The organism is Pseudomonas soli (assembly GCF_021283165.2).
GTDB classification, from domain to species: domain Bacteria; phylum Pseudomonadota; class Gammaproteobacteria; order Pseudomonadales; family Pseudomonadaceae; genus Aquipseudomonas; species Aquipseudomonas soli.
In genome coordinates this window covers 5756951-5812257 of sequence record NZ_CP128543.1, presented here as the reverse complement: position 1 = coordinate 5812257, position 55307 = coordinate 5756951, and the positions used below count along the sequence as shown (strand labels likewise).

Sequence of the window (55307 nt, the reverse complement as noted above, 5' to 3'; positions counted from 1 at the left end):
GGCGCTGCCTCCGGCGGACTTCTGCGCGACGTTGCCGAGGGTGTCGTACTTCTCCACCGGCAGCGCCTCGCCGGTCAGTACCGCCTGGCTGATGAACAGGTCGCGGGACTCGATCAGGCGGATATCGGCGGGGATCATGTCGCCGGCCGCCAATTGCACGATATCGCCGGCCACCAGCTCGTTCATCGGCACTTCGCGCAGGTGCGCCGGCTGGTCGTGGCGCTCGCGGCGCAGCACGGTGGCGGTGGTGCGGACCATGGCCTTGAGGGCGTCAGCGGCCTTGCCCGAACGGTACTCCTGCCAGAAGCGCAGCAGGCTGCTGAGGCTGACCATGGCCATGATGATGATGACCTTGGTCAGGTCCGCTTCTTCCATGTCGCCTGCGCGTACCGGCAGCCAGTAGTCGGTGACGAAGCTGATGCCGGCGAGGGTGAGCAGCACGTAGATGAAGGGGTTGTGCAAGGCCTTGAGCAATTGCACCAGGGCCGGTTGCGGCTTGTCATGGGCGACTTGGTTGGCGCCGTCGCGCTGCAGGCGCTTGGCGGCTTCGTGCTCGGTCAGGCCCAGTTCGCTGGCATCGAGGTTGGCCAGGGTCACGGCCAGGCCGTTGCGTGCCTCGCGGGCGGCGCGCATGGACAGGCGGGTGTCTTCGCCGGCTTTGCTGCGGGTGTTGCGGTCTTTTACGGTCATTTGGCTGTGCTCCTGCCGCAGGAGGCGGCACGACACACAGTTGACTCACGGTGGGGAAGGTGAGTGAACGTGTCCCGTGTCGCAATGATTCAAACAATGAAAAACGTGGTTTTTCCGACGTTTACGTGTTCGCTGGCGAATGCCGGAAATAAGATCGGCAGCGAACTTTCTACTGGCTGATTCCATGGTCGGTTAATTCCATTTGTTAAGTGGCGGGCAATAGAAATCCAATGAACTTTAATTACTTAAAGTTCGGAAGTTTCTGACGATTTAAATGGCGTCAGTTCAGCGAACGGACAGCATCGCGCGCGTCACTGCAGGCGGTAACGGGCGCGCTATCGACTGGGCGGTTTCAGGGGTGAGGACAAGCCCCAGCCGCGAACAGTACGGTACGGGGCCTTGTGCGCAAAGGCGCGCAGGCGAGGGGTAGCTATATCGAGGTTCATGAGCTTGCCTCCGACCGGGCGGGCACCCGGGGCGGCAAGCTACGGCGGAGCATCAGGCTCTGGCGCGGCTTGCCCGACCTAGGGGCGGGCCCGGAGTTCCGGTTCAAGTGCCTGGCGGCCAACGGCTGCCAGACAGCGACTAGATACTGTGTCCATTGAATTCTTCGTGAGTTGAAATAAAGGCCCGCTTTTCGGGGCGGGTGAACTTTATGCAAAGCATAGCGGGGAAGTCAACCGGGAAGACGTAACTTAAACAAGTTTCATCTGCTGAGAGGGGAATTAATCCAGTGTGCCGCGCGATTAGCATCGCGAGGTAATCCCGCTTCTACCTGGGCAAGGTAGAAGGGGCATTCGATCAGGGCTTGGCGCCCAGGATGATGTGCGAGGCCTTGATCAGCGCGGTGGCCTTCACACCCGGCTTCAGGCCAAGTTCCTGCACCGCTTCACGGGTGACGATGGCATACACCTCGGTGCCGCCGGACAGCTTCAGCACCACCTCGGCATTCACCGCGCCGTCGCCGACCCGCAGCACTTCGCCTTCGAGGCTGTTGCGCGCCGACAGCCTGTAGCCAGCGGCATCGGTCATCAGCACCACCCACGGTGCCTTGACCAGCGCCACGGCCTGCTTGCCGACGTTGATGTTGAGGTTGTGCAGGCTGGCCATGGTGACCACCGCCACCAGTTTCTCGCCGCCGCCGAGGGTCAGCTCGACCTCGGCATTCACCGCGCCAGGCTGGACGGCGCTGACGGTACCTTCGAATACATTGCGGGCACTGACTTTCATGGCAAACACTCCGTGTATCGATCGTTATTCCTTGGCGGACGGCGCCATCCTGGCTTCCAGCTCGGCGAATTGCTGCTCGAGGGCTTCGAGGCGCGCGCGGGTGCGGGCCAGTACCACCATCTGGCTGTCGAACTCCTCGCGGCTGACCAGGTCGAGCTTGCTGAAGGCACCCTGCATCAGCACCTTGAACTGGCTTTCCAGTTCGGCGCGGGGCGCGGCGGTGTCGCCGCTGAACAGGCGCGAGGCCTGGTCGCTCAGGGCATCGAGGAAGGCTTTGGGCGCGAGCATGTCTGGTATCCGCTGATCACTGAAAGGGCAGCAGTGTAGCACGGGGCTTTTGCCCGCTTGCCCTGCACGCTTTTCGCGCAGGGCGGCCAAAAGTCGCGCACCGATTTTGTGCACTTTGTCGCTGCTGGCAACTGGCCAATCCCTACCGATTCGCGCAACTCCCTGTTTTCCCGATCGTTGTTCGAACTGGCAAGGTTTCTGCAAAGACCCGAGGGAGCCATGCACTGATGCAGTCCCTTGTGACCAGGCAGTGCGCAGGCGGAGCCGCAAGGTCCTTCGTCACAGGCGGATCGTGTGTCGGCGGGGAGAATGGAGCCGACGACGCGTTACAAAGCCAGGCGCTGCGCTTAGACTTGAGACGGGTTTGTTTTCCTGGGGCAAGTCCATCAAATCGGGAGAGAGTTTCATGAAGCTAGTCACTGCCATCATCAAGCCGTTCAAGCTGGACGACGTGCGCGAGTCGCTGTCGGAAATCGGCGTGCAGGGCATCACCGTGACCGAGGTCAAAGGTTTCGGCCGGCAGAAGGGTCACACCGAGCTGTATCGCGGTGCTGAATACGTGGTCGATTTCCTGCCCAAGGTGAAGATCGATGTCGCCATCGACGACAAGGACCTCGATCGGGTAATTGAAGCCATCACCAAGGCAGCTAACACCGGCAAGATCGGCGACGGCAAGATCTTCGTGGTCAATCTGGAGCAGGCGATCCGCATCCGTACCGGCGAAACCGATACCGACGCGATCTAAGCGCCAAGCAAAGCCTCACCAAACCCAACGCCCCAGGAGAAAACAACATGACTCTGCGTAAGATCGCAGGGCTAGGAGCCCTATTGTCCCTCGTAATGCCAGGGCTGGCCCTGGCAGAGGAAACTGCCGCCCCCGTGCTGAACTCCGGCGACACCGCCTGGATGCTCACCTCGACGGCACTGGTCCTGTTCATGACTATTCCGGGCCTGGCGCTGTTCTACGGCGGCATGGTGCGTTCGAAGAACGTGCTGTCGGTGATGATGCAGTGCTTCGCCATCACCGGCCTGATCAGCATCCTCTGGGTCATCTATGGCTACAGCCTGGCTTTCGATACCACCGGTATGGAAAAGGGCGTGCTCAACTTCAATTCCTTCATCGGCGGCTTCTCCAAGGCCTTCCTCAGCGGCGTCACGCCGTCGGGCCTGACCTCGGCCACCGCGTTGTTCCCTGAGGCCGTGTTCATCACCTTCCAGATGACTTTCGCCATCATCACACCGGCACTGATCGTCGGAGCATTCGCAGAACGCATGAAGTTCTCGGCGATGCTGATCTTCATGGGCGTCTGGTTCACCTTGGTCTATGCGCCGATCGCGCACATGGTCTGGAGCGGTGACGGTGCGCTGATGTGGGACTGGGGCGTGCTGGACTTCGCCGGCGGCACCGTGGTGCACATCAACGCCGGTATCGCCGGCCTGGTCTGCTGCCTGGTGCTGGGCAAGCGCAAGGGCTACCCGACCACGCCGATGGCCCCGCACAACCTGGGCTACACCCTGATGGGCGCGGCCATGCTGTGGATCGGCTGGTTCGGCTTCAACGCCGGTTCCGCCGCCGCGGCCAACGGCACTGCCGGGATGGCCATGCTGGTGACCCAGATCGCCACCGCCGCCGCCGCCCTGGGCTGGATGTTCGCCGAGTGGATCTTCCACGGCAAGCCAAGCGCACTGGGCATCGCCTCGGGCGTGGTCGCCGGCCTGGTCGCCATCACCCCGGCCGCGGGTACCGTCGGCCCGATGGGCGCCCTGGTGATCGGCCTGGTGTCTGGCGTGGTCTGCTACTTCTGCGCCACCAGCCTCAAGCGCAAGCTGGGCTATGACGACTCCCTCGACGCCTTCGGCGTGCACGGTATCGGCGGGATCATCGGCGCCCTGCTCACCGGTGTGTTCGCGGCGCCTGCCCTGGGCGGCTTCGGTGCGGTAACCGACATCGCCGCGCAGTTCTGGATCCAGGCCAAGGGTGTGATCTTCACCGTGGTCTACACCGCCATCGTCACCTACGTGATCCTCAAGGTCCTGGACCTGGTCATGGGGCTGCGGGTCAGCGAAGAAGAAGAGTCGGTCGGCCTCGACCTGGCTCAGCACAACGAGCGCGGCTACAACCTGTAACCGCCACGCTGGAAAACTTGCCCGGTTCGCCGGGCATTTTTTTGCCTGTAGTTTGCCGATTCGCGCCGGGCAAACGGTTTCTCTGTCCTGATCGCGACGTAGGTAGAAAACTTACAAGTCATTGGGCGTTTCTGGTGCTTTGCTTTTTCTGCGAGCGCGCTAGAATGCGCGCCGAAGGGGCCGGACGAGTAGTCCACACACTTCGCTACCCTTTGCTAGGCTTGCCAATAGCCTGTGGCCAGCAAGGGTTCAAAAAATTTTGTCGGGCCTTGCCAGGAGCAAGGCCTGCAGGGTGCCAGGCCCCCCATGAGGGGGTGGACACCCAGGGCAGTGGCCAATCCACGGCCAGTTGAATTTTCACTGGTGGCTGCCGGTCTACGGCTGCACCGGTCTATAACTAACCTGCTTTTCGCAAGTCATGAGGTAGAACATGAGCGACGACGATCTGGAAAATGATGACCTCGAAGTAGGCGACGAAGACGAGGCTGATGATGGCCTGGAAGCTGCGGCCGACGATGGCGCGGAAGATGCCGGCGATGACGACAGCAGCCCGGCACCCGCTGCCAAGGGCAAGTCCAAGGCGGCTGTCTCGGTAGACGAGATGCCGAGCATGGAAGCCAAGCAGAAAGAGCGCGACGCGCTGGCCAAGGCGATGGAAGAGTTCCTTTCGCGCGGCGGCAAGGTGCAGGAAGTGGAGGCCAACGTGGTCGCCGATCCGCCCAAGAAGCCGGACAACAAGTACGGCAGCCGCCCTATCTGAGTGGCTGAACGCAAAGAAGCCCGCCGTCGCTGCGGGCTTTTTTGTGGGCGCCGTCTGTAAGTCAGCGCCAGCGCGACAGCACGTCGGGCAACTGCGACAGCCGCTGAATCTCCGCATCCGGCGCCTGTTCGCCGCTCCAGGGCTTGTGCTGCGGGTTGAACCACACCGCCCGCAGCCCGGCGCGCTGGGCGCCGGCGATGTCATCGCCCGGATGGTCGCCGACGTGCACCGCCGCCCCTGCGTCCACCTCGCCGCGCTTCAGCGCTTCGAGGAACGGTGCCGGGTCCGGCTTGCCGATACCCAGGTCCTCGGCGCACAGGGCGAAGCGGAAGTAGTCCGCCAGGCCGAGCCTGCGCACGTCGGCATTGCCGTTGGTGACCACGCCGAGGGTGTAGTGATGGCGCAGGATCTCCAGCACCGGCTGCACCTCTGGGAACACCTCCACTTGGTGCCGCGCATGCAGGAACACCTCGAAACCTTCGTTGGCCAGTTCCTGGGCGTGTTTCTCGCTGTAGCCGACCTCTTCCAGGGCATGGAACAGCACCCGCCGGCGCAGGGCGCTTATGCGGTGCTTGAGGCCCGGCTCGGCCTGTACCAGGCGCTCGCGGATGGCGAACAGGTGCTCGACCGGCACGCTACCGAGAATCGGCGCGTTGGCTTCGAGCCAGTCGCGCAGGACGACTTCGGCGCTGGCGATGACCGGTGCGGTATCCCAGAGGGTGTCGTCCAGGTCGAAGGTGATCAGCTTGATGCTCATGAGTCCGTGTCCTTGCTGCGTTTGGCCCGAGGGTGGGCGCTGTCGTACACCGCGGCCAGGTGCTGGAAGTCCAGGTGGGTGTAGATCTGCGTGGTGCTGATGTCGGCGTGGCCGAGCATCTCCTGCACCGCACGCAGGTCCTGGGACGATTCCAGCAGGTGGCTGGCGAAGGAATGCCGAAGCATGTGCGGGTGCAGGTGCTGGCCGAGCTCGCGCTCGCCTGCGGCCTTGACTCGCAGCTGGATGGCCCGGGGGCCGAGGCGCTTGCCCTGGCGGCTGATGAACACCGCAGAGTCTCGCGGGCCGGCGATGCCGCGCAGCTTGAGCCACGCCTGCATCGCCTCGCCGGCCTTGCGCCCGACCGGCAACACGCGGCTCTTGCCGCCCTTGCCTTGCACCTGGACCAGCCCTGCGGCCAGGTCCAGGTGTTCGAGGTCGAGCCCGGTCAGCTCCGACAGGCGCAGGCCGGACGAGTAGAACAGTTCAAGGATCGCCTGGTCACGGCGGGCAATGAATTCGTCGTCGACGCCGCCATCGAGCAACTGCAGGGCGCGGTCGGTGTCCAGCACCTTGGGCAGTCGCCGCTCACCCTTGGGTGGCGCCAGGCCATTGGCCGGGTCGTGCTGGCAATGGCCTTCGCGGTTGAGGTAGCGGTACAGCCCGCGCACCGCCGAGAGCAGGCGCGCCAGGCTGCGCGAGGACTGGCCGTGATGGTGCTGGCGGGCAACGAGCTGACGCAGTTGCTGGACCTGCAGGGCCGCCCAGCCGGTGATGCCCTGGGCGTTACAGAATTCGATGACCTTCTCGAGGTCACGGCGGTAGGCCAGCAGGGTGTGCTCGGATACCTGGCGCTCATTGCGCAGGTGTGCGCAATAAGCCTCCAGCTGGCGTTCCATCAGCGCACCGAGCGCAGTGTCTGGGTGAAGCGCGGCACCACACGGCCGAGCACTTCGGCGATGTAGCTGAGGAACAGGGTGCCGACGCTGCTTTTGTAGTGCTGCGGGTCGCGGCTGCCGATTGCCAGCACGCCATGCAGGCCCTGGTACTCCAGGGTGGCCACGGCGCTGGAGCCGACTTCCTTGTGCTGATCGTTGCCGAACAGGAACGCCAGCTCGTGCTCGCGCAGGCTGCCGCTGATGGTCTTGCCGCCGCCGATCAGGCCGCCGATGGCCTGTTGCGCCTCGGCCCCGGAAACCCAGCGTCCCACGGGCGCCGCGTTCTCGCCGAACAGGATCAGGCTGACGAAGGGTACCTGGAACTCCTGGCGCAGGCTGTCCTCGACCGCCATCACCACCTCTTCCAGGGTGCTGGCGTCGAGCAGGTCGAGGATCAGCCGGCGGGTCTTGTCAAACAGCCGGTCGTTGTCGCGCGCCACGTCCATCAGCTGGGAAAGGCGATGGCGCATCTCGATGTTGCGGTCGCGCAGCAGCTTGAGCTGGCGCTCCACCAGCGACACGCTGTCGCCGCGCTGGTGAGGAATGCGCTGTTCGACCAGCAGCTCGTCATGCTCGGCGAAGAAGGTCGGGTGGGCGCGCAGATAGGCGACCACCGCTCCGGCATCGAGCTCACTGGCTGGCGAGGGTGCAACTTTGGGCTGGTCGGTCATGGCGGATACTCGCTTAGAGACGAACTTGTCCTTCGAACACACGAACGGCGGGGCCGGTCATCAGCACCGGTTTGCCGGGGCCGGCCCACTCGATGCTCAGGCGCCCGCCCGGCAGGTCGATGGTTACCGGTGAGTCCATCCAGCCTTGGCTGATCGCCGCCACGGCGGCGGCGCAGGCGCCTGTGCCGCATGCCTGGGTCTCGCCCGCGCCACGCTCCCATACGCGCAGGTTGGCGCGGTGGCGGTCGACTACCTGGATGAAGCCGGCATTGACCCGCTGCGGGAAGCGCGGGTGATGCTCGATCTTCGGGCCCAGCTCATGGACCGGCGCGCTGCGCACATCGTCCACGCGCAGCACCGAATGCGGGTTGCCCATGGACACCGCGGCGATCTGGTGCACCTGTCCGTCGATTTCGAGTGCATAGCTGGTCGCCTGCTCATCGGCGATGAACGGGACCTCGGCCGGCGTGAAGCGCGGTGGGCCCATGTCGACGCAGATCTGCCCGTCGTTGCGCACATCGAGGACGATGATGCCGCCCTTGGTCTCGACGCGAATGCGCTTCTTCGCGGTCAGGCGCTTGTCCAGGACGAAACGGGCGAAGCAGCGCGCGCCGTTGCCGCACTGTTCGACCTCGGAGCCGTCGGCGTTGAAGATACGGTAGCGGAAGTCGACATCCGGGTTGTTCGGCGCCTCGACGATCAGCAGCTGGTCGAAGCCGATGCCGGTGTTGCGGTCACCCCATTGCTTGGCGTGCTTGGGTTGGATGTGTGCGTGCTGGCTGACCAGGTCGAGGACCATGAAGTCGTTGCCCAGCCCGTGCATCTTGGTAAAACGCAGCAGCATGGGTTCACTCCGGCAGCAGGCTTTCGCCGGCGAACAGTTCGGTGACGGTCTCGCGGCGACGCACTTCGAAGGCCTGGTCGCCATCGACCAGCACTTCGGCGCAGCGGCCACGGGTGTTGTAGTTGGAGCTCATGACGAAACCATAGGCGCCCGCGGAGCGCACGGCCAGCAGGTCGCCCTCGGTCAGGTCCAGCACGCGGTCCTTGCCCAGGAAGTCGCCGGTCTCGCAGATAGGGCCGACCAGATCGTAGGCCCGGCCTTGACCTTCGCGGGGCTTGACCGCGCTGACGTCCATCCAGGCCTGGTAAAGGGCCGGGCGGATCAGGTCGTTCATGGCCGCGTCGATGATGGCGAAGTCTTTGTGCTCGGTGTGCTTGAGGTATTCCACGCGGGTCAGCAGCACGCCGCCATTGGCGACGATGTAGCGGCCCGGCTCGAACACCAGGGCCAGGTCGCGGCTGCCGACGCGCTCGCGGATGGCCTTGATGTAGTCGGCCAGCTCCGGGGGCTGCTCGTCGCGATAGCGCACGCCGACACCGCCACCCAGGTCGAGGTGACGCAGGTGGATGCCGCACTCGGCCAGGCGGTCGACCAACACCAGCAGGCGGTCGAGGGCATCGAGGAACGGCTCGACGGTGGTCAGCTGCGAGCCGATATGGCAGTCGACGCCGACCACGTCGAGGTTCGGCAACTGCGCGGCGCGCACGTAGATGGCCTCGGCGTCGGCTATGGCGATGCCGAACTTGTTTTCCTTGAGGCCCGTGGAGATGTACGGGTGGGTGCCGGCGTCGACGTCCGGGTTCACGCGTAGCGACACCGGCGCGACCTTGCCCATCTCGGCGGCCACCATTTGCAGGCGCTCGAGCTCGTCGGTGGACTCGACGTTGAAGCAGTACACCCCCACTTCCAGGGCGCGGCGCATGTCTTCACGGGTCTTGCCGACCCCGGAGAACACCACGCGATCGGCGCGGCCGCCGGCGGCCAGCACGCGTTCCAGTTCACCGCCGGAGACGATGTCGAAGCCCGCGCCCAGGCGCGCCAGCAGGTTCAGCACGCCCAGGTTGGAGTTGGCCTTGACCGCGAAGCAGACCAGGTGATCCACCCCGTGCAAGGCATCGGTGTAGCTGCGGTACTGCGCCTCGATATGGGCACGCGAGTACACGTAGGTGGGCGTTCCGAAGCGTTCGGCGATCGCCGACAGGGCCACCCCTTCCGCGAACAGCTCGCCGCCGCGGTAGTTGAATGCATCCATGGGATTTCCTTACTGCGCGGGCGACTCTTCAGGCTGCTCTTGCTGCTGCTCCAGCACTGGCTGAGGCTGGACAGGCTTGGCATGCTGGTGCGACTTGCGCGGGCCTTTGCCGTCCTTGCCGTCTTCCGGCAGGTACAGGGGGCCTTTCTGACCGCAGGCCGAAACCAGGCAAGCAACCGCGACCACTGCCGCGAGGGAGGAAATCAGGCGTTTCATGGGTGAAATCCTTGGAAATATGCAGTATTGCGGCCGAGTATACCGAGCGACCACCTGATTGCCTATGCAAGGGGTGCCCCCGCTCGGCGGGCGTAGGCGACCGAAGGACATGCGGCTTTTTCTTGCAGCTATTAGCTTGTAGCTTGAAGCTTTCGCCCTTATCGTGCCCGGCTTGCGTGTGTACAGCCATTTTTCGAGGTCCCTGCAATGAGTTTGAGCGAAGCGCGTTTCCACGACCTGGTCGACGCGACCCAACAGGCCCTGGAAGACCTGTTCGATGAAAGCGGCATGGACCTGGACATGGAAAATTCCGCCGGCGTCCTGACCATCAAGTTCGACAATGGCAGCCAGCTGATCTTCAGCCGCCAGGAGCCGCTGCGCCAACTGTGGCTGGCGGACAAGTCCGGTGGTTTCCACTTCGACTATGACCAAGAGAGCGGCAAGTGGGTGTGTGAGAAGAGCGAAGAGCTGCTCGGCGAGATGCTCGAGCGCATCGTCTGGGAGCGGGCCGGCGAGAAGCTGGACTTCGACGAGATTTGAAATGAGCGAACAGCCCAGGCCCCCCAAGCCGCTCTACAGCAATGTAAGTCCGGCGGTGCCGTCACCTTGTATCAGCATATGTCGGCTGGATGAGCGCAAGGTGTGCACCGGTTGCCACCGCCACGTCGAGCATATCCGCGAGTGGCGTGCGGCCGATGACGAGCGGCGCCGGCAGATCTGCCGCGAGGCGCTGGCCCTGAAAGCGGGGGGCCAGGCATAGCCACAACGGCGGTGTGGGCTTGAGTATTTGCCCCGCTGTGGTAGTGTCAGGGTCTGCGTCGGTGACGCCAAGCATTTCACAAACCCCGCCCTTGGGCGGGGTTTTGCTTTATCTGCCTTTAGTAAATTGCCTGTTCAAAGGAGTCTGACTGGATCATGAGCACCAAGCCTTCCCTCATCCTCACCCGACTGGACGTGCAGCGTCTCGAGCGCCTGCTCGACAGCCTCGATGAAAGCACCCCGGGTATGCTCGCCCTGCAGGACGAGCTGGACCGCGCCGAGAAAGTGGTGGGTCACGAGGAAGTCCCGGCCGGCGTGGTGACCATGAACTCTCGCGTGCACTGCCGCGAGATCGCCAGTGGCAAGGATTACCACCTGACCCTGGTGTATCCGAAGGACGCGGGTCCTGAAGGCAACGTCTCGATCCTTGCGCCGATCGGCTGCGCATTGCTGGGCCTGTCGGTGGGTGACCAGATCGACTGGCCGGCGCCGGGCGGCAAGACGCTCAAGCTCGAGCTGCTGGCAGTCGAGTACCAGCCGGAAGCGGCAGGGGACTTCGATCTCTGAGTTGATCAGGGCTCCAGCCGCGCCTGCAGCTGTTGCAGCCCATCGTTGAGTGCCTGTTCCAGTTCGCGTTTGTAGCGTAGGCAGAGGCTGGTGGACCCTTGCTCGTCCTCCAGCAGTTCGGACAGGTCGAGGTCGGTGATGTAGCAGCGGTAACTGCCGCTGCCGCGACGCTGGCGCAGGATCTGTCGCGCGACCACGGCATACAGCTGGTCGCCATGCTCCAGTTCGGAAAACTCCTGCTGGTCGCAGTAAAGGGTGACGTGCACCTCATCGCCCGTGCCGGCCTGGAGGATCGCCTGGACCTCGAAACAGGCCTGGTTCTGGCTGTCCGCGGGTGCCGGCCTGGGTTCCAGGCTGCGCGCCTTGCCTGGACCGGATGGCAGCAACTGGTAGTAGAGGATGTCCAGCGATGCTTGTTGCAGGCTGTCCAAGGGCAGCAGGGCATCGCGGCGCATCACCATCGCTTGCAGGAAGCGCTGCAATGGCAGCAGCAGGTGCGGCTCGTCCTGTTGCGGCAGCCGCTGCTGCCAGAGCGCGTTGTGCTCGTCGAGCACGTACAGGTCGGCCCAGCCTTCGAGCAGACGGTAGAACACCTGGATGCAGCCGGGTTGGCCCTGGGCCAGGACCAGTGGCAGGTCGTGGTCCTGCAGGGCGTGGGTGTCCAGGTGCAATGGGCTGTAGCTGCTGCGCTCCTCGCCGAGCGCCGCCAGCACGGCGTCGTGGTCGGCTAGGCTGGCCAAGGTGACCTGCCCGGGCTGCAAGTCGAGGATGTGGGTGTGCTGGGCCACCTGTAGCAAATAACGGTGATTCAGGCCTTGGTCGAGCAGCAGTTGCACGGTGTCGAAAATCTCCTCGACCCGCTGGCTGATGGCTTGGGCGCGGTTGTGGCAATAGCAGCGCACCCGCACCCGCGGGCGATGGCTGCGCTGGCCCAGGCTGTTAAGGAAGTCGCGCAGGCAGCGCACCAGCGCATGCTCGCCGTCGTAGCGCTGGACCAGCACCTCGTTCCAGCTGTTGAGGGTGATCTGGTCGAGGGTCAGTACCAGGTTCTCGCGCACCCCGGCGTAGCTGAGCGAGTCGGTGCGCTCGGTGGTCATCAGGATGTTCAGGTCGCGGTGATGGCGCAGCGGGTCGACGCCGACATTCACCAGCAGCAGGATCTCGTCGGCCACGCTCGGCTGCAGCAGGCGCACCTCGCTGACTGTCTCCAGAGGCAGGGGGATGCTCTGCTGCAGGCTGCCGATAAGGTTGAACAGCTCGAACTCGCTCAGGTCGCTGGCGCCCGGGTGCAAGGCCAGGCGCGTACTGCTGTCGATCACGCCATTGCGGTGGGCCCAGGTGAGCAGTTCGAGCAGTTCGCGGCAGCGCTTGATCGGGCTGAAGTGCTCCCACTCGTGTACGCCCAGATTGCCGTTGTACAGCCCCCAGTGGTGTGTGCCCGGTTCCTTGCGGTTGGGTGATTGCACCAAGGTGAGGGTGTCCTCGGCCAGGTCCGGAGCGATGCCCGGGTTGATCACCTCGATCTTGCCGGCACGGCGCTCGAAGGCGGCGTAGAGGCGGCGGCCAAGCACATTGAGGTCACGCTGGTCGGCCCGGCTGTTGGCGTTCTGCTGGCGGGCAAACTGGGTCAGGAAGCGATAGCTGTGGTTCAGCTCGGCCACCAGTTCGCGGCGCTCGACGGCCACCTGGCGTACTTTCCACTGGCTGCGGCTGTCGAGCAGCGCCAGTTGGCGTTCGTCCCAGCCCCATTCCTCGGTCAGGCGCCCCAACAATTGGCGCTGCCAGCCCCCGCTGCGGCTGCGACCCAGGTCGCCGAGTTTCTTGTTCACCTTCAGATACAGGCTGCGCCGTACCAGCTCCAGGCGTGCCGGCTCGCCACGCAGGAGCAGGTAACGCTCGATACGGCGGTAGACCATCACATAGGGGTCGAGCTCATCCAGGTCCAGCTGGTTGGCGAACACGGCCTGCTTGTAGTCCAGGCTCAGGCAGCGCACCTGCGGGTGTTCGCTGGCGTAGGCCTCGGTGAGCAGCAGCTTGAGCAGCGACTTGTAGGGTGAGTCGATGCCCTTGAACAGCTGCCACAGCCCGGCGCCGACGAACTCGCCCGACGGGATATGCGCCAGGTGGCCGAGGTCGAGGTCGTCCTGGGCACGGATGAAGCGCTTGGACAGCAGGGTCTGGGTGTAGTCGCGGTAGTTGTGCTCCTGGTAGACCGGCACCAGCCACCACAGTGGCGTGCGCCCGGCCAGCCAGATGGCGGTGCGGTAGAACTCGTCGAGCAGCAGGTAATGCTGGGTGGTGCCGCAGTCGTCGGAGCTGAGCTGGCTGTCACGCTCGCCCTGGACGAAGCCCCGGGGTTCGATCAGGAAGAAGTGTGCTTCGGCGCCCTGGCTGGCCGCCCAGGTTTCGAGCAACTGGCACTTGCGTCGCAGGTCGGCCACGGCCTGCTCGTCCAGGTCCGGTGCATGGCACACCCACAGGTCCATGTCGCTCTGCTCGGCCTGGGCCAGCGTGCCGAGGCTGCCCATCAGGAACAGGCCGTGGATCGGCTGCGGCGGCTTGCCGTGGCGTGGCTTGTAGGTGAACGAGCGGGTCAGGCGCTGGGCTTCGGCGAGCAGCTCGTCGTCGGGCTCGAAACCGGAGACCCCTGCGGGGGTGGTGCCGGAAACATAGCCTGGCAGCAGCGGATGATTGACGTGGAAGAACAGCGGCAGCAGCGTGAGGACCTGCTGCTGGCGTGTGGATAACCCTTCCATCGCCCGTGCCAGGCGGCCCTGGTTGATCTTCAGGAAGCGCGCGCGCAGCTTGGCCAGCTCCTTGCGGTCGATGCCTTGTTCCAGGTCGGGGCGGATTTCGTGGGGGTGGTTCATTGCGCGCTCAGGCAGGCCGGGGGAAGCACTGGCGAGTTTAGCCTGAGTGGCGCGGTCGGATAAGGGGTTGCTGGCTTTTTGACGTCAGATTTGCAACGCCTGTGCAAGCCATCGATGGTTAAGCCCGCTCCTGCAGGTCTGCCGAGTTGCAGGAGCGGGAGCAGGGGTTCAGGCCGGCTGGGCGGATTTTGATTTGAGGATGGTCAGCAAAAGCCGGACGCTTTCAGCGGCATCGATACCGAGGCTGGTCAGGTAACCACCATCGGGTTGGTCGGTGAGCCCTTTGTCATGCAGGCGCTTGGCGGCGGCGACCAGGGCGGGGGAGGCGTCGCTGCTGACCTTGATGCCTTCCTGGTGGTTGTCCAGGTTGAACTGGGAAAGGACTTCCAGTTCGGCGATCAGTTCTGGGGTAAAAGGCATGGGCAACTCCTGACTTCGAGACAAGGATGGAAGTCAGGAGTGTAGTCAGGCTTATTCGATGCCGCCTTGATCCGCCTCAGGTGGCAGCTCCGGCAGGGCGCGCAGGGCGGTTTCGTACCACTCGGTATCGAACGGGCGATCTTCGTCGAGCATGGCGTCGATCTCGATGGCCAGCACGTGGGCCATGAGGTTGAGGATGTCTTCACGCTCGTAGCCGACCAGGGTCAGCTTGTTGAAGGTGGCCTTGGCGGCTGGCGGCTCGCCGCTTTCGATCTGGTTCTCGATCGCCTGGGTCAGGGTGGCCTCGGCGAAGTCTTCTTCATCATTGTTGTCGATGTCTTGGGGTTCGCTCATGGCGGTGCTCCTGTGGTGAGGCACACAGTGTGCCACGCTTGCGCTGGCAATGCCCGGCCATCAGCGCCGGGCATGGCACTGGCCAAGGGTGGGCAAGGGAGCTATAACAGCCGGGCCAACCCCATACGGCCTTGGAGGCTGTCTCAATGCTCAAGCTTCATGGATTCGCGGTCAGCAACTACTACAACATGGTCAAGCTGGCCTTGCTGGAGAAAGGCGTGCCCTTCGAAGAGGTGCCGTTCTTCGGCGGCCAGTTGCCTCAAGCCCTGGCCATCAGCCCCCGTGGCAAGGTGCCAGTGCTGCAGACCGAGCACGGTTTCATCAGCGAGACCGGGGTCATCCTCGACTACATCGAGCAGACCCAGCCGGGCAAGGCGCTGCTGCCGGCCGATGCCTTCGGGCAGGCCAAGGTGCGCGAGCTGCTGCGGGAAATCGAGCTGTATATCGAGTTGCCGGCGCGTACCTGCTATGCCGAGGCGTTTTTCGGCGCGGCGGTGGAGCCGCTGATCAAGGAGCGGGCGCGGGCCGACCTGCTGGCGGGTTTTGCCACTCTCAAGCGCAATGGCAAGTTTGCGCCTTATGCGGCCGGTGAGCAGCTGACCATCGCCGACCTGATGTTCTGTTTCTCGGTCGACCTGGCCTGTGCGGTGGGCAAGAAGGTGCTGAGCATCGACTTCCTGGCGGATTTCCCGGAAGCGAAGGCGCTGTTGCAGTTGTTGGGTGAGAACCCGCACATGGCGCGGATCGTGGCGGACAAGGATGCGGCGATGCCGGCGTTCCTCGAAATGGTCAAAAGCGGCAAGCGCTAAGGCCGGAAACGATCACGGGGCAAGGCCGCTCCCACGTCTCCTTGCACAGGCGGCGTGGGAGCGGCCTTGCCCCGCGATTGATCTGGCAGAAGCGCTTAGCGCGAAGCCAGCAAGGCCTTGCCGCGCACCACGGCCGCGCGCACCTGCGCCGGCGCGGTGCCGCCGATATGGTTGCGGGCGTTGACCGAACCTTCCAGGGTCAGCACGGCAAACACGTCCTGCTCGATCTGGTCGCTGAACTGGCGCAGCTCTTCCAGGCTCATCTCGGCCAGGTCCTTGCCAGTGTCGACGCCATGTTTCACCGCGTGGCCGACGATTTCGTGGCAGTCACGGAACGGCAGGCCGCGGCGCACCAGGTAGTCGGCGAGGTCCGTGGCGGTGGAGAAGCCGCGCAGGGCCGCCTCGCGCATGATCGCGTGCTTGGGCTTGATCGCCGGGATCATGTCGGCGAAGGCGCGCAGCGAGTCGCGCAGGGTGTCGGCGGCGTCGAACAGCGGCTCTTTATCCTCCTGGTTGTCCTTGTTGTAGGCCAGCGGCTGGCCTTTCATCAGGGTCAGCAGGCCGGTAAGGGCGCCGAACACGCGGCCGCTCTTGCCACGCACCAGCTCCGGTACGTCGGGGTTCTTCTTCTGCGGCATGATCGAGCTGCCGGTGCAGAAGCGATCAGGCAAGTCGATGAACTGGAATTGCGCGCTGGTCCACAGCACCAGCTCTTCGGAGAAGCGCGACAGGTGCATCATGGCGATGCTGGCGGCGGCACAGAATTCGATGGCGAAGTCGCGGTCCGAGACGCCGTCCAGCGAGTTACCGGCCACGGCCTCGAAGCCCAGCAGCTTGCAGGTCAGCTCGCGGTCGATCGGGTAGGTGGTGCCGGCCAGCGCGGCGCTGCCCAGGGGCATGCGGTTGGCGCGCTTGCGGCAGTCGACCAGGCGCTCGTAGTCGCGGCTGAGCATTTCGAACCAGGCCAGCAGGTGGTGGCCGAAGGTCACCGGCTGTGCGGTCTGCAGGTGGGTGAAGCCGGGCATGATGGTCTCGGCTTCACGCTCGGCCTGTTCCAGCAGGCCCTTTTGCAGGCGGGTGATCTCGGCCAGGATCAGGTCGATCTCGTCACGCAGCCACAGGCGGATGTCGGTGGCCACCTGGTCGTTGCGGCTGCGACCGGTGTGGAGCTTCTTGCCGGTGATGCCGATGCGATCGGTCAGGCGCGCCTCGATGTTCATGTGCACGTCTTCCAGGTCGACGCGCCAATCGAAGGTGCCGGCCTCGATCTCACCCTGGATGGTCTTCAGGCCATCGATGATGGTGTCGCGCTCGGCGTCGCTGAGTACGCCGACCTGCGCCAGCATGGTGGCGTGGGCGATCGAACCCATGATGTCGTGACGGTAAAGGCGCTTGTCGAAATCGACCGAGGCGGTGAAGCGGGCGACGAAGGCGTCGACGGGCTCACTGAAGCGGCCGCCCCAGGACTGATTGGTCTTGTCGGTGCTCATGGATTCACTCGTTGAAGGCGTGAACGGAAAAGTGGCGCCGATCATAGCAGGGTTGCGTCCGCCGCCGCAGGGCGCTGGTCGTGAGAATCACCCGGTAACCTGGGGGTGCGGCATATTCAACGATTGAACGGCAGCGTTCCACGGAGCGTCTACAGTTGGACAAAGGGCTGGCGGCAAATCTGCCAGGCCAGTGAATCTTTGGCCTTCGCACCGGTCTGTAGCGTGACCGCGTTTCGGTCGCCCACATTTGTCTACGCTATACCCGTGCGAGACTCACTCAGGAATCCAGCGCAATTATGAATGTCCTGATCGTTGATGATGAACCCCAGGCGCGCGAGCGCTTGAGCCGGCTGCTTGGCGAGCTGGAGGGTTACACCGTGATGGAGCCCAGCGCCACCAACGGCGAGGAGGCCCTGACCCTGATCGAAAGCCTCAAGCCAGACGTGGTGGTGCTGGACATCGGCATGCCTGGCCTTGATGGCCTGCAGGTCGCGGCCCGCCTGTGCGAGCGCGAATCGCCGCCTGCGGTGGTGTTTTGCACCGGCGACGACGAATACGGCAGCGAAGCGTTCAAGGACAGCACCTTGAGCCATGTCGAGAAGCCCATCCAACTCCCGGCGTTGCGTGACGCGCTGCGCCGGGCCGAAAAGCCCAACCGCGCGCAACTGGCCGCGCTGACTCGCCCAGCGGGTGACGCCGGCGGCGGGCCGCGCAGCCACATCAGTGCCCGTACCCGCAAGGGCATCGAGCTGATCCCGATTCCGCAGGTCATTTATTTCATCGCAGATCACAAATACGTGACCTTGCGCCACGAGGCAGGCGAAGTGCTGCTCGACGAGCCGCTCAAGGCCTTGGAAGACGAGTTCGGCGAGCGTTTCGTGCGTATTCACCGCAACGCGCTGGTTGCCCGTGAGCGCATCGAACGGCTGCAGCGCACGCCGCTGGGGCATTTCCAGCTCTATCTGAAGGGGCTCGAGGGCGATGCCCTGACCGTCAGCCGGCGGCATGTGGCCGGGGTGCGCAAGATGATGCAGTCCTTGCACTGAAACCCTTTGATTGCGTGGGAGCGGCGATGCGGCGACCCGACTTGCCCCGCGATGAGGTGTAATGCCCGCCATCGCGATCGCGGATCAAGCCCGCTCCCGCGTGGCGCTTTGCTGATCTGAATCTGCGGGCACGCCCGGAGGAGCTGTTATCATCGGCGGCATTTCTCTGGTTCGGGGCGTTTCATGTCCACTCGCGAAATCCGCATTGCCACCCGTAAAAGTGCCTTGGCCCTGTGGCAGGCCGAATATGTCAAAGCCTGCCTGGAACAGGCGCACCCAGGCCTCGTCGTGACCCTGGTGCCCATGGTCAGCCGTGGCGACAAGCTGCTCGACGCGCCGCTGGCGAAGATCGGCGGCAAGGGCCTGTTCGTCAAGGAGCTGGAAACCGCGCTGCTCGACAACGAAGCCGACATCGCCGTGCATTCGATGAAAGACGTGCCCATGGACTTCCCTGAAGGCCTGGGCCTGTACTGCATCTGTGAACGTGAAGACCCGCGCGATGCCTTTGTTTCCAACACCTTCGCAAATCTCGAAGCCCTGCCGGCCGGCAGTGTCGTCGGCACTTCGAGCCTGCGTCGCCAGGCGCAATTGCTGGCGCGTCGGCCCGACCTTCAGATCCGCTTCCTGCGCGGCAACGTCAATACCCGCCTGGCCAAGCTCGATGCCGGCGAATACGACGCCATCATCCTTGCCGCTGCCGGCCTGATCCGCCTCGGCTTCGAGGACCGCATTTCCGCCTCCATCAGTGTCGATGACAGCCTGCCGGCTGGTGGCCAGGGTGCGGTGGGGATCGAATGCCGTAGCGCCGATACCGAGATTCATGCCCTGCTGGCGCCGCTGCACCATGCCGACACCGCTGACCGGGTGGTGGCCGAGCGTTCCCTGAACAAGCGCCTCAATGGTGGCTGCCAGGTGCCGATCGCCTGCTATGCGGTGCTTGAAGGCGAACAGCTGTGGCTGCGTGGCCTGGTTGGCCAGCCCTCCGGTGGCACCTTGCTGGTGGCCGAAGCCCGCGCTGCGCGCGTGGATGCCGAGGCCCTGGGCGTACAGGTCGCCGAAGACCTGTTGGGGCAGGGCGCCGAGGCGATCCTCAAGGAAGTCTACGGCGAGGCCGGCCACCCGTGAGCCCCTGGCGCCTGCTGCTGACCCGCCCTGAAGAGGACTGTGCGGCACTGGCGCAGACGCTGGCCGACGCGGGTATTGCCAGTGCCAGCCTGCCGTTGCTGGTTATCGAGGCACTCGCGCCGGAGCCGTTGCAGATGCAGCACCTGCGGACGATCGCCGAGGTTCAGGCCATCATCGTGGTCAGCAAGCCGGCGGCCCGCCTGCTGCTGGACCAGCTCGCCCAGGCGGGAGTGACGCCGCCTTGCGCAGGTTGGTTCACAGTAGGTGAGGCGACGGCGCGAATTCTTCAGGAGCATGGGCTGCAAGTGGTCTTTCCAGAGGCCGGTGACGACAGCGAGGCCTTGCTCGGGCTGCCCGCCTTGCGCGAGGCTATTGCCGCGTCAGCGAGGCCTCGCGTACTGATCGTGCGCGGCCTCGGAGGTCGTGAACTGTTGGCAGAGCGTCTTGCCGAGCAAGGTGCTAGTGTCGATTATCTGGAATTGTATCGCCGCTGCCTGCCCGACTACCCTACCGGAACCCTCGCTCGAAGCATCGATGGGGAACGCCTCAATGGCCTGGTGGTCAGCAGTGGGCAGGGTCTTGAACACTTGCATCGACTGGCGGGTGCGGACTGGCCGCGGTTTTCTCGATTGCCGTTGTTCGTGCCCAGCCCACGGGTAGCCGAACAAGCCCGTGCACTCGGGGCGCTGGATATTGTGGATTGTCGTGGCGCGAGCGCCACGGCCTTGCTGGCAGCCGTGCAGCGTACCGCTGCGCCTGCCCCTTAAGGCGCTAAGCTAGAAAGCGATGCGCCACCATGCAAAGGATGGATACGTGAGCGAAACTGTCTTGTCCAACACCGAACAACCCTCGGCGCTCGAAGCGCCGGAACCTACCACCGCCAAGCCCGCCCGACGCTCCGGCAACGGCTTGGCGCTGCTGGCGCTGCTGCTGGGCGCCGCTGGCGTCGCGGTCGGCGGCTGGGGCGTCTGGCAGGTTCGCCAACTGCAAGGCAGCGAGCAGGGGCAGGGCGAACACCTGCAAGCCCTGAATCAGCGTGCCGATGCACTGCAGCAGCGGGAGCAGCAGCTCAGCGCCCAACTGGCCAGCCTGCCAGCAGCCAGTGAACTGGAGGACCGTCGTCGCCTTGTGGCGCAACTGCAGGGCGACCAGCAACGCCTGAGCCAGCGCCTGGAGACGGTACTGGGCGAAAGCCGCAAGGAGTGGCGTCTGGCCGAGGCTGAGCACTTGCTGCGGCTGGCGACCTTGCGCCTCTCTGCATTGCAGGACATTACCAGCGCCAAGGCGTTGGTCGAGGGCGCCGATGAGATTCTTCGTGAGCAGAGCGACCCAGGCGCTTTCGCTGCCCGCGAGCAGTTGGCACGCAGCCTGGCGACGCTGTCCAGTACCCAGCAGCCGGACCGTACCGGTCTGTTCCTCAAGCTTGCCGCGCAGCGCGAGCTGGTCCAGCAGCTCAGCGCCCAGTCGCCGGAGTTCGACAGCCAGGCCGATGCCATGGGCGCTCTGACGGCCGATGGCGACGGCGCCAGCCGCTGGTCGCAATGGTGGGCGGAGATCTCCAAGTATTTCCAGATCGAGTTCAATGCCGACGATAACGTCCGGCCATTGCTGTCCGGCCAGTCGCTCAACCAGCTGCGGCTGGCCTTGAGCCTGACCATCGAGCAGGCCCAATGGGCAGCTCTCAATGGCGAAGCCAAGGTCTACACCCAGGCTTTGGACGATGCGCGCAGCGTGTTGCTGGCCAACTTCAACCCGGACAACCCGCAGAGCAAGGCGATGCTCGACAGTCTCAATCAACTGGCCGAACAGCCGGTGTCGGTGGTCACCCCTGACCTGAGCGAAAGCCTGGCAGCGGTGCAGGCCTACATCCAGCGCCGCCACCTGCCAGTCGACGAGGGGGCCAAGCCATGAAGCGCGTCTACCTGCTGGCAGTGCTGGCGATCGTCATCGCCGCGGCGCTGGGTATCGCGATTGCCAAGCACAGCGGCTACGTGCTGATTGCCTACGGTAGCTTCCGCTACCAGTCGGGGCTGTGGGCGGCGATTGGCGCGCTGGTCGGGATTGTTCTCTCGCTGCTGCTGGTGCGTTACCTCGTCGGGCTTGTGCTGACGTCCTCCGGGGTGGTCAACCCTTGGTCACGGCGCAACCGTAACCGTCGCAAACGCATCGCTGTCGAGCAGGGGCAACTGGACCTGGCCGAGGGACGCTGGGCGAGTGCTCAGCGCCATCTGCAGCGTGCCGCAGAATCCGATCGCCAGCCATTGCTCTACTACCTCGGCGCCGCTCGCGCGGCCAATGAGTTGGGCAAGGTGGAGGAGCGTGATCAATTGCTCGAACGGGCCCTGGAACGCCAGCCCCAGGCTGAGCTAGCCGTTGCACTGACACATGCCCAGTTGCAAATGGACCGTGGCGAGAATGAAGGCGCGCTGGAGGCCCTGCAGGCTATGCAGGAGCGCCACCCGCACAATGCGCAGGTGCTGCGCCTGCTGCATCGCCTGCACCTGGAGCGTGGGGACTGGTCGGCGCTGATTCGGCTGTTGCCGGATTTGCGCAAGCACAAGGTGCTGCCGGCCAACGAGCTCGCCGGTCTGGAGCAGCGTGCGTGGGGCCAGAACCTGGGCTTGGCGAGCACTCGGGGCGAGGATCCGCAGACTGCTCGCCAAGCGCTCGAGCGTGCCTGGCAGCAGTTGACCAACGCCCAACGTCAGGAGCCGCAACTGGTTTCGGCCTATGCCGAGCAGTTGCGCCAGGTTGGTGCACAGGGTGAGGCCGAGCAGGTATTGCGCAGCGCGCTCAAGCGCGGCTATGAAAGCCATCTGGCACGTTTGTATGGGCTGGTGCGCGGTGATGATCCCGCCCGCCAGCTGCAAACGGCCGAAGGTTGGCTGAAGGAGCATCCTCAGGACCCGAGTCTGTTGCTTACCTTGGGCCGGCTGAGCCTGCAGAATCGTCTGTGGGGCAAGGCCCGGGATTACCTGGAGAGCAGTCTGCGCATGGAGCGTAATCCAGAGGCTTGCGCTGAGCTGGCGCGGCTGTTGGCCGGGCTGGGCGAGACCGAGCGCAGCAACCAGTTGTTCCAGGAGGGCTTGGGGCTGCTGGATGAACGTTTGCTGGCATTGCCGTTGCCGGAAGGGGTTCGGGCCTGAAGGCAGGCCTGGATTCGTTCCGTGCAGAATACCTTGGCCTTGTGGGTTGTGCCTGGCAGCGGCGCTCGCTGACAGGCTCGCTCCCGGCGTGAGATGTGCAACTGGAAGGCGCTGATTTTTCCTTCGTTCGCGTCAGAACATTCCCACTTTCTGTGAAAATGATTCCCTATCCATTCAGCGACTTGTCTGTGCTGTAGCGACTTGATACAAAGCGCTCCTTTCCTCTACCGTTTCAAACCACATCTCCTCTTTTCGGATCACCTTCGCCCATGTCGCTGGCCTGCCTGCGCAGCTTTTTCTTTCCCGCCTTCCTGGCCGCCGTCTCTGTGCTGGTGGCGTCGTTTCGCCTCGAGAACTTGGTCGGCCTCGACCCTTGCGCGCTGTGCTTCAGCCAGCGGCTGATGCTGGGGCTCTATGCACTGGTCTGCCTGGCTGCAGTCGTCCACGCCAGGCATCAGCGCGTGCATGCGTGGCTGGCCTTGGGGTTCTCGGTTGCTGGCGCTTTGCTGGCCAGCCGACATGTCTGGTTACAGGCCGAACCGTTGCCGGTCAGTGGTTGCCATCTGCCGCTGGCGCATCTGATGGAACGCCCTTGGGCCGAGATATTGCGAACGTTCCTGATGGGTACCCCGGAATGTGTGTCAGTCAACTGGAGCTTTCTCGACCTGACCTTACCTGAATGGAGCCTGCTGGCGTTTCTGTTACTTGCCGCGCAACCGCTGTCGTGGCTAGTGGTGTATCGATTGCGCCGCGGCACGTTGGCTTGATCCAGCGCAACGAGCCGGGGATTGCGCGACCAGCGGTGGCTGGCGGAGGGATTAAACGCTTGTATGAACTTTGTCTGCTGCGTACCTTGATGGGCAGGTCGCGCGGGAATAATCTCCCAGCACGCATACCGAAAATACAACTGCTCGATGCCGTTTGCTGATGTCACCTTTGTGCCACGGTGTTGTGTCGCGAGGTGCAGCGGCATCTACCCAGAAGGGAAGAGATCGCCATGCTCGATAGTTGCCAGAACGCCCAGGAACGCTGGGGCGGTGTTCACAAGCTGATCGATCGGTGGCTGGAGGAGCGCCAGGAGTTGGTGCAAGCCTTCCGCGCCCTGCGCGATGCCAAGCCGGCGTTTGCCGACAAAGACAAGAACCGCGATTTCTGCGCGGTGCTGGTTGACTATGTCTCGGCCTGGCACTTCGAAGTCAGCGAGCAATTGGTCAGTGAAGCCAAGGCATTTGGTGATACCGGTGCCTTGGAGCTGGCAAAGCAGATCAACCCACGCATTGATGACAGCACCCAGATCGCCCTGGCTTTCAATGATCATTGCGAGAAAGGTGAGTGCAGGGATACCGAGCGCTTTGCCGAGAAACTGGCCAAACTCGGCGGCCTGTTGCACGAGCGTTTCGAGCTGGAGGATTGCCTGATCGAGGTGTTGCACAACGCCCACAAGCAAGAAGACGCGGTGCAGGCCTGATTCAGTCAGCCACGTCCAGCAGTTCGATCTCGAATACCAGTGGGGTATAGGGTGCGATCAGGTCACCCGCACCGTCGGCGCCGTAGGCTTGCGCCGACGGGATCACCAGGCGCCATTTTGCTCCCGCTTTCATCCGTGGCAGCGCCACCTGCCAGCCCTCGATCACCGAGTCCAGCTTGAACCACTGCGGTTGAAGGTTCTGGTCGAACACCGTGCCATCCGGAAGCTTGCCCACATACCGTACTTGAACGCGGCCATTGGCCTTGGGCTGCGCACCGCTGCCGCTGGCCAGTTCGCTGTAGAGAATACCCTCGGGCAACTCACGTACTCCGGTCTTGGCCCGCTCACCCGCGATAAAGCGTTTTTCGGCCTCCACCAGCTTGTCCACCTGGGCTTGCTCGGCGGCGGCGTTGGCTTGGGTTTCGTGCTGTTCAAGGATGGCCTGCATGCGTGACTTGGCAATCCGTGGCGGCTCGCCCTGGTAGGCCTGGCGCAGCCCTTCGACCAGGGCGTCGAGCTGCAGGCCGGGTACTTCCTGACGCAGCCGTTCACCGAGGCTGGCGCCCAGGCTGTAGGCCAGGTCGCTGTCGTTGGCGGGGGCGGCCTCGGCATTGGCCAGGGAGAGCGGCGATACCAGGCACAGGCCGAGAATCAGATAACGAGGCATGGAGGTCTCCTGCGGCAATGAGCGCGAAGTATGCCAGCGTTGTTGGCCAGGGATGTGTAAATATCGGCACTGCACTAATGGGCAACTACACTTGTTTCCAGCTGCAAGACAACAACTTTGCCCAGGCATGCAACGCGGCGCTACCGAGACGGTCAACATGCCCTAGCGGCGGTAGCAGCAGAAGCATAGTATGAGCCGCACTCTCGTCAGCCAGGAGGTAAACCATGTCGGCCAAAAAGAAGCCAGTAAGTACGCCGTTGCACCTGCTCCAGCAACTTTCGGGCAGCCTGCTCGAACATTTGGAAGATGCCTGCTCCCAAGCGCTGGCGGATGCCGAGAAACTGTTGGCCAAGTTGGAAAAACAACGTGGCAAGGCCCAGGAAAAACTCCACAATGCTCGTCTGAAGGCGCAGGATGCCGCCAAGGCCGGTAAAGCCAAGGCACAAGGCAAGGCTCAAAAAGCTGCTGGCGAACTTGAAGACTTGCTCGATTCTCTCAAGGATCGCCAGACTCAGACCCGCACTTATATCCAGCAACTCAAGCGTGATGCCCAGGAAAGCCTGAAGCTGGCACAGGGCGTCGGCAAGGTGCGCGAGGCGGCCGCCAAGGCTCTGGACTCGCGTACGACGGCACCGAAAGCCGCGGCCAAGCCTGCTGCTACCAAAGCGCCGGCGAAGGCTGCCGCCGCGAGACCTGCCGCCAAGCCTGCGGCCAAACCTGCTACTGCCAAGGCACCTGCGAAGGCTGCCGCCGCGAGACCTGCCGCCAAGCCCGCAGCCAAACCGGTTGCCGCCAAGGCACCTGCGAAGACCACCACTTCGAAACCTGCCGCCAAGCCCGCAGCCAAACCGGTTGCCGCCAAGGCACCTGCGAAGGCCGCCACTTCGAAACCTGCCGTCAAGCCCGCAGCCAAACCGGCCGCCGCCAAGGCACCTGCGAAGACTGCCGCCGCGAATCCTGCCGCCAAGCCCACGGCCAAATCGGCTGCCGCCAAGGCACCTGCGAAGACTGCCGCCGCAAAACCTGCCACCAAGCCTGCGGCCAAACCGGCTGCTGCCAAGGCACCTGCGAAGACCGCCGCCACCAAGGCCCCGGCCAAGCCAGCAGCAACCAGGTCTGCGGTGAAACCGGCAGCCAAGCCAGCCGCGAAACCGGCGCCTGTCAAAGCGCCAGCCAAACCGGCCGAAAGCAAGCCAGCCACTCCGGCCGCCAACGCCACCCCGGCGCCTGCGGCCAGCGCGACTACGCCTGCGACCACCGGCACTGCGCCTCAGTCGCCGACTTCGGCGTCCTGAAGCTCACGGGCCGCGGCGCGCAGCTGATTTAGCGCGTCGTGGTTCCTGGCCAGGCCTGGCACCAGCCAGGCCAGCCAATCCGGCGTCGCGCTCGCTTGCGCCGGCCACCCACGCGCCAACGCTTCCAGGCGTTCCAGCAAGGTGCGTTCAGCCTGCAGTTCCAGCGCTTTCACCTGCTCACGCATCACGCTCAGTTGTGGGTCGGCGAGCGCGTGTTCGCGCCATTGCCGGCGCAGGGAGCGTAGCGGCGCCACGACGTCGCGCTGCCAGGGCCGGGCCAGCGCCTGCAGGGTGGCAATCCGTTGTTCGTCAGGGGCTATGCCGCGGGCCTGCAGCCAAGTCCCGCAGAGCAGCAGGCAGACATCGCCGCCCAGTTCCTGGAGGGCCAGACAGGCCGCCTCGACACCCGGCCGGGCATAGAGGGCCAGGGCATGATTCCACAGGTCGGTGTGCATGGTTTCACTCGCGCCAGTGATCGGGGAAGCTGGTAGACTCCGCGACCATCATGATCAGACTATCGAACCTCACTTTACAGCGTGGTCCCCAGCGCCTGCTAGAAGGCGCCGAGATGACCCTGCACACCGGCCACAAGGCCGGCCTGATCGGTGCCAACGGTGCCGGCAAATCCAGCCTGTTCGCCTTGCTGCGCGGCGAGCTGTCGCCCGATGCCGGTGACTGCCAGCTGCCCGGCGACTGGCGCATCGCTCATATGCGCCAAGAGGTCGATACCCTCGACCGTATCGCCGTGGACTATGTCCTCGATGGCGACGTGCGCCTGCGCAAGGTCCAGGCTGAACTGGCCGCCGCCGAACTGGCCCACGATGGCACTGCCCTGGCGCGCCTACACAGTGAACTAGACAGCGCCGACGGCTACACCGCCGACGCCCGCGCGCGCAAGTTGCTGGCCGGCCTCGGCTTCAGCAACGAGCAGATGGACCGCCGCGTCGGCGATTTCTCAGGTGGCTGGCGGATGCGCCTGAACCTGGCCCAGGCCCTGATGTGCCCGTCCGACCTGCTGCTGCTCGACGAGCCCACCAACCACCTGGATCTCGACGCCATCCTCTGGCTGGAGGACTGGCTCAAGGGCTACCCGGGCACGCTGCTGTTGATCTCCCACGACCGCGACTTCCTCGATGCCGTGGTCGACCATGTGCTGCACGTCGAACAGCGCAAGCTCAATCTCTACAAGGGCGGCTACAGCGCCTTCGAGCGCACCCGCGCCGAACGCCTGGCGCAACAGCAGCAGGCCTACGAGAAGCAGCAGGCGCAGCGTGCGCACATGGAAAAGTACATCGCCCGCTTCAAGGCCCAGGCCACCAAGGCCCGTCAGGCGCAGAGCCGGATCAAGGCCCTGGAACGCATGGAGGAGTTGTCGGCGGCCCACGTCGACTCGCCTTTCGACTTCGTCTTCCGTGAGTCGGAGAAGATCTCCAGCCCCCTGCTCGATCTGTCCGAAGGCCGCCTGGGCTATGGCGACAAGGCCATCCTCGAGAAGGTCAAGCTGCAGCTGGCGCCGGGTGCGCGCATCGGCCTGCTCGGCCCCAACGGTGCGGGCAAGTCGACCCTGATCAAGAACCTCGCCGGTGAGCTGCAGCCATTGTCCGGGCGCCTGGTGCGTGGCGAAAACCTCGCCGTCGGCTACTTCGCCCAGCATCAGCTCGACTCGCTGGACGACAAGGCCAGCCCGTTGCTGCACCTGCAACGTATCGCACCGGGCGAGCGTGAGCAGACCCTGCGCGACTTCCTTGGTGGCTTCGACTTCCACGGCAATCGTGTCGACGAGCCGGTGGTCAACTTCTCTGGTGGCGAGAAGGCCCGCCTGGCCCTGGCGCTGATCGCCTGGGAGCGGCCGAACCTGCTGCTGCTCGACGAACCGACCAACCACCTGGACCTCGAGATGCGCCTGGCGCTGACCATGGCGCTGCAGGAGTTCGCGGGTGCCGTGGTGGTGGTCTCCCACGACCGTCACTTGCTCAAGAGCACCACCAACGACTTCCTGCTGGTGGCCGACGGCAAGGTCGACACCTTCGATGGCGACCTGGACGACTACAGCCGCTGGCTGGTCGAGTTCCGCCAGCGCAACACGCCGGTGAGCAGCACGCCGGCCAACCCGGACAAGACCGACAAGAAAGCCCAGCGCCAGGCGGCCGCGGCCCTGCGCCAGCAGTTGGCGCCGCACAAGAAGGCGGCCGACAAGCTGGAGGCCGAGCTCAACCAGGTGCACAAGGACCTGGCCGAGGTCGAGACCGCCCTGGGCGACGGTGGCGTGTACGAGGCCGCGCGCAAGGATGAACTGCGCGACCTGCTGGCCCGCCAGACCAAGCTCAAGCAACGCGAAGGCGAGCTTGAAGAGGCCTGGATGGAGGCCCTTGAGACCCTCGAAAGCATGCAGGCCGAACTCGAGGCGCTGTCCTGATGGAGGAGCTGCGCTCGCTGTTGCCGGGGCAGTGGATGGACTCGATGTGGCTGGGGTTGCAGATTCTGCTGATCCTGATCGCCGCGTTCATCCTGCAGCGCATGGTCGCTCGCGGGTTGAGAAGCCTGGGCGAACGCTACCCGTTGCCGCACGAGCTGATGGTGCCGGTGCGCGGCGCCTTGCGCTGGCTGATCATGGGCAGCGCGCTGCTGTTCGTGCTCGAGCGCCTGGGCGTATCGGCCACGGTGCTGTGGACCGCGCTGTCGGGCTTCGTCGCGGTGGCGGCGGTGGCGTTCTTCGCTATCTGGAGCGTGCTGTCCAACCTGCTGTGCGCGGTGCTGATCTTCACCGTCGGGCCGTTTCGCATCGGCGATGTGGTCGAGCTGGTCGACACCCTCGACAAACCGGGAGTGAAGGGCCGGGTGATCGCCATCAACCTGCTGTACACCACGCTGATGGAAACGCCGGAAGCGGGTGGCGCGCTGGTGCAGGTGCCCAACAGCCAGTTCTTCCAGAAAGCCGTGCGCCGTTGGCGTGGTGCCGAGGCCACCACTGCGGTCAAGCCGGAATCGATCGAAACCGACTGAAGCCGCAGAATTTACTGGTTATTTTTTCGCCAGAACCGTAGCTTAACGCTTTGTAACAAATGTTCGAGCGAGGTGTGCGATGTCGATGGAAACGTGGTTGGCCTTCTTTGCCGCGTGCTGGGTGATCAGCCTGTCGCCGGGTGCCGGGGCGATCGCCTCGATGTCCAGCGGGCTGCAGTACGGTTTCTGGCGTGGTTACTGGAACGCCCTGGGGCTGCAACTGGGCCTGATCGTGCAGATCGCCGTCATCGCCGCCGGTGTCGGCGCCATCCTCGCCGCTTCTGCGACGGCCTTCCAGGTCATCAAATGGTTCGGTGTAGCCTACCTGGTCTACCTCGCCTACAAGCAATGGCAAGCCTTGCCGATGGACATGAGCGACGAGTCTGGCGTGCGGCCTATCGGCAAGCCGCTGAGCCTGATGTTCCGAGGCTTCCTGGTCAACGTCAGCAACCCCAAGGCGCTGGTATTCATGCTCGCGGTGCTGCCGCAGTTCCTCAACCCGCACGAGGCGTTGCTGCCCCAGTATGTGGCGATCACCGTGACCATGATCAGCGTCGACCTGCTGGTGATGGCGGGTTACACCGGCCTGGCTTCGCGGGTGCTGCGTCTGTTGCGCACGCCGAAGCAGCAGAAGCGCCTGAACCGTACCTTTGCCGGACTGTTCATTGGCGCGGCGACATTCCTCGCCACCCTGCGTCGCGCGCCCATCTGAGTTCGTCATCGCGGCGCCAGCCCGCTCCTACGGTTCAGTGGGAGCAGCCTGGCCCCGCGAATGGGTTCAGCGCTGACGATCCACCAGCCCCTTGAGCAAGTCCACCGGCAGTGGAAACACGATGGTTGAGCTCTTGTCCCCGGCAATCGATCCCAGTGTCTGCATGTAGCGCAGTTGCATCGCCCCCGGCTCCTTGCCCAGCATCTGCGCCGCCTGCATGAGTTTCTCCGACGCCTGCAGCTCGCCTTCGGCATGGATCACCTTGGCCCGGCGTTCTCGTTCGGCTTCGGCCTGACGGGCGATGGCACGGACCATCGATTCGTTCAGGTCGACGTGCTTGATCTCGACGTTGGCCACCTTGATGCCCCAGGCATCGGTCTGCGCGTCCAGCACTTCGCGGATATCCGAATTCAACTGTTCGCGCTCGGCCAGCAGTTCGTCCAGCTCGTGCTTGCCGAGCACCGCCCGCAGTGTCGTCTGGGCCAACTGGCTGGTGGCGGCGAGGAAGTCCTCGACCTGGATGATCGCCTTCTGTGGGTCGAGCACGCGAAAGTACAGCACGGCGTTGACCTTGACCGAGACGTTGTCGCGGGTGATCACGTCCTGGGGTGGCACATCGAGCACCACGGTGCGCAGGTCGATGCGCACCATCTGCTGGATCCCCGGAATCAGGATGATCAGGCCCGGGCCCTTGACCTGCCAGAAGCGCCCGAGCTGGAACACCACACCGCGTTCGTACTCGCGCAGGATGCGCAGCGCCGACAGCAGCAGTATGGCCAGCAGCACCAGCACGGCGCTGAAACCGAATTGCATCAACATCGTCTACTCTCCTTGCGCCGTGGGCGCAGTGGCGCTGACCTCCAGGGTCACGCCATGACGGGCCGTCACCCGCACGTGCTGGCCAGGTTGCAGCGGTGTCGCACACTGCACCTGCCACTGTTCGCCCTGGGCCTGTACCGAGCCGCAGAACGGGTTGTCGGTGCGCACCTGCGTCACCGTGACCAGGCTGCCCACCAGTCCGGCATCGCCGCTGACGAGGGCGCGCCGGCGCGCTTTCAGCGCCATGCCCAGCACGCCGCCGAGCAACAGCGCCGAGAGCACAGCCAGGCTGATGATCAGCGCCAGCGGAATGCCGAAGCCGGGGGCATCGGTGTCCATCAGGATCACCGCACCGACGACGAAGGCGACGATACCGCCGAAGCCGACCACGCCGAAGCTAGGCAGGAACGCCTCGGCGACCATGAACGCCACCCCGAGCAGGATCAACGCCACCCCGGCATGGCTCACCGGCAGCAGTTGCAGGGCATACAGCGCCAGCAGCAGGCAGATGCCGCCGACCACGCCGCCGACCCCGGAGCCAGGATTCATGAATTCGAACAGCAGGCCGTACACGCCGATCATGATCAGGATCAGCGCCACGCTGGGGTTGGTGATCACTGCGAGCAGGCGGGTGCGCCAGTCCGGCAGGTGTTCGGTCACACTGGCCTCATGGGTGCGCAGTTGCACGGTCTGGCCTGCGACGAGCAGTGACTTGCCATCGAGCTGTCGCAGCAGGTCGGGGAGGTCGTTGGCGATCAGGTCGATTACCTGCAAGCGCTGCGCTTCGCTGGCCGACAGGCTGACGGCCTCGCGCACGGCCTTCTCCGCCCAGTCGGCGTTGCGCCCGCGCAGTTGGGCCAGGCCACGGATGTAGGCCGCAGCATCATTGACCTGTTTGCGTGCCAATGCGCCTTCTTCGCTGTTCGTGGCGGGTTGTTCAGCTTTGCCGGGGACGCCGATCTGCACTGGCGTCGCGGCGCCGAGGTTGGTCCCCGGGGCCATGGCCGCGATATGGCTGGCGTAGAGGATGTAAGTGCCGGCGCTGGCTGCCCTGGCGCCACCCGGGGCGACGTAGGTGGCCACCGGCACGGGGCTGGCGAGAATGGCCTTGATGATTTGGCGCATGGCGCTGTCCAGCCCGCCGGGAGTATCGAGGCGGATCACCACCAGTTGCGCGCCTTGTGCCTGCCCCTGGTCCAGCCCACGCAGCAGATAGTCGGCGCTGGCCGGGCCGATGGCATCATCGACGCTCAACAGCCATACATTTGCGCCAGGCGCGCTTTGGCCACTCGGCACGAAGCCGAGGACCAACAGCAACAGCAGCATGCGCCAGCGCTGGGCGATCACCTGTCGTCACCTCATGCGGACCCGTCCTTGAAGTTTAGCCTTGGCTGTCGAGCCACGACCTAAACTTGTGGATGGGGGCAAAACCGGAGGTGCATCATGCGTATGGCCAAGACCCTTCAGCAGCGCCTGGACCAGGCCAACTGCGACTACGACATCATTCCCCATCCCCATTCGGCCACCAGCCTGGAGTCGGCGCGCACGGCCGGCGTACCCGCCGAGCGGGTCGCCAAGTCAGTGATGCTCGATGACCGCCATGGCAACTTCATCATGGCCGTGCTGCCGGCCAACCGGCATCTGGACATGACCGAGGTGCGCATGACCGGCGCCTGGCAGCTGACGCGCGAGAGCAACTTGCCGAGCCTGTTCGGCGATTGCGAGCGCGGCGCCATCCCGGCCCTGGGCGACGCCTACAACATTCCCATGCTGCTCGACCGGAGTCTTACCCGCCAGGGCGATGTCTACCTCGAGGCAGGTGACCACGATCATCTGATCCACATGAGCATGGAGCAATACTTGAAGCTGGTGCCGCACGCCGAAGTGCGCGAATTGAGCTGATGCTCGCAACCAACGCCGGGTTGGCGTCGTGGACGACCCGCCCGGCCCGAGGAGGAATCATGGAAGCACCGAACCATCCATTCGCCGACCTGTTCAAGCAACTGGGGCTGGCGGACGATGCCACCAGCATCGACCAGTTCATCACCACTCATTCGCCGTTGAAGAACGAGATCAAGCTGGTGGACGCACCGTTCTGGACCGAGGCGCAAAGAACCTTTTTGAAGGAAAGCATCATAGAGGACGCCGATTGGGCGGTACCCTTCGACCAACTCAACGAAGCACTGCGTCGCCCCCGCAAATAAAGCGCCGAGCGGCACCTGATGGGTGATCGGGCCGTTGCTATGCTCAGGTAAAACAAGAGGGGATGGCGCAATGAAAGATCCCTACGCACCAGGATTCTGGTGCACCGTGACGATCCTGGGCACCCTGACCGCCGGCTACTTCTACGGTATCCGGCACACCCACCAGATGAACCAGGCCGTGCAGTTTCTCTATGCCGCCGCCGCCGTTACCGCGGCGGTGGCGCTCTGCGGCCTGGCCTGGATCGCCTGGCAGCATTTGCACCTGAACAAGCGTGAGGTGGCCCAGGGGCGAACGTTGCTGACCATCTGGAACACCAAGGTTGCCCTGCGCCGGGTCGAGACGGTGTTCGACCGCTACTTCTGGGGCAGCTACTGGCACTCCGGGCGCACCTTCGAGGAGGTAATGGGCGAGCTCAAGGGCACACCGTTGGAGCAAAGCCTCGACGCCCTCAAGCGCCAGTGCCGGGAGCTAGACCGCGAGGTGCACGACCACCACCATCACTGGCTGGCCAATGCCCGCGACCTGTCCAGCGTGGCCACGGCGATGGCCCGCGAGCGCTACCAGTTGGACCTGTGCGATGCTCCGGTGCGCGATGGCGGCAATACCGCCGTGCTCAATCGCGATCTGGAAGTGCTGGTGTACACCTGGTCGGCGCGCCTGCGCAGCTTCGACCATCAACTGGACGAGTTGGAGCGCGCTTACCACTAGGCGGGATCATTCGCCGCGGATGTATTGCTCGAGCTGCAGGATCAGGTTGGCCTGCTCGGCGATGGTTTCCTTCACCAGGTCGCCAATCGACAACAGCCCCAGCAGCTTGCCGTTATCCACTACGGGCAGGTGGCGCAGATGGCGGTTGGTCATCAGGTTCATGCAGTACTCGAGGTTCTGCTTGGGCTCAACGGTGACTACCGGCGAACTCATGATTTCCCGTACCGGCGTGGCAGCCGATGAGCGCCCCTTGAGCACCAGTTTGCGGGCATAGTCGCGTTCGCTGACGATGCCTACGACCTGGTCGTTTTCCATCACCGGTAATGCACCGACGTTCTTCTCCGCCAGCAGCTTCAAGGCATCCAGCACCGAGTCATCAGGGCTGATGGTGTAGACGGTCTGATGCTGGGACTTGGCTTTGAGGATTTGTTCGACGTTCTTCATACGGGCCTCGGTGGGTGAAAAAGCGCGGTGTCGGAGTAAATAAAGCATCCGGCACGGCGCTCTGCACGGCAATGCAGGAAACGGCATCGAGGTGATTGAAAAACGTCATCGTGGCAAGGGGCCGCAATGCGGCCCCGGGTGAATCATCAAAGCTTCGGCATCTGCCCGATCCGCGCCACCATCTCGCTGACGATCTGCAGGTCGAGCATGAATTGCTCCACGGTCTTGAACTCGTTGTCGTTGTGCCCGGTGTACTTCACATCCGGCATGGCCAGGCCGAACTGCACGCCATTGGGCAGGTCGTGCACCGAGGTGGCGCCGGCGGAGGTGCCGTACTCGTGCTTCATGCCCAGGTTCTCGCTGGCCACGGCCAGCAGGGCCTTGACCCACTCGCCCTCGGGGTTGCGGTACATCGGCTCGTCCATGCTGTAGTCGAAGGCCACCTTGGTCTGGCTCTTGGCAACCCAGCTGTCGAGCTTGCCGGAGATCTCACCTTTGAGGGTGTCGAGCGACTTGCCTTTGGGAATGCGCAGGTTCACCGCCAGCTTCAGCGCCTTGTCATCCAGGCCGACGAAGGTCAACGAGGTGGTCAGCGGGCCCATGAAGTCGTCCTTGAAGCCCACGCCAAGCTTGTTGCCCAGGTAGCCCAGGCCCCAGTTGTCGGCGGCGTAGCGGGCGGCGTCGGTGATGTGGTTGTGCTTGAGCGGCACGTCCTTGCCCAGGCCATTGAGGAAGTCGAGCATGCGCGCCACCGGGTTGACCCCGGACTCGGGCTCGGAGGAGTGCGCCGATACGCCGGTCACGGTCAGCAGCACCTGCTTGCCGTCGACCTTGGCGTCGATGCTGAAGTCGCCACCATGGCGCTTGACGTAGGCCGCGCCGGCTTTTTCCAGGGCCTTGGCCAGTTCGGCCGGCTTGTCGCCGGTCAATGTCGCCACCGAGCTACCGGGGATCTGGTTGGTGGCCAGGCCGCCGGTGAGGTTGATCACCTCGGCGCCTTTGCCATCACCGGCACGCTTGGCGAAGGTAGCCATGACGGTGCCATAGCCTTTCTCGGCGATCACTACCGGGTAGCCGCCGTCCAGCGCCAGGTTGTAGTCAGGGGTGGCGTTGCGTTCGAAGTAGTAGGGGATGGCATCACCGGTGGTTTCCTCGGTGGTGTCCACCAGCAGCTTGAACTGGCGCGCCAGCGGCAGCTTTTCGTCCTTGGCTACTTTCAGCGCGTAGAGCGCGACGACGATGCCGTTCTTGTCGTCCTCGGTGCCGCGGCCATACATGCGATCGCCCACCAGGTTGACCTTGAACGGGTCGAGCTTGGTGCCGTCCTTGAGCTTCCAGTTTTCCGGGGTGACCGGCACCACGTCGGCATGGGCGTGGATACCGATGACTTCCTTGCCTTCGCCCAACGTGATCTCGTAGACGCGGTTGTCGATATTGCGGAACTGCAGGCCGAAGCCCTCGGCCAGGGCCTTGATCTTGTCGGCGATCTTGAGGAACTCCGGGTTCTCGTGCTGCGGCACACCTTCTTTGCGCACGGTCGGGATCTCTACCAGCTCGCGCAGGGTCTCCTTTGCGGCCTTGCCGTACTTGATGCGGGTGTACAGGCCCAGCAGGCGGTTGATCTCGTCCTGCTGCTCGGCAGCCAGGGGCTTGCCGGCCAGGTACAGCTTGAGGGTGTCGTCCAGCTTGTCGGCCTTGGCCAGGTCGCTGCCGGCCAGCTTGCCGAGGAACTGCTTGAAGTCGGCCGGGTCGCTGCCGTCGTAGGCCTTGATGATGGCGGCGGACTGCTGCTGGGAGAGGTTGGCCTGGGCCGGGATCGAGAACATGGCCACGCTGGCCAGCAGGAGCGATGCGGCGGATAGCTTGGTAAATGGCATGGGTGTGCGCATTCCTTTGCAAGGGGTGGAGGGCGACCGTTTACGCAAACGGAAGATGCCCACGCTATCACCAATGACTACCGGCGCGGGAGAGGTGGCAATGTGCATTTCTGCACAAACGTGCAAGCTTTCATCTACGGCGCGGCCTGCAGCTTTATGACAAAAATGCGTATCATTAGCGTTTTTTGTAATAACCCGTTTTACGAGAGAAGGATCCTCATGTTCACGTCTTACCTTGCACCCCTGGCCGGGGTGCTGGCCTTCACCCTTGCCTGCATCACGCCCGCCCAGGCACGGGACGATGGCACTGACCACTCTGTCACCCTGGAAAAGGTCGTGCAGACCTTCACCGTGCAGACCGACGGCAGCTTCCAGGTAGCGGTCGAGTCGGTCTCGCGCATCAACGAAGAGCGGGCCATCCAGGCCAAGGCGCAGGAGCCGCTGAGCTATAACCGCTCGTACGAAACCCTGGAGGTCGACGAAGCCTTCACCCAGAAGCCTGATGGGCGCAAGGTGATGGTCGATGCCTCGCAGATCAAGGAGCAGCAGGAGCAGGCGTCCACCTACGCGCCGATGTTCCAGGACTCTCGGGTCAAGGTGGTGATCTTCCCGGAAGTGGCCGTCGGCGATCGCCTGGTGCTGCGCTACAAGCGCCATCGCAGCACTGCGCTGTTCCCCGGCCACTTCGAGGACCTCACCGGCCCGGACTTCCACCCCGTGGGGCAATTCTCGCTGATCTACGACCTGCCGGCGGATCTGCCGCTGTACGCTGATGCTCGTGGCTTCAAGGCGTCCACGCCCAAGGCCGGCAAGGGCCGCAAGGTCTACCGCTGGGACTTCGTACCCGCCGACAGGGGCAGGATCGAGGCGAGCGCCGTGTCCTACCTGGACTACGGCCAGTACCTCGCGGTGTCGACCTTCAAGGATTACGCAGGGCTTGCCGCCAGCTACCAGGCGCGCGCCGGCGTGGAAGTGACACCAGCCATCGCCGCACTATCCGAGCAGTTGACGGCTAACCTGCCCGATGCCCGGGCCAAGGCGCTCAAGCTCAGCGACTGGGTGCGTGAGAACATCCGCTACGTGGCGGTCTATGTCGGTGCCGGCGGGGTGGTCCCGCATTCGGCGCAGAGCGTGCTGGACAACCGCTATGGCGACTGCAAGGACCATGTCGCCCTGCTCGAGGCATTGCTCAAGGCCGCAGCCATCGAAAGCTCGCCTGCCCTGGTCAACCTCGGCAACGCCTACCACCTGCCCAAGGTGCCGACCTTGGGCGTGCTCAACCATGTGCTGACCTACGTACCGAGCCTGGACCTGTACCTGGACTCGACCGACCCGTCGGTGGCCGCCGGCTACCTGCCGCTGATGGACCTGGACAAGACGACGTTGCTGACCGTCTCGGGCGCGTTTGGCAAGACCCCGGCCTACCAGTTCGGCAAGCAGGTCGGTGAGATGCTGTTCAAGGTCAAGGGCACGGGCGCCGCGGACTTCACCGGCGCTTCGACGATCGAGGGTTGGTCCAGCGAGGTCAACCGCTATGGCGCCAACTCGATGAGGCCGGCCGACCTCGACCGCATGGTCGAGCAGGTGCTCAATGCCTACGGGCAGCGGGGCAGCGGCAAGATCCTGATCCAGCCATCGGTGGCGCCGGAGCACTTCCACAGCCAGGTCGAAGGTCATACCGAGAACCTGGTGAACCTGCCAGGGCCAGTGGGGCTTCCGGCACTGAGCAGCCTGGTCGGCGGTATCTCGCAAATGGTCTATGGCTTTGCCGCCGAAAACGAACGCACCCAAGGCTTCGTCTGCATTTCCAACGAAGCGGTGGAGAAGGCACGCTTCGAGTTCCCTGCCGAAGTTACTGTCCTGGCGACGCCCAAGGCCGTTGCCGTGAAGGAAGGTAGCTTCGACTACAGTGCCCGTTACACTCGCGATGGCAACGCCGTGGTGGTCGAGCGGCGCATGCAGTTCAAGCATCCGAAGGCGGTGTGCACGCCTGAAGAGTTCAAGACGATGAAGCCGGTAATTGAAACCATGGTCAGGGACCTGCAAGGCCAGATCATCGTGCAGGGCTGAGGCCCGGAAACGCAAAAGCCCCGCCAGAGTGATCTGAGCGGGGCTTTGCTTTTACCGTCACCGTGCAAACACCTGGGTGGCGGTTGATGTCATGGCGCACTCGGCGGGATTCGAACCCACGACCCCTGCCTTCGGAGGGCAGTACTCTATCCAGCTGAGCTACGAGTGCAACGGGGCGCATGATACCCATCTGATTCGGTGGCGTCCATGGCCTTGATCTATGGAGTGTTTTCCCAAGGGACAGCGGGCGCCCGTCATAGCGCGATCAGCTCCGGTCGCAGCCCCTCCACTCGTTGGCCTGTCGGCTTGAGATACCCATCATCCCCGGTGATCTGCTGCAGGACCTTTTCCCGCAACCCATGTAACCCCACGCCGGTGCGCTGGCGCGGGTGCGTTAGATCAATCGGCACTACGGCCTTGATCCGCCCGGGACGAGGTTCCAGCACCACCACGCGGTCGGCCAGGTAGGTCGCCTCCTCGGCATCGTGGGTGACCAGCAGGATGGTAATCCCCGAGCGTTCGCGAATCGCCAGCAGTTCATTCTGCAGCTGTTGGCGGTTCAAAGCGTCGAGGGCGCCGAAGGGTTCGTCCAGCAGCAGAATGCGCGGGCTGGCCACCAGCCCCCGGGCGATGGCCACGCGCTGGGCCATGCCGCCGGATAGTTGGTGCGGATAGGCCGATTCGAAACCGACTAGCCCCACCAGTTGCACGTACTCGTGAATCCGCCGGGCACGCTCGCCTTGAGTGAGTGTCTCGTTGACCAGGCCCAGGCCGATGTTCTGCGCCACTGTCAGCCAGGGAAACAGGCGGTGCTCCTGGAACACGATGCCGCGTTCAGCGCCGATGCCGTTGACTGGCTGGCCATCGACGCGGATCTGGCCGCTGTAGTCGTTGTCCAGGCCCACCAGCAGGCGCAGCAGGGTGGATTTGCCGCAGCCCGACGAACCGACGATGGCGATGAATTCGCCCTGTTCGATCGACAGGTCAAAGTCGCGAATGGCTTCGAACGGCTGGCCGTCGACGCTGAAGGTCTTGCCGACTTTCTCGAAGCTGACCAGCGGCGGTGTGGCATCAGCTTGGTTGGCCGCGTGCAGGGCCGGGGTGATGAAGGAATTCATGCGGATCTCCAGCGCGTGGCGCGCGATTCGAGGCGTTGGCCGAGGTGGCCGAGCAGGGCGCCGACCAGGCCGATCAGGACCATGGCGGCCATCACCTGGTCCATGCGGAACAATTGCTGGGCGCCGATCATCAGGCTGGCGATGCCGCCGTCCGAAGGCATGAAGTACTCGGCGCCGATGGTGCCGAGCCAGGCGTAGATCAGCGCCAGGCGCAGCCCGGCGAAGATCGCCGGCGCGGCGCCGGGCAACACCAGCAGACGCAGCCGGTGCGGCAGGTCCAGGCGCAGGGCCTGCGCCGCCTCGCCCAGCTGTGGCGGGAGGCTGGCGATGCCGCGTTGGGTGGCGATCAGCAGCGGGAAGAACGCCGCCAGCGCGACGAACACCAGCTTGGCGCCTTCACCCAGGCCGAACCAGGCAGTCAGCAGCGGCACCCAGGCGAACAGCGCCACCTGGCGCAACGCCGACAGGCTTGGGCCGAGCAGGCGCTCGGCGTTGGCTGACAGGCCCAGCAGCAGGCCCAGGGCGAACCCCGCGCCACCGCCGATCAACAGACCGGCCAGGGTGCGTTGCAGGCTCAGGCGCAGTGCCTCGGGTAACGAACCGTCGAGCAGGCCTGCGTACAGGCTGCGCAGCACATCCAGCGGAGAGGAGAGGATGTTGGCATCGACCCAGCCAAGGCTGTTGGCGGCCTGCCACAGCAGCAACAGCCCCGCAGGCAGCAGCAGGCTTTGCCAGCCGCGTGGCACCTGGCCGCGCAACTGCTCGCCAGTGGCCGGCTGCGGCCAGTGCAACAGGCTGCGTTCCAGGCGCGAGAAGCCGCGATCCATCAGTGCGCCGACCAGGCCGATCAGCAGAATGCAGAGGAACACCAGGTCGAGCATGAACAACTGCCGCCCCCAGACCATCAGGTAGCCGATGCCTTCGCTGGAGGCCAGCAGTTCCACAGCCAGCAGCGAGGTCCAGCCAGTGGCCAGGGCCAGTCGCACACCGGCGAGAAATGCCGGCAGCGCGGCGGGCAGCAACAGGCGCAGGAACAGCAGGTGAGGAGGCAGGCGCAGGACGGCGGCGGCCTCGCGCAGCTTGGGTTGGGCGTCGCGCACGCCGACCAGGGTGTGCAGCGTGACCGGCACCACCACCGCCTTGACCAGCACCACCAGCTTGAGTAGCTCGCCGATGCCGAAGAACAGCATGAACAGCGGGATCCAGGCCAAGGTCGGGATTTGCGCCAGGGCGACGAAGGTGGGCAGCACCAGAGTCTGCGCCCGTCGCGATCCGCCCAGCCAGGTGCCCAACAGCAAGCCGCTGGCGATCCCTGCCAGCAGCCCCCAGATCAGGCGTTGCAGACTTATCCACAGGTGGCCCCAGAGTTCGCCGGAGCCGAACTCCAGCGCACTCTGCCAGACCAGCGCGGGGGCGGGCAGGATCTGTTCGCTCATCCAGTGCTCACGGCTGGCGACGACCCACAAGGCCGCCACCGCCAATGGCACGATCCACGGCAGGTAGAAGCGGCCTTGCGTCGCGAAAGGGCTGCGTAGCGGCACCCACAGGCGCCGCAGACTTGCGCTCAAGACTTCGCTCATCGGGGCATCTCCCAAACCGTTCCTTGTTTATTCGTTTATGGAATTAAAAATTCACATAAATTGCATTCAAGAGATAAGAGCATGCGGCCGGTGCATGCGAAAGCCCCGTCCCGTTGCGTTTTCCTCATATTTTCCATGCGTTTCCTGCAAGCCCGTCGCAGGCCCGCATGGCGCCTGGGTTATGTCTTATGGTTACTAAAAAATGAAGTTTTGATCTTTGTAGGTTCTAACCGGACCTGCCTAGCTTCTGGCCCATAGCGCCGGCCATCGCCGGTGGCAGCCTGCCAAGGAGCCTTGCCATGAGAACCACCTTCCGCCACCTGCTCAGCCCGTTGCTCGCCGCCTTGTTGAGTGCCGTGCCCGTGGCAGCGCATGCCGCCCAGCCGGATGTGATCCGTATCGCCGTGCCCGACCTCAGCGCCGGCAGCAAGCCCAGCGCCGGCGGCGTGGTGGACGTGCTGCGCGACCAGCAATTGCTGGAGAAAGAGTTTGCCAAGGACGGCATCCGCATCGACTGGCGCTTCTTCAAGGGCGCAGGCCCCGTGGTCAACGAAGCCCTGGCCAACGGCCAGGCGGACTTCGCCTACCTGGGCGACCTGGCCGCGATCATCGGCAAGGCCAGCGGCCTCGACACCCGCGTGTTGTCGGCTGGGGTGCGTGGCGTGAAGAGCTACCTCGGCGTGGTGCCGGGCTCGGGCATCCATAGCCTGCAGGATCTCAAGGGCAAGCGCGTGGCAGTGTTCCGCGGCACCGCCAACCAGCTGTCGTTCGCCAGTGCCCTGGCCAGCCAGGGGCTGTCCGAGCGTGAACTGAAAGTGATCAACCTCGACTTCAACGCCGCCAATGCCGCCCTGGCCGCCAAGCAGATCGACGCCACCTGGGGCCTGTCCAACCTGCTGTCGCTGCGCGAGCGGGGCTTGGTCGAGTTGCCGGTCAACTCACGCAACCTGCAAGGGGCCGGCAGTACTCAAGCGGTGTTGCTCGGCACCGGCGCGTTCATTCGCCAGCACCCTGACCTGGTGCAGCGCCTGGTCAATGCCCAGGAGCAGGCGGCGAAGTGGCTGCGCGACGAGCGTAACCGCGAGGCCTATGTGGACCTCGTGGCCAATACCGCCAACTGGCCGAAGTCGATCCTGCGCGACGACCTGGCCGAGGAAAACCTTGCCGAATACTTCGACCCACGCCTGGACGCTGGCTTCGTCGGCCTGCTGCAACAGGGCGTCGACCTGGCTGCCAAGGAGCGCCTGATCCGCCGTGGCTTCCAGGTATCCGACTGGGTCGAACCACGCTTCATCGATCACGCCCTGCAACAGGACCAGGCCGTCCAGGCCGCCCGCTGACCCGACAACAACCCTGAGGAGCACGACCATGAGCAACGCCGCACTGGCCACCGCGCCGCAAACCCTCGAACTCGATATCCACCCCGTTGCCGGGCGCATTGGCGCCGAGATTCGCGGCATCAAGCTGTCCGCCGACCTTGATCCGGCCACTATCGACGCCATCCAAGCGGCGCTGGTGCAGCACAAGGTGATTTTCTTCCGCAGCCAGGACCACCTCGATGACATCGGCCAGGAGGCCTTCGCCCAACTGCTGGGTGAGCCAATCGCCCACCCCACGGTGCCTGTGGTCGACGGCACCAGCTACCTGCTCCAGCTCGATGGCGCCGAGGGGCAGCGGGCCAACTCCTGGCACACCGACGTGACCTTCGTCGATGCCTACCCCAAGGCCTCGATCCTGCGCAGCGTGGTGGCCCCGGCCTCCGGTGGCGACACGGTGTGGGCCAACACCGCTGCGGCCTACCAGGAACTGCCCGAACCGCTGCGTGCCCTGGCCGACCAGCTGTGGGCGGTGCACAGCAACGAGTACGACTACGCCAGCGTGAAACCGGATGTCGATCCTGCCAAGCTGGAGCGCTACCGCAAGGTGTTCACTTCGACGGTGTACGAGACCGAGCACCCGGTGGTGCGCGTGCATCCGGTCAGTGGCGAGCGCGTGCTGCAACTGGGGCATTTCGTCAAACGCATCAAGGGCTATTCGCTGGCCGACTCACAGCATCTGCTCGCGGTACTGCAGGGGCATGTGACACGCCTGGAAAACACCGTGCGCTGGCGCTGGCAGGCCGGGGACGTGGCGATCTGGGACAACCGCGCAACGCAGCACTATGCGGTGGATGACTACGGTACGCAGCCGCGCATCGTGCGCCGCGTTACCCTGGCTGGCGAGGTGCCGGTGGGGGTGGATGGGCAACTGAGCCGGACCACACGCAAGGGCTGAGATCGCTGGGGCCGCAAAGCGGCCCCTGTTCGCTACAACTCGGCGTCACAGGCCACTAACTGCCTCACCAATCCCTGCGCCAGCGCCGACAAGCCATACCCCACCCGGCTCACCACCCCATAGCGGGTGTAGAACGCCTCCTCCTGTTCCGGCACCAGGTCTGCCAGCTTGAGCGCCACCAGCCCTTCATACGGCCGCAGGTTTGCGCTGCAGGCAATGCCGATGGTGTCCGAGTGCAGCACCACATTGAGCAGCGCATAGCCATGCTCGCATTCCACGCTGGGCAGGAAGTCCTGCCGCCCACTGAGGTCGCTGAGGATCTTGCGGATGTTCGGCGGGCGGAAGGTGGTCGCCAGCGGATAGTCGAACAGGTCCTGCGCCCGCACTTCGCCACGCTCGGTCAGCGGATGCCCGGCGCGGCAGCAGAAATGCCAGCGTTGTGGGGTGAGCTTGTGCACCTGGTAATCCGGGTCGGCTTCGAACTGGCGGGTGTCGGCGACGAAGAACTCGATCTCCTCGGCGATCAGCCGGCGGTTCAAGGCCTGCCAATTGTCCACCTGGAAGCAGGTGCGCGCTGCCGGGTACTCGGCGACGAAGCGTGCAACCGCCCGCGGCACCAGCCCGCCGGCGGGCGCCGGCCCCGAGCCAAAGCGCACCACGCCGGTGGTGGCGCCGTTGAACTGGTTGATCTCGTTGACCAGGTTGTGCGCCCCATGCACCAGGCGCCGCGAATGCTCCAGCACCAGCAGGCCCTGGCGGGTCGGCGCCAGTTCCTTGCTGGCGCGGTCGACCAGGCGGCAGCCGACGTTGTGCTCCAGCGTCTGGATGCTGCGGCTGAAAGCCGATTGCGAAAGGTTCACCGCAGCCGCCGCGGCGACGAAGCTGCGGTGCTCGACAAGGGCGATGAAGTGGCGGAGCTGGCGCAGGTCGATATGCATTTTCTACATGGAAACTTTCGGTGGAATGCAATTGCTGGGAAGGGTTGGGAACCTTATAAAGGGAGTCTCTTATTCCACAAAATATGAATTACAAATATTTATATCTCTTAAAAGAATATAAGCCAGCCTGACCGCGATTCGGTTCCGCCAACGGAAATGCTCGCCTGGGCCCTTGCCTCAAGGAGCATCTGCATGTCCCGACTTTCCCGTTGGCCCGCGCGCGCCTCGTTGTTCGCCCTGCAACCCCTGGCGGCTGGAGTGCTGCTGGCCGCTTCCGGCAGCAGCTTCGCCGATGAGCGCAACGCCGCCCCAGCCGTGACGCAGGAAGCCCAGCTCGGCACCGTCACCGTCAATGCCCGGCGACGCGAAGAAACCGCGCAGAGCGTGCCCACGCCGATCAGCGTGCTGGGCAGCGAAACCCTCGAGACCCAGCGCATCTACCGCGTGCAGGATTTGCAGCAACTGGTGCCGAGCACCAACGTCGCCTATGTGCACGCCCGCCAATCGAGCATCTCCATTCGCGGCCTGGGCAACAACCCGGCCAGCGATGGCCTGGAAGGCAGCGTCGGGATCTACCTCGACAACGTCTACCTCGGCCGCCCGGGCATGGCGGTGTTCGACCTGCTCGATGTCGAGCAGCTGGAAGTGCTGCGCGGCCCGCAGGGGACGTTGTTCGGCAAGAACACCACTGCCGGGGTGCTCAACATCACCACGCGCAAGCCGACCTTCCACCAGGAGGGCAGCGTGCAGTCATCGCTGGGCGAGGATGGCTACTGGCAGACCCAGGGCAGTTTCTCCGGCCCTTTGACCGACACCCTCGCCGGGCGCATCAGCGCTTATCACACCGAGGACGACGGCTATGTGAAGAACGTCTACAACGGCCACGATCTCAACGGCGGCAAGCGCCAGGGCTTTCGCACCCAGTTGCTGTTCAAGCCCAGCGAAACCTTCAATCTGCGCTGGATCGGCGAATACAACGAAGAAAACTCCGACAACGGCATCCTCAGCCTGTACAGCACCGGGCCGACCATCAATGGCGTGAACCGTTACGAGAGCCTGGCCGCCCAGGCCGGCGCGACCCTGGTGTCGGGCAAGGATCGCAAGGTCAACTTCGACGCCGACCAGATGGTCAAGGTGTTCCAGGGCGGTACTTCGGTGGAAGCCAACTGGACCCTGCCCAACGACTTCACCCTCACCTCGATCACCGCCTACCGCTGGTGGGACTTCACGCCGCGCAACGACGACGGCCTCAACGTGCCGGTGTTCCACAGCGCCGGTGTTTCGGTCCGTGACAAGCAGTACTCCCAGGAAATCCGCCTGGCTTCGCCCACCGGCGGCTTCTTCGACTATGTACTCGGGGCCTACTACTTCAAGCAGGACCTGGACAACAAATCGTTCACCTACAACGGACCGCAAGCCGACATCTGGAACCTGACCCCGGCTGGCGCCCTGGCCAACGTCACCACAATCGGCAACGGCCACATCGATACCGACAGCTACGCGTTGTTCGCCCAGGGCACCTGGCACCTGACCGAGCGCCTGGATTTCACCGCTGGCGTGCGGGGTACCTACGAAGAGAAAAGCGCCTGGGTGACCCGCGACGCGCCGTCCGGCGGCGCTGCCGTTACCGGTGCGGCGGCCGCGGCTCGCCAGGGCCGGGTGGGGGCCTATGATTCGGGTGACCTCAACCAGTACAGCTTCGCCCCTTCCGGGCTGCTCAGCCTGAGCTACCGCTTCAGCGACGCGGTGCTGGGCTATGCCAGCCTGTCCCACGGCGAGAAGTCCGGTGGCGTCAACCTCACCGTCGGCGCCGCACCAAGGCTGGGCACAGACTCGCTGCTGGTGGGTACCGAACGCGCCAACAACGCCGAACTCGGCATCAAGAGCACGCTGCTGGACAACCGCCTGCAGCTCAACACCAACCTGTTCTGGACCGAAGTGCACGGCTACCAGGCCAACGTCTATGACGAGGCCAACCGCGTGCAGTACCTGGCCAACGCCGGCAGCGTGCGCTCGCGGGGCCTGGAGTTCGAAGCCACGGCCCTGCCGGTCCGCGGGCTGACCGTGAATTTCAATGGCTCGTGGAACGACGTGCGCTACACCGAGTACGACGACGCACCGTGCCCGCCGGAGGTGAGCCTGGCCAATGCCGCCGCCACTTGCGACCTGTCCGGCCACCAGGTGGTCGGCGCCTCCAAGTACATCGCCAACCTCAACGGCCAGTACAAGTGGCAGCTGACCGAGCGAATCGAGCCCTACGTGACCGCCAGCTACGCCTTCCGCTCCAGGGCCGTCGGCACCATCGACGACTCCGACTACGGCCAGATCCCCAGCTACGCCATCGTCAACCTGTCCACCGGCGTGCGCCTGGACCAGGGCGACGGCGTGCTCGACCTGTCGCTGTGGGTGAAGAACGCCGGCGACAAGACCTACTTCACCAGCCTGTGGAACTCCGCCAACGGCGGCTATGCCGGCGTGCTGGGCACGCCGCGCACCGTGGGCGCCACCGCCCGTTACGACTTCTGAGCACAAGGAGCTTTGCCATGAACGCCAAGACCCAACCCCACGACCTGCCTGAAGGCGCCTGCCTCACCGCCAAGGTGCCCGACCGCGACGAAGCCCTGCTCGGCGACGTGGTGGTCAATCCATACCGTCTGGCGCCGTTGACCGCGATCATCCGTGATGGCGGGCGCACCCTGAGCGCCGCCCATGTGCGGGTGCTGGGACGCGGCGAGCGCGGTATCGATATTGTCTACGACGTGTCCGACCGCTCGCTGTGGACCTACGGCGGCATTCCGGTGTTCGGCCTGTACCCCGATCACGTCAACCAGATCGAGGTGAGCTACAAGCTCGATGGCGAACGCATCCGCGAGCGTTACGAAATCTACGCCCCGGCAGTGCGCCTGCCGGTGGTGGCGAAGCAGACGGCGGCGCTGCCCGAGGTCGAACCGGTCAAGGTCGCGCCTGGCTTCGAGCAGCGGCTGTACCTGTTCAATCATCTGCTGGCCGAGATCCCAGGCGGGCGTGCCTTCAAGTGGAACGGCCTGGGCGGCGCTGCCGAGTGGGACTCGGTGGGCAACAACTGGATCGCCGACAGCAACGGCGATGTGCGCTGGTACCTCGATATCGAGCAGATCCACGATTCCAACCATCGCGACGGCCTGGGCGGGACCATGGGCTTCCACCAGACCCGCGACGGCAAGCTGATCTGGGGCCAGGGCCAGACCTATTCCAAATACGACCTGCTTGGCCGGCGTATCTGGCAGCGCAACCTGCCGGACAAGTTCGCCGACTTCTCCCACGAGATCCGCGAGACGCCCAACGGCACCTACCTGTTGCGGGTCGGCACCAGCGACTACCGCCGCCCTGACGGCAAGCGCGTGCGTTCGATCCGCGACCATATCATCGAGGTCAACGAGGCCGGTGACGTGCTGGACTTCTGGGACCTGAACCAGATCCTCGACCCGTATCGCGGCGAGCTGCTGGGAACCCTGGGCAAGGCGGCGATCCAACTGCCGGACGGCGTGCAGAAACAGGACGAGCGCCTGGCCAACGAGCTGGCCGAGGGCGACCTGCCGTTCGGCGATACGCCGGGGGTAGGTACCGGACGCAACTGGGCCCACGTCAACGCCATCGACTACGACGCCGATGACGACAGCATCATCGTTTCAGCACGACACCAGGGCGTGGTAAAGATCGGTCGCGACAAGCAGGTGAAGTGGATTCTTGCCGCGGCCCAGGGCTGGCCGGCGCGCCTGCAGGACAAGGTGCTCAAACCCGTGGGCGAGGGCTTCGAGTGGTCCTGGACCCAGCACACCGCCTGGCTGACCGGGCGCGCCACGCTGACCGTGTTCGACAACGGCTGGGGCCGGGACTTCGGCCCGACCAAGCTGGCGGGCAACTACAGCCGGGCGGTGGAGTACAAGATCGACGAGGCCAAGGGCACGGTCGAGCAGATCTGGCAGTACGGCAAGGAGCGTGGTGACGAGTGGTACAGCCCGATCACCTCGGTGGTGGCGTATCGGCCCGATACCGACACCCAGTTCATCTATTCGGCGTCGGTGAACTTCCTCACGCCCCAGAAGCTGACGACCAGCGTGCTCAATGAAGTGCGTCGCGGCACCCAGGAGGTGACCGTGGAGCTGAAAGTGCACAGTCGCCAGCCGGGCAGCGTGGGCTACCGGGCGCTGGTGATCGACCTCGACAAGGCGTTCTGATGAACTAACCTCCCAAGGCCCTATCGCGGGGCAAGTCGCATCGGCGCACCGATACGACTTGCCCCGCGATGCATTTCCACTGATCTGAATTCCGACCACTCGTTCTTTTTTTCGAACAGCCTATTGTCCAACCCCCCAGCGCCCGCTTAGCATTCCGTTTGAGATTTCAAACGCTCGGCACCCAGGCGTCGAACACCCTGGTGCACGAATTCCTGACGGCCGCCCTCGCATCGAGGGCGCCTTTTCAACAATCAAAATTCGCAGTAAAGGGAAGCCGACATGCAGCTCAAAGACGCTCAGTTGTTCCGCCAGCAGGCCTTCATCAACGGTGAATGGCTGGATGCGGACAGCGGTCAGACCATCAAGGTGACCAACCCGGCCACCGGTGAAGTCATCGGCAGCGTGCCGAAGATGGGCGCCGCCGAGACCCGCCGCGCCATCGAGGCCGCCGACAAGGCGCTGCCGGCCTGGCGCGCACTGACCGCCAAGGAGCGTGCCGGCAAGCTGCGCCGCTGGTTCGAGCTGATGATCGAGCACCAGGACGACCTGGCTCGTCTGATGACCACCGAGCAGGGCAAGCCGCTGGCCGAAGCCAAGGGCGAGATCGCCTATGCCGCCTCGTTCATCGAGTGGTTCGCCGAAGAAGCCAAGCGCGTCTACGGTGATGTCATCCCTGGCCACCAGCCGGACAAGCGCCTGATCGTCATCAAGCAGCCGATCGGTGTCACCGCCGCCATCACCCCGTGGAACTTCCCGGCCGCGATGATCACCCGTAAAGCCGGCCCGGCCCTGGCCGCCGGTTGCACCATGGTGCTCAAGCCCGCTTCGCAGACCCCATACTCCGCCCTGGCCCTGGTCGAGCTGGCCACCCGTGCCGGCATCCCGGCTGGCGTGCTGAGCGTCATTACCGGCAGCGCCGGCGAAGTCGGCTCCGAGCTGACCGGCAACTCCCTGGTGCGCAAGCTATCGTTCACCGGCTCGACCGAAATCGGTCGCCAGCTGATGGAAGAGTGCGCCAAGGACATCAAGAAAGTTTCCCTGGAGCTGGGCGGCAACGCGCCGTTCATCGTGTTCGACGACGCCGACCTGGACAAGGCGGTCGAGGGCGCGATCATCTCCAAGTACCGCAACAACGGCCAGACCTGCGTCTGCGCCAACCGTATCTACGTGCAGGACGGTGTCTACGACGCCTTCGCCGAGAAGCTCAAAGCCGCCGTGGCCAAGCTGAAGATCGGTAACGGCCTGGAAGAAGGCACCACCACTGGCCCGCTGATCGACGGCAAGGCTGTCGCCAAGGTCCAGGAACACATCGAGGACGCCGTATCCAAAGGCGCCAAGGTGCTGTCCGGTGGCAAGCTCATCGAAGGCAACTTCTTCGAACCGACCATCCTGGTCGATGTGCCGAAAACCGCCGCCGTCGCCAAGGAAGAAACCTTCGGCCCGCTGGCGCCGCTGTTCCGCTTCAAGGACGAGGCCGAAGTCATCGCCATGTCCAACGACACCGAGTTCGGCCTGGCCTCGTACTTCTACGCCCGTGACATGAGCCGCGTGTTCCGCGTTGCCGAGGCCCTGGAATACGGCATGGTCGGCATCAACACCGGCCTGATCTCCAACGAAGTCGCGCCGTTCGGTGGCATCAAGGCCTCGGGCCTGGGCCGCGAAGGTTCCAAATACGGTATCGAGGACTACCTCGAGATCAAATACCTGTGCATCAGCGTCTGATCACTAGGTAAGCGGTTTTACCTCTGCCAGCGGGGCGCGAGAGCGACGTCTCGCTGGCCTTTTTGACATAGCGGTACCCGGTGGCCAGGGCATGCGTGACAGTCGATCAACGAATACTGTGCACGCCTGCGTCCAGCCACCCCCGAATAAAAGCGCCGCAGAACCGGCGCAATTGAGGGCACTATGAGCAAGACCAACGAATCCCTGATGCAACGTCGTGTCGCCGCCGTCCCACGTGGCGTTGGCCAGATCCACCCGATCTTCGTCGATACTGCGAAGAACTCGACGGTGATCGACGTTGAAGGCCGCGAACTGATCGACTTCGCCGGCGGCATCGCCGTACTGAACACCGGCCACCTGCACCCGAAAGTGGTCGCGGCCGTGCAAGAGCAGCTGACCAAGGTCAGCCACACCTGCTTCCAGGTGCTGGCCTACGAGCCTTACGTCGAGCTGTGCGAGAAGATCAACAAGCTGGTACCAGGCAACTTCGACAAGAAGACCCTGCTGGTCACCACCGGCTCCGAAGCCGTTGAAAACGCCGTGAAGATCGCCCGTGCCGCCACCGGCCGTGCCGGCGTGATCGCCTTCACCGGCGGCTACCACGGTCGTACCATGATGACCCTGGGCCTGACCGGCAAGGTCGTGCCGTACTCCGCCGGCATGGGCCTGATGCCAGGCGGCATCTTCCGCGCCCTGTTCCCGAGCGAGCTGCACGGTGTCAGCGTTGACGACGCCATCGCTTCGGTCGAGCGCATCTTCAAGAACGACGCCGAGCCGCGTGATATCGCCGCGATCATCCTCGAGCCGGTACAAGGCGAAGGCGGCTTCCTGCCTGCGCCGAAAGAACTGATGCAGCGCCTGCGCGCTCTGTGCGACCAGCACGGCATACTGCTGATCGCTGACGAAGTGCAGACCGGCGCTGGCCGTACCGGCACCTTCTTCGCCATGGAGCAGATGGGCGTCGCGCCTGACCTGACCACCTTCGCCAAGTCCATCGCCGGCGGCTTCCCGCTGGCCGGTGTGTGCGGCAAGGCCGAGTACATGGACGCCATCGCCCCTGGCGGCCTGGGCGGCACCTACGCCGGTTCGCCGATCGCTTGCGCCGCAGCCCTGGCGGTGATCGAAGTGTTCGAGGAAGAGAAGCTGCTGGATCGCAGCAAGGCCGTTGGCGAGCGCCTGACCGCCGGCCTGCGTGAAATCCAGAAGAAACACTCGATCATTGGCGATGTCCGTGGTCTGGGCTCGATGATTGCCGTGGAAGTCTTCGAGAAAGGCACCCACACCCCGAACGCTGCCGCCGTTGCCCAGGTGGTCGCCAAGGCGCGTGACAAAGGCCTGATCCTGCTGTCCTGCGGCACCTACGGTAACGTCCTGCGTATCCTGGTACCGCTGACCGCCGAAGATGCCCTGCTGGACAAAGGCCTGGCCATCATCGAAGAGTGCTTCGCCGAACTGGCCTGAAGTATGTGACGCGTTTCAGAAAAAAAAACCCGCCTCGGCGGGTTTTTTTGTGCCGTTCGTAGGCATCAGGCGCTAAGGTTGTACGAGGAATCCGTGGAAGCTGCGATGGATCGCGCGTCATTTTCTGGAGACTCGCTCATGAGCGCTGCCGACCCCCTGCCCCCTTGCGTGCTGATTGCCGAGGGTGACCCCTGGGTACGCGACATGCTTAGCGAAATGCTGCTCAGCGTGCGCTGCGATGCGCGCTTGCAGGTTTGCGCAGATGGCTCGCAGGCGCTGAGCGCGCTGGCGAGCAAGCCTGACCTGATCATTGCCGCCCGCGAACTCGCCGGCCTCGATGGCCTCGACCTGCTGCGCAAGGTGCGCGCCAAGGGCGACAGGCCTGGATTGCCATTTATCCTCATGAGCGATCGCACTGATAGCGCCAGCGTGCGCGAGGCCGTGCCACTGCAGCCCACGGCATACCTCAGCAAACCGCTCGACCTGGACAACCTGCGCAAGCGCCTGGAAAACCTGCTGCTGGAGGTGGGCGAGCAGATTGCCTGCCCGGTGCCGCCGCTGCAGCCCGGCGTGCAACTGCCGGCCTACCTCGAGCAACGCCGCGCCAGCGCCGATGGCGGCCCGCTGTTCGCCGATGTGCAGGTGGCGATCAAGCGTGCCCTCAACCCCCATGGCCTCAACCTCAAGGTGCTCGAGGAAGAGGTACGCAACGACCCGCAGATCACCGGCGTGCTGATCGCTGCCGCCAACAGCGCCGCCCTGCACCGCGAAGCGCCGGTGCAGACCTTGCTGCAGGCGCTGAACAAGCTTGGCAGCACCCAGAGCATGAACCTGATCCTCGGGCTCACGCTCAAGCGCAGCGCGAGGTTGAGTGACCCCTTGTTGGCGCGGCATGCCGCGCACTACTGGAACCTTTCGCTGCATGCCGCCGACTACGCACGCACCCTGGCGCGTATGCTCGAAGTGGACGAAGGACGCTGTTACTGCGCGGGTTTGTTGCATTGCCTGGGCGACCTGGCGGTACTGCGCACCTTGCAGGAGTGGCGACTGGCCGGTGGCGAGCTGGACGAGGACCAGGTGGAGCTGTCGCTCAACGAGTTCGGCGCACCGTTCGGTTCGGCCCTGCGCACCCGCTGGCGCTTGCCGCTCGACCTGCGCGAGCTGATCGCCGCGGTGTATCAGCTGGGTGGCGGTGTCTATTCCCGGGAGATCCTGGCGATGAACCTGGCCGGGCAACTGTCGCGACTCAGGCCCAGCGAGGGGCTGGAGAAGATCGCCAGCAGCAAGACGGCGCGGTTGCTCAAGCTGGGGTTGCCGGAGTTGTCGCGGCTGCGCAAGGTGGATCAGGAAGCGCTGGCGCGGGAGGAGGCTGAGCGTCTGGTGGCGGAAACTGCCGAAAGCGGACCGGAGGTCGCTCCCATTGCCCCGGCTAGCGGAGGCGATGGCGAGGAAAAGCCGCTCTGAGAGGGCAGGAAACCCAGCATCTTCCAGGTTTCACAGGCAGGGATCATCCGCGAACGATCTGATTCTTGCCCTGGCGCTTGGCTCGGTACATCGCCGCATCGGCGCGGGCGAACAGGCTGTCCAGAGTCTCGTCTTCGTCTGTCAATCCGGTCAGCCCTTGGCTGATGGTCACGCCATAGGTCTGGTCGTCATGGCTGAAACTCAATCGCTGGATTTCCCGCTGCAGCCGCTCGGCAATCTGTTCGGCCACCTGAGCGGTGCAGCCGGGGAACACGGCGGCGAATTCCTCTCCCCCTATGCGCCCGAACTGATCGCCCCGGCGTAGCACGGCCTTGCCGCTGTCGGCGATGCGCTGTAGCACGTGGTCGCCTTCCTGATGACCATAGCTGTCGTTGATGTGCTTGAAATCATCGATGTCCAGCAGCAGGAAGGCCATCGGCGTGCCGTCCGCGCGGGCGCTGTCGAAGGCCTGCTGGGCGCACTCGAAGAAATGCCTGCGGTTGCTGCTCTGGGTGAGCACGTCGGTGGTGGCCAGCCGCTGCAACTCACCTTCGAGCTGCTTCTTCTCGGTGATGTCCTCGGCTATGCCGACGATGATCACCCGCTGGTCGCCCTCGCGCTGCTGGTTGATATAGCACTTGTCGCTAAGCCAGCGCACCTCGCCGGCGGCGTTGAGGATGCGGTACTCGCGGTCCTCGACGGTGCCCTTGACCAGCACCTGGGCCAGGCTGCGCTCGGCGTACTCCAGGTCATCCGGGTAGATGGCGTCGCGCCATTCGTTGTAGTCGGCCAGCACCAGGCTGGCCGGGCGACCGAAGATGCGTTCGTAGGCGGGGCTGACGTAGAGCACCTGGCGGGTTTCCCAGTCGAAGGCCCAGAGGACGGCGTTGACACTGTCGAGCAGCGAGCTGTACAGCTGCTCGCGCTCGCTTAGACGGGCCACTTCGCCTTGAGCGTGCAACAGGGCGAGCAGGGTTTGAGCAGCTTCGGGGCGCGGGGTGCCGGTAGAGGTGGGTGGGAGATCTTTGGCCATGAGCACGGAACGGTTCTCGACGATGGGCGTGCGGCCACGGTCCGGCCCGCCACGCGGGCGATATGCCGGATTTGAGTCGATTGCAGGGGGGTAAGTTCCGGTCGGCACGCCCCATTGCGGGGCATGCCGATCAACGGTGCTCAGGCGCCGTTGGGGCGCAGCGAGTAGGTCTTGAGCTGGGCGGCGAAGTCACGCAGCGACTGGATGCCACTGGCCTCGGCCTCGTGTACCCAATCCTTCATGGCGGCGAGCATGTCGTGGCCGTTGGCGCTGGTGCGCGCCCAGATCTGCTGCAGCGCCAGGCGCTTTTCGTAGATGGTCTTGAGTGCCTGGCTGTGGGCCAGCAGCGACTCGATGCGTACGTGGTGGCGATCCTGCAGCAGGCTGGTTTCCCGCGAGAGCAGGCGCTTGGCACGGCGGAAGCGGCGGCGTACCGAAGTATCGACCTTGTCCAGCTCCTGCTTGACCAGTGGCCCGATCACCAGCTTGCGGTACTGGGCCATGATCTGGAAGCGGTTGTTGAGGATGGCCATGGCAGTGTCCATGTCCAGCGATGCCTTGCCCTCCACTCGGTGGGCAATGGGCGCCACGCGTTGCACCTTGGCCAGGCGCAGCATGCTCAGCAGGCGGATCCACATCCAGCCCATGTCGAATTCCCAGCGGCGGACCGAGAGCTTCGCCGAGTTGGGATAGGTGTGGTGGTTATTGTGCAGCTCCTCGCCGCCAATGATGATGCCCCACGGCACCAGGTTGGTGGCGGCGTCGCGGCATTCGAAGTTGCGATAGCCCACGGCATGGCCCAGGCCGTTGACCACGCCGGCGGCCCAGAACGGGATCCACATCATCTGGATCGCCCAGATGGTGATGCCGATGGTGCCGAACAGCAGCAGGTCGATGACTGCCATCAGCGCGATGCCGCCGAGCTTGTAGCGGGTGTAGAGGTTGCGCTCGATCCAGTCGTCCGGGCAGTTCTTGCCATATATGCGCAGCGTCTCCTCGTTGCGCGCTTCTTCCCGGTACAGCTCGGCGCCCTTGCGCAGCACGGTGCCCAGGCCCTTGTGTACAGGGCTGTGCGGGTCGTCGGGGGTTTCGCACTTGGCGTGGTGCTTGCGGTGGATGGCGGTCCACTCGCGGGTGTTCTGCGCCGTGGTGAGCCACAGCCAGAAACGGAAGAAATGCTTGAGGCCCGCGTTCAGCTCCAGGGCGCGGTGGGCCGAGTAGCGGTGCAGGTAGATGGTGACGCTGACGATGGTCACATGGGTCATCAGCAAGGTGACGGCGACCAGTTGCCAGGCCGACAGGTCGAGCAGACCGTAATACCACATAACGGGAAATACCCTCGGAAAACAGGCGGAACAACGCAGGCATTATCCTTTGATGGGGAAATAAAACCAGTCGCGCTTTTGGATAGGAAGTCACAGGGTGTTTCAGCCCCTATAATGCCCCTTCTTTTACCATGGGCTCATCCACCCGACATGTCTGTTTCCGTTCGCGACGCCTTGCGCATGGCCGGGCTTTACGTGTTGCTTTCGATTCTCTGGCTGGCGCTGTCCGAGCTGGTCCTGCACGGCATGACCGAGGACCCGCTGGCCCTGGCCGTGGGGCGGCAGATCAATGTCGTGCTCTGGGTCTTGCTCAGTGCCGCGCTGATCTTCGTTTCCCGCGCGCGCCTGCTCGATTTCATCGGCATCGGCGCCCGCCTGCGCAGCGAGGACCGCGAACGCCTGCGCATGGCCGCGGCGGTGTTCGACAGCACCCTGGAAGGGGTGCTGGTGACCGATCGCAACGGCCTGATCGTGCACGTCAACCGGGCGTTCATGCGTATCACCGGCTACCAGCAGGAAGAAGTCATCGGTCAGCGTCCGAGCAAGTTCAA

54 protein-coding genes and 1 tRNA gene (2 of these 55 running past the window's edge) are annotated in these 55307 nt (G+C 64.3%); 30 read left to right on the top strand and 25 right to left on the bottom strand.

The features are described from left to right. From mgtA to LU688_RS26810, 3 genes are all read right to left on the bottom strand, one after another. Window positions 1-690: the 5' portion of a magnesium-translocating P-type ATPase gene (gene mgtA / locus LU688_RS26820; protein WP_094010910.1), read on the bottom strand. Its footprint begins 2022 nt before the window's first position; the window shows 690 of its 2712 coding nt (coding positions 1-690); the start codon lies at window positions 688-690; its stop codon lies off the left edge, out of view. Between the two features lie 801 nt (window positions 691-1491). Then, the gene (locus LU688_RS26815; RefSeq protein WP_031316465.1) at window positions 1492-1920 is read right to left on the bottom strand and encodes a TOBE domain-containing protein; all 429 of its coding nucleotides are present in this window, start codon (window positions 1918-1920) and stop codon (window positions 1492-1494) included. A 24-nt stretch (window positions 1921-1944) separates the two neighbouring features. Continuing rightward, window positions 1945-2208, bottom strand: a complete 264-nt coding sequence (locus LU688_RS26810) for an accessory factor UbiK family protein (RefSeq protein WP_102683536.1) — start codon at window positions 2206-2208, stop codon at window positions 1945-1947. Between the two features lie 406 nt (window positions 2209-2614). Between LU688_RS26810 and glnK the strand changes: the two genes are divergently transcribed. The 3 genes from glnK to sutA all read left to right on the top strand — a co-directional run bounded on the left by glnK (window position 2615) and on the right by sutA (window position 5095). Then, window positions 2615-2953, top strand: a complete 339-nt coding sequence (gene glnK / locus LU688_RS26805; RefSeq protein ID WP_002555808.1) for a P-II family nitrogen regulator — start codon at window positions 2615-2617, stop codon at window positions 2951-2953. Window positions 2954-3000: 47 nt separating this feature from the next. Beyond that, a complete protein-coding gene (locus tag LU688_RS26800; protein WP_038707050.1) occupies window positions 3001-4335 on the top strand; it encodes an ammonium transporter in 1335 nt (444 codons plus the stop codon). Window positions 4336-4765: 430 nt separating this feature from the next. Next, complete coding sequence (gene sutA / locus LU688_RS26795) at window positions 4766-5095, top strand: dormancy-specific transcriptional regulator SutA (protein WP_023632536.1); 330 nt, start codon at window positions 4766-4768, stop codon at window positions 5093-5095. Between the two features lie 61 nt (window positions 5096-5156). On the opposite strand, the gene LU688_RS26790 is transcribed toward sutA, so the two are convergent. The 6 genes from LU688_RS26790 to lptM are packed head-to-tail and all read right to left on the bottom strand — an operon-like array spanning window position 5157 to window position 9770. After that, complete coding sequence (locus tag LU688_RS26790; protein WP_038707049.1) at window positions 5157-5852, bottom strand: HAD family hydrolase; 696 nt, start codon at window positions 5850-5852, stop codon at window positions 5157-5159. Next, entirely contained in the window at window positions 5849-6748 is a 900-nt protein-coding gene (gene xerC / locus LU688_RS26785; protein WP_094010912.1) for a tyrosine recombinase XerC, read from the bottom strand. Before xerC ends, LU688_RS26790 begins: the two co-directional genes overlap by 4 nt. Continuing rightward, the gene (locus LU688_RS26780) at window positions 6748-7458 is read right to left on the bottom strand and encodes a DUF484 family protein (protein ID WP_023632259.1); all 711 of its coding nucleotides are present in this window, start codon (window positions 7456-7458) and stop codon (window positions 6748-6750) included. The genes xerC and LU688_RS26780 overlap by 1 nt, the downstream gene beginning before the upstream one ends. Window positions 7459-7471: 13 nt before the next feature. Beyond that, complete coding sequence (gene dapF, locus LU688_RS26775) at window positions 7472-8302, bottom strand: diaminopimelate epimerase (protein WP_094010913.1); 831 nt, start codon at window positions 8300-8302, stop codon at window positions 7472-7474. Window positions 8303-8306: 4 nt separating this feature from the next. Then, window positions 8307-9554 carry a diaminopimelate decarboxylase gene (gene lysA / locus LU688_RS26770; RefSeq protein ID WP_094010914.1) on the bottom strand — a complete coding sequence of 416 codons (1248 nt, stop codon included), beginning with the start codon at window positions 9552-9554 and terminating at the stop codon, window positions 8307-8309. A 9-nt stretch (window positions 9555-9563) separates the two neighbouring features. Beyond that, window positions 9564-9770, bottom strand: a complete 207-nt coding sequence (gene lptM / locus LU688_RS26765; protein ID WP_052752569.1) for an LPS translocon maturation chaperone LptM — start codon at window positions 9768-9770, stop codon at window positions 9564-9566. 207 nt (window positions 9771-9977) lie between these two features. Here lptM and cyaY point away from each other — a divergent pair, with 207 nt between their 5' ends. From cyaY to rnk, 3 genes are all read left to right on the top strand, one after another. Beyond that, window positions 9978-10310 carry an iron donor protein CyaY gene (gene cyaY, locus LU688_RS26760; RefSeq protein WP_023630903.1) on the top strand — a complete coding sequence of 111 codons (333 nt, stop codon included), beginning with the start codon at window positions 9978-9980 and terminating at the stop codon, window positions 10308-10310. Window position 10311: 1 nt separating this feature from the next. Continuing rightward, window positions 10312-10530, top strand: a complete 219-nt coding sequence (locus LU688_RS26755; protein WP_081941300.1) for a DUF1289 domain-containing protein — start codon at window positions 10312-10314, stop codon at window positions 10528-10530. A gap of 155 nt (window positions 10531-10685) precedes the next feature. Further along, the gene (rnk, locus tag LU688_RS26750; RefSeq protein WP_023630905.1) at window positions 10686-11096 is read left to right on the top strand and encodes a nucleoside diphosphate kinase regulator; all 411 of its coding nucleotides are present in this window, start codon (window positions 10686-10688) and stop codon (window positions 11094-11096) included. Window positions 11097-11101: 5 nt separating this feature from the next. Here the strand turns inward: rnk and LU688_RS26745 are convergent, their stop codons facing one another. From LU688_RS26745 to LU688_RS26735, 3 genes are all read right to left on the bottom strand, one after another. Then, window positions 11102-13966 (bottom strand): class I adenylate cyclase, encoded by a 2865-nt coding sequence (locus tag LU688_RS26745; RefSeq protein WP_094010915.1) that lies wholly within the window; start codon window positions 13964-13966, stop codon window positions 11102-11104. 168 nt (window positions 13967-14134) lie between these two features. Then, on the bottom strand, window positions 14135-14386 hold the full coding sequence (locus LU688_RS26740) for a TIGR02647 family protein (RefSeq protein ID WP_023630906.1): 252 nt from the start codon (window positions 14384-14386) through the stop codon (window positions 14135-14137). A 51-nt stretch (window positions 14387-14437) separates the two neighbouring features. Further along, the gene (locus LU688_RS26735) at window positions 14438-14740 is read right to left on the bottom strand and encodes a hypothetical protein (RefSeq protein WP_023630907.1); all 303 of its coding nucleotides are present in this window, start codon (window positions 14738-14740) and stop codon (window positions 14438-14440) included. 146 nt (window positions 14741-14886) lie between these two features. Between LU688_RS26735 and LU688_RS26730 the strand changes: the two genes are divergently transcribed. Next, window positions 14887-15549, top strand: coding sequence for a glutathione S-transferase (locus tag LU688_RS26730; RefSeq protein ID WP_023630908.1), 663 nt, complete (start codon window positions 14887-14889; stop codon window positions 15547-15549). A gap of 95 nt (window positions 15550-15644) precedes the next feature. Here LU688_RS26730 and argH read toward each other — a convergent pair whose 3' ends face one another. Beyond that, on the bottom strand, window positions 15645-17039 hold the full coding sequence (argH, locus tag LU688_RS26725) for an argininosuccinate lyase (RefSeq protein ID WP_094010916.1): 1395 nt from the start codon (window positions 17037-17039) through the stop codon (window positions 15645-15647). 296 nt (window positions 17040-17335) lie between these two features. Between argH and LU688_RS26720 the strand changes: the two genes are divergently transcribed. From LU688_RS26720 to rsd, 7 genes are all read left to right on the top strand, one after another. Continuing rightward, a complete protein-coding gene (locus LU688_RS26720) occupies window positions 17336-18085 on the top strand; it encodes a LytR/AlgR family response regulator transcription factor (protein ID WP_023630910.1) in 750 nt (249 codons plus the stop codon). Between the two features lie 183 nt (window positions 18086-18268). Continuing rightward, window positions 18269-19210, top strand: a complete 942-nt coding sequence (hemC, locus tag LU688_RS26715) for a hydroxymethylbilane synthase (RefSeq protein ID WP_094010917.1) — start codon at window positions 18269-18271, stop codon at window positions 19208-19210. After that, window positions 19207-19977: a uroporphyrinogen-III synthase gene (locus tag LU688_RS26710; RefSeq protein WP_094010918.1), complete on the top strand. Its 771-nt coding sequence runs from the start codon at window positions 19207-19209 to the stop codon at window positions 19975-19977. The genes hemC and LU688_RS26710 overlap by 4 nt, the downstream gene beginning before the upstream one ends. A 46-nt stretch (window positions 19978-20023) precedes the next feature. Beyond that, window positions 20024-21121, top strand: a complete 1098-nt coding sequence (locus LU688_RS26705; RefSeq protein WP_038707044.1) for a uroporphyrinogen-III C-methyltransferase — start codon at window positions 20024-20026, stop codon at window positions 21119-21121. Further along, window positions 21118-22356, top strand: coding sequence for a heme biosynthesis protein HemY (locus LU688_RS26700; RefSeq protein ID WP_023629194.1), 1239 nt, complete (start codon window positions 21118-21120; stop codon window positions 22354-22356). Before LU688_RS26705 ends, LU688_RS26700 begins: the two co-directional genes overlap by 4 nt. A 269-nt stretch (window positions 22357-22625) precedes the next feature. Continuing rightward, window positions 22626-23123, top strand: coding sequence for a disulfide bond formation protein B (locus LU688_RS26695; protein WP_094010919.1), 498 nt, complete (start codon window positions 22626-22628; stop codon window positions 23121-23123). Window positions 23124-23353: 230 nt separating this feature from the next. Next, window positions 23354-23824: a sigma D regulator gene (gene rsd / locus LU688_RS26690; protein WP_094010920.1), complete on the top strand. Its 471-nt coding sequence runs from the start codon at window positions 23354-23356 to the stop codon at window positions 23822-23824. Window position 23825: 1 nt separating this feature from the next. Here the strand turns inward: rsd and LU688_RS26685 are convergent, their stop codons facing one another. Continuing rightward, window positions 23826-24491: an FKBP-type peptidyl-prolyl cis-trans isomerase gene (locus LU688_RS26685; RefSeq protein WP_094010921.1), complete on the bottom strand. Its 666-nt coding sequence runs from the start codon at window positions 24489-24491 to the stop codon at window positions 23826-23828. A 224-nt stretch (window positions 24492-24715) separates the two neighbouring features. Here LU688_RS26685 and LU688_RS26680 point away from each other — a divergent pair, with 224 nt between their 5' ends. After that, on the top strand, window positions 24716-25786 hold the full coding sequence (locus LU688_RS26680; protein ID WP_232887951.1) for an AlgP family protein: 1071 nt from the start codon (window positions 24716-24718) through the stop codon (window positions 25784-25786). Here LU688_RS26680 and LU688_RS26675 read toward each other — a convergent pair. Further along, window positions 25762-26241, bottom strand: a complete 480-nt coding sequence (locus tag LU688_RS26675; RefSeq protein WP_094010923.1) for a TIGR02444 family protein — start codon at window positions 26239-26241, stop codon at window positions 25762-25764. The two genes, LU688_RS26680 and LU688_RS26675, sit on opposite strands and share 25 nt — an antisense overlap. Before the next feature lie 50 nt (window positions 26242-26291). Here LU688_RS26675 and LU688_RS26670 point away from each other — a divergent pair, with 50 nt between their 5' ends. From LU688_RS26670 to LU688_RS26660, 3 genes are all read left to right on the top strand, one after another. Next, window positions 26292-28202, top strand: coding sequence for an ATP-binding cassette domain-containing protein (locus tag LU688_RS26670; RefSeq protein WP_094010924.1), 1911 nt, complete (start codon window positions 26292-26294; stop codon window positions 28200-28202). Beyond that, on the top strand, window positions 28202-28789 hold the full coding sequence (locus LU688_RS26665; RefSeq protein ID WP_023630588.1) for a mechanosensitive ion channel family protein: 588 nt from the start codon (window positions 28202-28204) through the stop codon (window positions 28787-28789). The genes LU688_RS26670 and LU688_RS26665 overlap by 1 nt, the downstream gene beginning before the upstream one ends. A gap of 79 nt (window positions 28790-28868) precedes the next feature. Further along, window positions 28869-29501 carry a LysE family transporter gene (locus LU688_RS26660; protein WP_023630587.1) on the top strand — a complete coding sequence of 211 codons (633 nt, stop codon included), beginning with the start codon at window positions 28869-28871 and terminating at the stop codon, window positions 29499-29501. A 66-nt stretch (window positions 29502-29567) separates the two neighbouring features. Here the strand turns inward: LU688_RS26660 and LU688_RS26655 are convergent, their stop codons facing one another. Beyond that, on the bottom strand, window positions 29568-30320 hold the full coding sequence (locus LU688_RS26655) for a slipin family protein (RefSeq protein WP_160290895.1): 753 nt from the start codon (window positions 30318-30320) through the stop codon (window positions 29568-29570). A 3-nt stretch (window positions 30321-30323) separates the two neighbouring features. After that, window positions 30324-31667 (bottom strand): NfeD family protein, encoded by a 1344-nt coding sequence (locus tag LU688_RS26650; RefSeq protein ID WP_094010926.1) that lies wholly within the window; start codon window positions 31665-31667, stop codon window positions 30324-30326. A gap of 96 nt (window positions 31668-31763) precedes the next feature. On the opposite strand from LU688_RS26650, the gene LU688_RS26645 reads away from it, so the two are divergent. The 3 genes from LU688_RS26645 (at window position 31764) to LU688_RS26635 (ending at window position 33233) form a co-directional block, all read left to right on the top strand. Next, window positions 31764-32222 (top strand): aminoacyl-tRNA deacylase, encoded by a 459-nt coding sequence (locus tag LU688_RS26645; protein WP_023629227.1) that lies wholly within the window; start codon window positions 31764-31766, stop codon window positions 32220-32222. Window positions 32223-32281: 59 nt separating this feature from the next. Beyond that, entirely contained in the window at window positions 32282-32524 is a 243-nt protein-coding gene (locus LU688_RS26640) for a DUF2789 domain-containing protein (RefSeq protein WP_023629226.1), read from the top strand. 70 nt (window positions 32525-32594) lie between these two features. Further along, window positions 32595-33233 (top strand): hypothetical protein, encoded by a 639-nt coding sequence (locus LU688_RS26635; RefSeq protein WP_023629225.1) that lies wholly within the window; start codon window positions 32595-32597, stop codon window positions 33231-33233. A 6-nt stretch (window positions 33234-33239) separates the two neighbouring features. On the opposite strand, the gene LU688_RS26630 is transcribed toward LU688_RS26635, so the two are convergent. Beyond that, window positions 33240-33677, bottom strand: a complete 438-nt coding sequence (locus tag LU688_RS26630; RefSeq protein ID WP_023629224.1) for a CBS domain-containing protein — start codon at window positions 33675-33677, stop codon at window positions 33240-33242. Window positions 33678-33823: 146 nt separating this feature from the next. Further along, window positions 33824-35554 carry a dipeptidase gene (locus tag LU688_RS26625; protein WP_160290896.1) on the bottom strand — a complete coding sequence of 577 codons (1731 nt, stop codon included), beginning with the start codon at window positions 35552-35554 and terminating at the stop codon, window positions 33824-33826. A 219-nt stretch (window positions 35555-35773) separates the two neighbouring features. On the opposite strand from LU688_RS26625, the gene LU688_RS26620 reads away from it, so the two are divergent. Beyond that, window positions 35774-37624: a DUF3857 domain-containing transglutaminase family protein gene (locus LU688_RS26620; protein WP_094010928.1), complete on the top strand. Its 1851-nt coding sequence runs from the start codon at window positions 35774-35776 to the stop codon at window positions 37622-37624. 92 nt (window positions 37625-37716) lie between these two features. Here LU688_RS26620 and LU688_RS26615 read toward each other — a convergent pair. From LU688_RS26615 to LU688_RS26605, 3 genes are all read right to left on the bottom strand, one after another. Next, window positions 37717-37793, bottom strand: a tRNA-Arg gene (locus LU688_RS26615). A gap of 85 nt (window positions 37794-37878) precedes the next feature. After that, entirely contained in the window at window positions 37879-38742 is an 864-nt protein-coding gene (locus LU688_RS26610) for an ABC transporter ATP-binding protein (RefSeq protein WP_094010929.1), read from the bottom strand. After that, a complete protein-coding gene (locus LU688_RS26605; RefSeq protein WP_232887952.1) occupies window positions 38739-40322 on the bottom strand; it encodes an ABC transporter permease in 1584 nt (527 codons plus the stop codon). Before LU688_RS26605 ends, LU688_RS26610 begins: the two co-directional genes overlap by 4 nt. A gap of 299 nt (window positions 40323-40621) precedes the next feature. On the opposite strand from LU688_RS26605, the gene LU688_RS26600 reads away from it, so the two are divergent. Continuing rightward, window positions 40622-41662, top strand: coding sequence for an ABC transporter substrate-binding protein (locus LU688_RS26600; protein WP_094010930.1), 1041 nt, complete (start codon window positions 40622-40624; stop codon window positions 41660-41662). 28 nt (window positions 41663-41690) lie between these two features. After that, complete coding sequence (locus LU688_RS26595; RefSeq protein WP_160290897.1) at window positions 41691-42596, top strand: TauD/TfdA dioxygenase family protein; 906 nt, start codon at window positions 41691-41693, stop codon at window positions 42594-42596. Between the two features lie 32 nt (window positions 42597-42628). On the opposite strand, the gene LU688_RS26590 is transcribed toward LU688_RS26595, so the two are convergent. Continuing rightward, window positions 42629-43534 (bottom strand): LysR family transcriptional regulator, encoded by a 906-nt coding sequence (locus tag LU688_RS26590; RefSeq protein ID WP_094010932.1) that lies wholly within the window; start codon window positions 43532-43534, stop codon window positions 42629-42631. Between the two features lie 192 nt (window positions 43535-43726). Here LU688_RS26590 and LU688_RS26585 point away from each other — a divergent pair, with 192 nt between their 5' ends. The 5 genes from LU688_RS26585 (at window position 43727) to LU688_RS26565 (ending at window position 52398) form a co-directional block, all read left to right on the top strand. Next, complete coding sequence (locus LU688_RS26585) at window positions 43727-46060, top strand: TonB-dependent receptor (RefSeq protein ID WP_094010933.1); 2334 nt, start codon at window positions 43727-43729, stop codon at window positions 46058-46060. Window positions 46061-46077: 17 nt separating this feature from the next. After that, window positions 46078-47751, top strand: coding sequence for an aryl-sulfate sulfotransferase (locus LU688_RS26580; RefSeq protein ID WP_094010934.1), 1674 nt, complete (start codon window positions 46078-46080; stop codon window positions 47749-47751). 279 nt (window positions 47752-48030) lie between these two features. After that, window positions 48031-49473, top strand: coding sequence for an NADP-dependent succinate-semialdehyde dehydrogenase (gabD, locus tag LU688_RS26575; protein WP_023632033.1), 1443 nt, complete (start codon window positions 48031-48033; stop codon window positions 49471-49473). Between the two features lie 183 nt (window positions 49474-49656). Then, on the top strand, window positions 49657-50934 hold the full coding sequence (gabT, locus tag LU688_RS26570; RefSeq protein WP_094010935.1) for a 4-aminobutyrate--2-oxoglutarate transaminase: 1278 nt from the start codon (window positions 49657-49659) through the stop codon (window positions 50932-50934). A gap of 138 nt (window positions 50935-51072) precedes the next feature. After that, on the top strand, window positions 51073-52398 hold the full coding sequence (locus LU688_RS26565) for a response regulator (protein ID WP_232887953.1): 1326 nt from the start codon (window positions 51073-51075) through the stop codon (window positions 52396-52398). 43 nt (window positions 52399-52441) lie between these two features. Here LU688_RS26565 and LU688_RS26560 read toward each other — a convergent pair whose 3' ends face one another. Together LU688_RS26560 and desA are read right to left on the bottom strand one after the other, a co-directional pair. Then, on the bottom strand, window positions 52442-53431 hold the full coding sequence (locus LU688_RS26560; protein ID WP_023632116.1) for a GGDEF domain-containing protein: 990 nt from the start codon (window positions 53429-53431) through the stop codon (window positions 52442-52444). A 140-nt stretch (window positions 53432-53571) separates the two neighbouring features. Beyond that, window positions 53572-54756 (bottom strand): delta-9 fatty acid desaturase DesA, encoded by a 1185-nt coding sequence (desA, locus tag LU688_RS26555; RefSeq protein ID WP_023632117.1) that lies wholly within the window; start codon window positions 54754-54756, stop codon window positions 53572-53574. Window positions 54757-54906: 150 nt separating this feature from the next. Between desA and dibA the strand changes: the two genes are divergently transcribed. Further along, window positions 54907-55307, top strand: the beginning of a protein-coding gene (gene dibA, locus LU688_RS26550; protein ID WP_031316111.1) for a phosphodiesterase DibA. 1495 nt of this gene lie beyond the right edge of the window; only the first 401 of its 1896 coding nucleotides appear in the window; the start codon lies at window positions 54907-54909; its stop codon lies off the right edge, out of view.

What these genes read in the sequence shown, in the direction of transcription:
- LU688_RS26815 (WP_031316465.1), bottom strand. Translation starts at nt 1,920, where the DNA reads ATGAAAGTCAGTGCCCGCAATGTATTCGAAGGTACCGTCAGCGCCGTC.
- LU688_RS26810 (WP_102683536.1), bottom strand. Translation starts at nt 2,208, where the DNA reads ATGCTCGCGCCCAAAGCCTTCCTCGATGCCCTGAGCGACCAGGCCTCG.
- glnK (WP_002555808.1), top strand. Translation starts at nt 2,615, where the DNA reads ATGAAGCTAGTCACTGCCATCATCAAGCCGTTCAAGCTGGACGACGTG.
- LU688_RS26800 (WP_038707050.1), top strand. Translation starts at nt 3,001, where the DNA reads ATGACTCTGCGTAAGATCGCAGGGCTAGGAGCCCTATTGTCCCTCGTA.
- sutA (WP_023632536.1), top strand. Translation starts at nt 4,766, where the DNA reads ATGAGCGACGACGATCTGGAAAATGATGACCTCGAAGTAGGCGACGAA.
- LU688_RS26790 (WP_038707049.1), bottom strand. Translation starts at nt 5,852, where the DNA reads ATGAGCATCAAGCTGATCACCTTCGACCTGGACGACACCCTCTGGGAT.
- xerC (WP_094010912.1), bottom strand. Translation starts at nt 6,748, where the DNA reads ATGGAACGCCAGCTGGAGGCTTATTGCGCACACCTGCGCAATGAGCGC.
- LU688_RS26780 (WP_023632259.1), bottom strand. Translation starts at nt 7,458, where the DNA reads ATGACCGACCAGCCCAAAGTTGCACCCTCGCCAGCCAGTGAGCTCGAT.
- dapF (WP_094010913.1), bottom strand. Translation starts at nt 8,302, where the DNA reads ATGCTGCTGCGTTTTACCAAGATGCACGGGCTGGGCAACGACTTCATG.
- lysA (WP_094010914.1), bottom strand. Translation starts at nt 9,554, where the DNA reads ATGGATGCATTCAACTACCGCGGCGGCGAGCTGTTCGCGGAAGGGGTG.
- lptM (WP_052752569.1), bottom strand. Translation starts at nt 9,770, where the DNA reads ATGAAACGCCTGATTTCCTCCCTCGCGGCAGTGGTCGCGGTTGCTTGC.
- cyaY (WP_023630903.1), top strand. Translation starts at nt 9,978, where the DNA reads ATGAGTTTGAGCGAAGCGCGTTTCCACGACCTGGTCGACGCGACCCAA.
- LU688_RS26755 (WP_081941300.1), top strand. Translation starts at nt 10,312, where the DNA reads ATGAGCGAACAGCCCAGGCCCCCCAAGCCGCTCTACAGCAATGTAAGT.
- rnk (WP_023630905.1), top strand. Translation starts at nt 10,686, where the DNA reads ATGAGCACCAAGCCTTCCCTCATCCTCACCCGACTGGACGTGCAGCGT.
- LU688_RS26745 (WP_094010915.1), bottom strand. Translation starts at nt 13,966, where the DNA reads ATGAACCACCCCCACGAAATCCGCCCCGACCTGGAACAAGGCATCGAC.
- LU688_RS26740 (WP_023630906.1), bottom strand. Translation starts at nt 14,386, where the DNA reads ATGCCTTTTACCCCAGAACTGATCGCCGAACTGGAAGTCCTTTCCCAG.
- LU688_RS26735 (WP_023630907.1), bottom strand. Translation starts at nt 14,740, where the DNA reads ATGAGCGAACCCCAAGACATCGACAACAATGATGAAGAAGACTTCGCC.
- LU688_RS26730 (WP_023630908.1), top strand. Translation starts at nt 14,887, where the DNA reads ATGCTCAAGCTTCATGGATTCGCGGTCAGCAACTACTACAACATGGTC.
- argH (WP_094010916.1), bottom strand. Translation starts at nt 17,039, where the DNA reads ATGAGCACCGACAAGACCAATCAGTCCTGGGGCGGCCGCTTCAGTGAG.
- LU688_RS26720 (WP_023630910.1), top strand. Translation starts at nt 17,336, where the DNA reads ATGAATGTCCTGATCGTTGATGATGAACCCCAGGCGCGCGAGCGCTTG.
- hemC (WP_094010917.1), top strand. Translation starts at nt 18,269, where the DNA reads ATGTCCACTCGCGAAATCCGCATTGCCACCCGTAAAAGTGCCTTGGCC.
- LU688_RS26700 (WP_023629194.1), top strand. Translation starts at nt 21,118, where the DNA reads ATGAAGCGCGTCTACCTGCTGGCAGTGCTGGCGATCGTCATCGCCGCG.
- LU688_RS26695 (WP_094010919.1), top strand. Translation starts at nt 22,626, where the DNA reads ATGTCGCTGGCCTGCCTGCGCAGCTTTTTCTTTCCCGCCTTCCTGGCC.
- rsd (WP_094010920.1), top strand. Translation starts at nt 23,354, where the DNA reads ATGCTCGATAGTTGCCAGAACGCCCAGGAACGCTGGGGCGGTGTTCAC.
- LU688_RS26685 (WP_094010921.1), bottom strand. Translation starts at nt 24,491, where the DNA reads ATGCCTCGTTATCTGATTCTCGGCCTGTGCCTGGTATCGCCGCTCTCC.
- LU688_RS26680 (WP_232887951.1), top strand. Translation starts at nt 24,716, where the DNA reads ATGTCGGCCAAAAAGAAGCCAGTAAGTACGCCGTTGCACCTGCTCCAG.
- LU688_RS26675 (WP_094010923.1), bottom strand. Translation starts at nt 26,241, where the DNA reads ATGCACACCGACCTGTGGAATCATGCCCTGGCCCTCTATGCCCGGCCG.
- LU688_RS26670 (WP_094010924.1), top strand. Translation starts at nt 26,292, where the DNA reads ATGATCAGACTATCGAACCTCACTTTACAGCGTGGTCCCCAGCGCCTG.
- LU688_RS26665 (WP_023630588.1), top strand. Translation starts at nt 28,202, where the DNA reads ATGGAGGAGCTGCGCTCGCTGTTGCCGGGGCAGTGGATGGACTCGATG.
- LU688_RS26660 (WP_023630587.1), top strand. Translation starts at nt 28,869, where the DNA reads ATGTCGATGGAAACGTGGTTGGCCTTCTTTGCCGCGTGCTGGGTGATC.
- LU688_RS26655 (WP_160290895.1), bottom strand. Translation starts at nt 30,320, where the DNA reads ATGTTGATGCAATTCGGTTTCAGCGCCGTGCTGGTGCTGCTGGCCATA.
- LU688_RS26645 (WP_023629227.1), top strand. Translation starts at nt 31,764, where the DNA reads ATGCGTATGGCCAAGACCCTTCAGCAGCGCCTGGACCAGGCCAACTGC.
- LU688_RS26640 (WP_023629226.1), top strand. Translation starts at nt 32,282, where the DNA reads ATGGAAGCACCGAACCATCCATTCGCCGACCTGTTCAAGCAACTGGGG.
- LU688_RS26635 (WP_023629225.1), top strand. Translation starts at nt 32,595, where the DNA reads ATGAAAGATCCCTACGCACCAGGATTCTGGTGCACCGTGACGATCCTG.
- LU688_RS26630 (WP_023629224.1), bottom strand. Translation starts at nt 33,677, where the DNA reads ATGAAGAACGTCGAACAAATCCTCAAAGCCAAGTCCCAGCATCAGACC.
- LU688_RS26625 (WP_160290896.1), bottom strand. Translation starts at nt 35,554, where the DNA reads ATGCCATTTACCAAGCTATCCGCCGCATCGCTCCTGCTGGCCAGCGTG.
- LU688_RS26620 (WP_094010928.1), top strand. Translation starts at nt 35,774, where the DNA reads ATGTTCACGTCTTACCTTGCACCCCTGGCCGGGGTGCTGGCCTTCACC.
- LU688_RS26610 (WP_094010929.1), bottom strand. Translation starts at nt 38,742, where the DNA reads ATGAATTCCTTCATCACCCCGGCCCTGCACGCGGCCAACCAAGCTGAT.
- LU688_RS26605 (WP_232887952.1), bottom strand. Translation starts at nt 40,322, where the DNA reads ATGAGCGAAGTCTTGAGCGCAAGTCTGCGGCGCCTGTGGGTGCCGCTA.
- LU688_RS26600 (WP_094010930.1), top strand. Translation starts at nt 40,622, where the DNA reads ATGAGAACCACCTTCCGCCACCTGCTCAGCCCGTTGCTCGCCGCCTTG.
- LU688_RS26595 (WP_160290897.1), top strand. Translation starts at nt 41,691, where the DNA reads ATGAGCAACGCCGCACTGGCCACCGCGCCGCAAACCCTCGAACTCGAT.
- LU688_RS26590 (WP_094010932.1), bottom strand. Translation starts at nt 43,534, where the DNA reads ATGCATATCGACCTGCGCCAGCTCCGCCACTTCATCGCCCTTGTCGAG.
- LU688_RS26585 (WP_094010933.1), top strand. Translation starts at nt 43,727, where the DNA reads ATGTCCCGACTTTCCCGTTGGCCCGCGCGCGCCTCGTTGTTCGCCCTG.
- LU688_RS26580 (WP_094010934.1), top strand. Translation starts at nt 46,078, where the DNA reads ATGAACGCCAAGACCCAACCCCACGACCTGCCTGAAGGCGCCTGCCTC.
- gabD (WP_023632033.1), top strand. Translation starts at nt 48,031, where the DNA reads ATGCAGCTCAAAGACGCTCAGTTGTTCCGCCAGCAGGCCTTCATCAAC.
- gabT (WP_094010935.1), top strand. Translation starts at nt 49,657, where the DNA reads ATGAGCAAGACCAACGAATCCCTGATGCAACGTCGTGTCGCCGCCGTC.
- LU688_RS26565 (WP_232887953.1), top strand. Translation starts at nt 51,073, where the DNA reads ATGAGCGCTGCCGACCCCCTGCCCCCTTGCGTGCTGATTGCCGAGGGT.
- LU688_RS26560 (WP_023632116.1), bottom strand. Translation starts at nt 53,431, where the DNA reads ATGGCCAAAGATCTCCCACCCACCTCTACCGGCACCCCGCGCCCCGAA.
- desA (WP_023632117.1), bottom strand. Translation starts at nt 54,756, where the DNA reads ATGTGGTATTACGGTCTGCTCGACCTGTCGGCCTGGCAACTGGTCGCC.